At 48.7% G+C, this 57,671-nt stretch carries 46 protein-coding genes and 1 pseudogene (2 of these 47 cut by a window edge); 37 read left to right on the forward strand and 10 right to left on the reverse strand.

Annotated features, from left to right (window positions below; genetic code table 11):
* The 4 genes in view from walK to KJS57_RS00300 are tightly spaced (at most 28 nt apart) and all read left to right on the forward strand, a layout consistent with a single transcriptional unit that may run on beyond the window.
* Positions 1–1,476: the 3' portion of a cell wall metabolism sensor histidine kinase WalK gene (gene walK, locus KJS57_RS00285; RefSeq protein ID WP_213653311.1), read on the forward strand. It extends 348 nt beyond the left edge of the window; the window shows 1,476 of its 1,824 coding nt (coding positions 349–1,824); the start codon falls outside the window, past its left edge; its stop codon occupies positions 1,474–1,476.
* A complete protein-coding gene (locus tag KJS57_RS00290) occupies positions 1,473–2,765 on the forward strand; it encodes a YycH family regulatory protein (RefSeq protein WP_213653312.1) in 1,293 nt (430 codons plus the stop codon). The genes walK and KJS57_RS00290 overlap by 4 nt, the downstream gene beginning before the upstream one ends.
* A gap of 28 nt (positions 2,766–2,793) precedes the next feature.
* Entirely contained in the window at positions 2,794–3,549 is a 756-nt protein-coding gene (gene yycI, locus KJS57_RS00295) for a two-component system regulatory protein YycI (RefSeq protein WP_211024413.1), read from the forward strand.
* A gap of 8 nt (positions 3,550–3,557) precedes the next feature.
* On the forward strand, positions 3,558–4,364 hold the full coding sequence (locus KJS57_RS00300) for an MBL fold metallo-hydrolase (RefSeq protein WP_211024415.1): 807 nt from the start codon (positions 3,558–3,560) through the stop codon (positions 4,362–4,364).
* On the opposite strand, the gene KJS57_RS00305 is transcribed toward KJS57_RS00300, so the two are convergent.
* Complete coding sequence (locus tag KJS57_RS00305; RefSeq protein WP_211024417.1) at positions 4,333–4,542, reverse strand: hypothetical protein; 210 nt, start codon at positions 4,540–4,542, stop codon at positions 4,333–4,335. The two genes, KJS57_RS00300 and KJS57_RS00305, sit on opposite strands and share 32 nt — an antisense overlap.
* A 370-nt stretch (positions 4,543–4,912) precedes the next feature.
* Between KJS57_RS00305 and KJS57_RS00310 the strand changes: the two genes are divergently transcribed.
* From KJS57_RS00310 to KJS57_RS00380, 15 genes and pseudogenes are all read left to right on the forward strand, one after another.
* Positions 4,913–6,166, forward strand: a complete 1,254-nt coding sequence (locus KJS57_RS00310; protein ID WP_213653755.1) for a S1C family serine protease — start codon at positions 4,913–4,915, stop codon at positions 6,164–6,166.
* 730 nt (positions 6,167–6,896) lie between these two features.
* Positions 6,897–8,753 carry a glycerol-3-phosphate dehydrogenase/oxidase gene (locus KJS57_RS26570; RefSeq protein WP_213653313.1) on the forward strand — a complete coding sequence of 619 codons (1,857 nt, stop codon included), beginning with the start codon at positions 6,897–6,899 and terminating at the stop codon, positions 8,751–8,753.
* Positions 8,754–8,954: 201 nt separating this feature from the next.
* Positions 8,955–9,122 carry a CxxH/CxxC protein gene (locus tag KJS57_RS00320; protein ID WP_213653314.1) on the forward strand — a complete coding sequence of 56 codons (168 nt, stop codon included), beginning with the start codon at positions 8,955–8,957 and terminating at the stop codon, positions 9,120–9,122.
* 483 nt (positions 9,123–9,605) lie between these two features.
* Positions 9,606–10,085, forward strand: a complete 480-nt coding sequence (gene rlmH, locus KJS57_RS00325; RefSeq protein WP_213653315.1) for a 23S rRNA (pseudouridine(1915)-N(3))-methyltransferase RlmH — start codon at positions 9,606–9,608, stop codon at positions 10,083–10,085.
* A gap of 91 nt (positions 10,086–10,176) precedes the next feature.
* Complete coding sequence (locus tag KJS57_RS00330) at positions 10,177–11,712, forward strand: Eco57I restriction-modification methylase domain-containing protein (RefSeq protein WP_213653316.1); 1,536 nt, start codon at positions 10,177–10,179, stop codon at positions 11,710–11,712.
* A gap of 41 nt (positions 11,713–11,753) precedes the next feature.
* A complete protein-coding gene (locus KJS57_RS00335) occupies positions 11,754–12,866 on the forward strand; it encodes a GmrSD restriction endonuclease domain-containing protein (RefSeq protein WP_213653317.1) in 1,113 nt (370 codons plus the stop codon).
* Positions 12,859–13,563 (forward strand): MAE_28990/MAE_18760 family HEPN-like nuclease, encoded by a 705-nt coding sequence (locus KJS57_RS00340; RefSeq protein ID WP_213653318.1) that lies wholly within the window; start codon positions 12,859–12,861, stop codon positions 13,561–13,563. The genes KJS57_RS00335 and KJS57_RS00340 overlap by 8 nt, the downstream gene beginning before the upstream one ends.
* 85 nt (positions 13,564–13,648) lie before the next feature.
* A complete protein-coding gene (locus tag KJS57_RS00345) occupies positions 13,649–14,866 on the forward strand; it encodes an Abi family protein (RefSeq protein ID WP_213653319.1) in 1,218 nt (405 codons plus the stop codon).
* Positions 14,867–15,262: 396 nt separating this feature from the next.
* Positions 15,263–15,739, forward strand: coding sequence for a transcription elongation factor GreA (gene greA / locus KJS57_RS00350; RefSeq protein WP_213653320.1), 477 nt, complete (start codon positions 15,263–15,265; stop codon positions 15,737–15,739).
* Positions 15,740–16,142: 403 nt separating this feature from the next.
* Positions 16,143–17,882 carry an ABC-F family ATP-binding cassette domain-containing protein gene (locus KJS57_RS00355; protein ID WP_213653321.1) on the forward strand — a complete coding sequence of 580 codons (1,740 nt, stop codon included), beginning with the start codon at positions 16,143–16,145 and terminating at the stop codon, positions 17,880–17,882.
* Positions 17,883–17,929: 47 nt separating this feature from the next.
* Positions 17,930–18,118: a hypothetical protein gene (locus tag KJS57_RS00360; RefSeq protein WP_213653322.1), complete on the forward strand. Its 189-nt coding sequence runs from the start codon at positions 17,930–17,932 to the stop codon at positions 18,116–18,118.
* A 205-nt stretch (positions 18,119–18,323) separates the two neighbouring features.
* The gene (locus KJS57_RS00365; protein WP_213653323.1) at positions 18,324–18,932 is read left to right on the forward strand and encodes a TetR/AcrR family transcriptional regulator; all 609 of its coding nucleotides are present in this window, start codon (positions 18,324–18,326) and stop codon (positions 18,930–18,932) included.
* 57 nt (positions 18,933–18,989) lie between these two features.
* Positions 18,990–20,258, forward strand: a complete 1,269-nt coding sequence (locus tag KJS57_RS00370; RefSeq protein WP_213653324.1) for a phytoene desaturase family protein — start codon at positions 18,990–18,992, stop codon at positions 20,256–20,258.
* Positions 20,251–21,180, forward strand: a complete 930-nt coding sequence (locus tag KJS57_RS00375) for a DMT family transporter (RefSeq protein WP_213653325.1) — start codon at positions 20,251–20,253, stop codon at positions 21,178–21,180. Before KJS57_RS00370 ends, KJS57_RS00375 begins: the two co-directional genes overlap by 8 nt.
* Positions 21,177–21,803, forward strand: a pseudogene (locus tag KJS57_RS00380) (FMN-dependent NADH-azoreductase). The gene KJS57_RS00375 and the pseudogene KJS57_RS00380 overlap by 4 nt, the downstream one beginning before the upstream one ends.
* A 439-nt stretch (positions 21,804–22,242) precedes the next feature.
* On the opposite strand, the gene KJS57_RS00385 reads toward KJS57_RS00380, so the two are convergent.
* Positions 22,243–22,383, reverse strand: coding sequence for an NAD(P)-binding domain-containing protein (locus tag KJS57_RS00385; RefSeq protein ID WP_213653326.1), 141 nt, complete (start codon positions 22,381–22,383; stop codon positions 22,243–22,245).
* A gap of 251 nt (positions 22,384–22,634) precedes the next feature.
* Here KJS57_RS00385 and KJS57_RS00390 point away from each other — a divergent pair, with 251 nt between their 5' ends.
* Both KJS57_RS00390 and KJS57_RS00395 read left to right on the forward strand, forming a co-directional pair.
* Positions 22,635–24,044, forward strand: coding sequence for a hypothetical protein (locus KJS57_RS00390; RefSeq protein ID WP_213653327.1), 1,410 nt, complete (start codon positions 22,635–22,637; stop codon positions 24,042–24,044).
* Between the two features lie 264 nt (positions 24,045–24,308).
* Positions 24,309–27,629 (forward strand): Ig-like domain-containing protein, encoded by a 3,321-nt coding sequence (locus KJS57_RS00395; protein WP_213653328.1) that lies wholly within the window; start codon positions 24,309–24,311, stop codon positions 27,627–27,629.
* Positions 27,630–27,864: 235 nt separating this feature from the next.
* Here KJS57_RS00395 and KJS57_RS00400 read toward each other — a convergent pair whose 3' ends face one another.
* Positions 27,865–28,752 (reverse strand): TetR/AcrR family transcriptional regulator, encoded by an 888-nt coding sequence (locus KJS57_RS00400; RefSeq protein ID WP_213653329.1) that lies wholly within the window; start codon positions 28,750–28,752, stop codon positions 27,865–27,867.
* A 124-nt stretch (positions 28,753–28,876) separates the two neighbouring features.
* Here KJS57_RS00400 and KJS57_RS00405 point away from each other — a divergent pair, with 124 nt between their 5' ends.
* Together KJS57_RS00405 and KJS57_RS00410 are read left to right on the forward strand one after the other, a co-directional pair.
* On the forward strand, positions 28,877–29,455 hold the full coding sequence (locus tag KJS57_RS00405; RefSeq protein ID WP_213653330.1) for a hydrolase: 579 nt from the start codon (positions 28,877–28,879) through the stop codon (positions 29,453–29,455).
* 30 nt (positions 29,456–29,485) lie between these two features.
* On the forward strand, positions 29,486–30,949 hold the full coding sequence (locus KJS57_RS00410) for an MFS transporter (RefSeq protein ID WP_244861327.1): 1,464 nt from the start codon (positions 29,486–29,488) through the stop codon (positions 30,947–30,949).
* 39 nt (positions 30,950–30,988) lie between these two features.
* Here the strand turns inward: KJS57_RS00410 and KJS57_RS00415 are convergent, their stop codons facing one another.
* Complete coding sequence (locus tag KJS57_RS00415) at positions 30,989–31,894, reverse strand: AraC family transcriptional regulator (protein ID WP_213653331.1); 906 nt, start codon at positions 31,892–31,894, stop codon at positions 30,989–30,991.
* 186 nt (positions 31,895–32,080) lie between these two features.
* Between KJS57_RS00415 and KJS57_RS00420 the strand changes: the two genes are divergently transcribed.
* Positions 32,081–32,818, forward strand: a complete 738-nt coding sequence (locus KJS57_RS00420) for an SDR family oxidoreductase (RefSeq protein ID WP_213653332.1) — start codon at positions 32,081–32,083, stop codon at positions 32,816–32,818.
* Positions 32,819–32,928: 110 nt separating this feature from the next.
* Here KJS57_RS00420 and KJS57_RS26575 read toward each other — a convergent pair whose 3' ends face one another.
* On the reverse strand, positions 32,929–33,057 hold the full coding sequence (locus KJS57_RS26575; protein WP_280520346.1) for a hypothetical protein: 129 nt from the start codon (positions 33,055–33,057) through the stop codon (positions 32,929–32,931).
* Entirely contained in the window at positions 33,054–33,755 is a 702-nt protein-coding gene (locus KJS57_RS00430) for a histidine kinase (protein WP_244861328.1), read from the reverse strand. The genes KJS57_RS26575 and KJS57_RS00430 overlap by 4 nt, the downstream gene beginning before the upstream one ends.
* Positions 33,756–34,008: 253 nt before the next feature.
* Here KJS57_RS00430 and KJS57_RS00435 point away from each other — a divergent pair, with 253 nt between their 5' ends.
* Both KJS57_RS00435 and KJS57_RS00440 read left to right on the forward strand, forming a co-directional pair.
* Positions 34,009–34,425 carry a MerR family transcriptional regulator gene (locus tag KJS57_RS00435; RefSeq protein ID WP_213653333.1) on the forward strand — a complete coding sequence of 139 codons (417 nt, stop codon included), beginning with the start codon at positions 34,009–34,011 and terminating at the stop codon, positions 34,423–34,425.
* An 11-nt stretch (positions 34,426–34,436) separates the two neighbouring features.
* Entirely contained in the window at positions 34,437–34,790 is a 354-nt protein-coding gene (locus KJS57_RS00440) for a DUF4260 domain-containing protein (RefSeq protein WP_213653334.1), read from the forward strand.
* Between the two features lie 119 nt (positions 34,791–34,909).
* On the opposite strand, the gene KJS57_RS00445 is transcribed toward KJS57_RS00440, so the two are convergent.
* Positions 34,910–36,052 carry a YhgE/Pip domain-containing protein gene (locus tag KJS57_RS00445; RefSeq protein WP_213653335.1) on the reverse strand — a complete coding sequence of 381 codons (1,143 nt, stop codon included), beginning with the start codon at positions 36,050–36,052 and terminating at the stop codon, positions 34,910–34,912.
* Between the two features lie 132 nt (positions 36,053–36,184).
* Between KJS57_RS00445 and KJS57_RS00450 the strand changes: the two genes are divergently transcribed.
* The 6 genes from KJS57_RS00450 to KJS57_RS00475 all read left to right on the forward strand — a co-directional run bounded on the left by KJS57_RS00450 (position 36,185) and on the right by KJS57_RS00475 (position 44,851).
* A complete protein-coding gene (locus KJS57_RS00450; RefSeq protein WP_213653336.1) occupies positions 36,185–36,769 on the forward strand; it encodes a TetR/AcrR family transcriptional regulator in 585 nt (194 codons plus the stop codon).
* Between the two features lie 98 nt (positions 36,770–36,867).
* The gene (locus tag KJS57_RS00455; RefSeq protein WP_213653337.1) at positions 36,868–38,067 is read left to right on the forward strand and encodes a GntR family transcriptional regulator; all 1,200 of its coding nucleotides are present in this window, start codon (positions 36,868–36,870) and stop codon (positions 38,065–38,067) included.
* A 161-nt stretch (positions 38,068–38,228) separates the two neighbouring features.
* On the forward strand, positions 38,229–39,218 hold the full coding sequence (locus KJS57_RS00460; RefSeq protein ID WP_213653338.1) for a carbohydrate ABC transporter permease: 990 nt from the start codon (positions 38,229–38,231) through the stop codon (positions 39,216–39,218).
* A gap of 3 nt (positions 39,219–39,221) precedes the next feature.
* Positions 39,222–40,148, forward strand: a complete 927-nt coding sequence (locus KJS57_RS00465; RefSeq protein WP_213653339.1) for a carbohydrate ABC transporter permease — start codon at positions 39,222–39,224, stop codon at positions 40,146–40,148.
* Positions 40,149–40,252: 104 nt separating this feature from the next.
* A complete protein-coding gene (locus tag KJS57_RS00470; RefSeq protein WP_213653340.1) occupies positions 40,253–41,722 on the forward strand; it encodes an extracellular solute-binding protein in 1,470 nt (489 codons plus the stop codon).
* A 90-nt stretch (positions 41,723–41,812) separates the two neighbouring features.
* Positions 41,813–44,851 (forward strand): alpha-mannosidase, encoded by a 3,039-nt coding sequence (locus KJS57_RS00475; protein WP_213653341.1) that lies wholly within the window; start codon positions 41,813–41,815, stop codon positions 44,849–44,851.
* 172 nt (positions 44,852–45,023) lie between these two features.
* Here KJS57_RS00475 and KJS57_RS00480 read toward each other — a convergent pair whose 3' ends face one another.
* On the reverse strand, positions 45,024–47,045 hold the full coding sequence (locus KJS57_RS00480; RefSeq protein ID WP_213653342.1) for a glutaminase family protein: 2,022 nt from the start codon (positions 47,043–47,045) through the stop codon (positions 45,024–45,026).
* 388 nt (positions 47,046–47,433) lie between these two features.
* Entirely contained in the window at positions 47,434–49,191 is a 1,758-nt protein-coding gene (locus KJS57_RS00485) for a GxGYxYP domain-containing protein (protein WP_213653343.1), read from the reverse strand.
* A 577-nt stretch (positions 49,192–49,768) separates the two neighbouring features.
* Here KJS57_RS00485 and KJS57_RS00490 point away from each other — a divergent pair.
* The 4 genes from KJS57_RS00490 (at position 49,769) to KJS57_RS00505 (ending at position 52,885) form a co-directional block, all read left to right on the forward strand.
* Entirely contained in the window at positions 49,769–50,707 is a 939-nt protein-coding gene (locus tag KJS57_RS00490) for a VanZ family protein (protein WP_213653344.1), read from the forward strand.
* A 22-nt stretch (positions 50,708–50,729) separates the two neighbouring features.
* The gene (locus tag KJS57_RS00495) at positions 50,730–51,143 is read left to right on the forward strand and encodes a VOC family protein (RefSeq protein ID WP_244861329.1); all 414 of its coding nucleotides are present in this window, start codon (positions 50,730–50,732) and stop codon (positions 51,141–51,143) included.
* A 36-nt stretch (positions 51,144–51,179) separates the two neighbouring features.
* Entirely contained in the window at positions 51,180–52,007 is an 828-nt protein-coding gene (locus tag KJS57_RS00500) for a MerR family transcriptional regulator (RefSeq protein ID WP_213653346.1), read from the forward strand.
* Positions 52,008–52,120: 113 nt separating this feature from the next.
* Positions 52,121–52,885 (forward strand): SDR family oxidoreductase, encoded by a 765-nt coding sequence (locus tag KJS57_RS00505; protein ID WP_213653347.1) that lies wholly within the window; start codon positions 52,121–52,123, stop codon positions 52,883–52,885.
* 94 nt (positions 52,886–52,979) lie between these two features.
* On the opposite strand, the gene KJS57_RS00510 is transcribed toward KJS57_RS00505, so the two are convergent.
* A complete protein-coding gene (locus tag KJS57_RS00510; RefSeq protein WP_213653348.1) occupies positions 52,980–54,170 on the reverse strand; it encodes a coenzyme F420-0:L-glutamate ligase in 1,191 nt (396 codons plus the stop codon).
* Between the two features lie 477 nt (positions 54,171–54,647).
* Here KJS57_RS00510 and KJS57_RS00520 point away from each other — a divergent pair, with 477 nt between their 5' ends.
* Positions 54,648–57,671: the 5' portion of an AAA family ATPase gene (locus KJS57_RS00520; RefSeq protein WP_213653349.1), read on the forward strand. The gene runs 1,275 nt beyond the window's last position; 3,024 of the gene's 4,299 nt are visible here — the first part of the coding sequence; the start codon lies at positions 54,648–54,650; its stop codon lies off the right edge, out of view.

Below are 57,671 nucleotides of genomic sequence, written 5' to 3' on the forward strand. Positions count from 1 at the left end.
AAGAATACGCAGACCGTAGTCAACCGGGCCTTGCAAGGGATCCGGGACAACGAGGAATACATTATTGACGAAGATAATATCCGCAAGAAAGTCGTGGCCAAGCCGGTCGTCAACGATGGCAAAATCGTAGGTGCGATCTACATCGCCGCCTCGATGAACGAGCTGTACGATACGATGGAGCGGATTAATAATATTTTTATTTCGGGAATATTGCTGGCGCTAGGATTGACGGCGGTGCTGGGCGTCATTCTGGCGCACACGATCACTTCGCCGATCAAGGAGTTGACCCGGCGGGCGACGGCGGTGGCGGAAGGCGAGTTCCACCAGAAGATGCCGGTGCTCGGCAATGACGAGATCGGGCAGCTTAGCAAGGCTTTTAACTATATGACAAGCCGTCTTCGCGATGCGCTGGCGCAGAATGAAGAGGAGAAGGAGAAGCTGGCTTCGATTCTCACCAATATGAGCGACGGCGTTATCGCTACCGATGATACCGGGACGGTCATTCTGATGAATCGCCGGGCGAGCGAAATGCTGCGGATCAATGGGGAATTGGATAGAGGCACCGACATCATATCGCTGCTGCATCTGACCCCGGAAGAACGCGAGATCTTGAAGCAGGGGACGATGCATTCCACGATCCTGGAGAACGAAACGCCGGAGGGGGACACCTTCCTGATCCGCGTCACATTTACGCCGATCCACCGGCGGGAAATCGGGATTGTCGGGACGATCGCGGTGCTCCAGGACGTTACGGAACAGGAGCAGCTGGAAGCGTCCCGGCGGGAGTTTGTGGCGAATGTATCGCATGAGCTTCGCACGCCGTTGACTACGATCAAGAGCTATACTGAAGCGCTGGAGGACGGTGCTATGGAGGACCCGGAATTGGGTCCGAAATTTGCCTCCGTCATCCAGAACCAGACCGAGCGAATGATCCGCCTCGTCACCGATCTGCTGCATCTGTCGCGGTTAGACTCCAAGGAAGCGCAGCTGCGTAAGCAGCCGGTCTCCGTGATGGAGATGCTGGAAGAGGTGACGGACCGGTTTTCTTTTCAGATGCAGGAAAAAGGCATCAAGCCAACGTTTTTCGTCGGCAACGGCGTAGGCTCCGCCTGGGTGGACCGAGATCAAATCGACCAGGTACTGGACAATCTGATCTCCAATGCGATGAAATATACGCCGGAGGGCGGCACGATCGCTATCGAGGCCAGGTTGACCGATGACGGCGCGCTGGCGATTTCGGTACAGGATGACGGGATCGGAATCCCGAAGAAGGACCTGGACCGGATTTTCGAACGTTTTTACCGGGTCGACAAGGCTCGTTCGCGGAATATGGGCGGGACAGGCCTTGGCCTATCCATTGCCCGGGAAATTGTTAAAGCGCATGGCGGGACGATCTCTTTACAGTCGGATTTGGGCAAAGGCACCAAGGTGACCTTTATGCTGCCGCGGCATGAACAAGGAGGCGACGGTCAGTGAAGGAACGGGTAAAATCGCTGATGCTCGCACTTCTGGTTCTATGCAGCCTGGTGCAGAGCTACTTTCTCATCTATCGGCTGCCGGGCAGCGACCCGGTCGTCAAAACCGAAAGCGACTATATCAAGACAGAGAATATGGGGCAGAGTGCGGAGGCCGAAGACATGCTGTTTCCGTCCCAGATTGCCGTGCATTTGGGCGAGGACCGGCACACGGTATTTTATCCGGACTCGGCTTTCTATAACTTGATCTATTCCCGGCTGAAAGGACGGCAGTTCGATGGATTCCAGCGCTATGGAGTGGAAAACATCAATTGGACCGAGATCCGCAGCCGCCATACGGGGATAGAGCTGCAGTTCGGCGACGGGATGCCGGTGGCGTTGCTGCAAAAGGTGATGCAGATCGCTCCTGATCCGCTGTTCGAAGGGGAAAGCATCAGCCGGGTGCTGATATACAATTCCGAAAATGAGGATCAGGTGCGGGTGTTCTTTTTCAGCTCGCAGGGCGATGTCGTGTATGAAGCGACCAAAGCCGATTTGACGGTGCAGGATGTCCGGCAACAGGTCGATTTCGGCAAGGATTGGGTGCCTTACACCCTGGTCAACGGGTATTACATTCCCGAGAAGCCGGTCCGCATGGTGGAGACGGGGTTGGAGATAGGCCTTTTTTCCACGGATCAGATGCAGAGCAGCTTATTCTCTGATCCGAGTATCACCCGGTATATCCGCGAAAAAGACGGCTCCGAGATTTATACGGACAGTAAGCGGAGCTTGCAGGTACGGCAGGACCGGGACTGGATCAATTATACCGACCCGGCCGCACCGGCGGCGGGCGAGAACAATCCGGGGCGGAACGTACTGTCCGGCGTTGACTTTGTCAATCAGCACGGCGGATGGAACGGCCAATACCGGCTGAAGAAGACTGCGGACACGGGCGGAGAAGAACATACCGTAGTGTTTCAGCAATATTACGGGGAAGGACAGTTCGGCGCTTTTCCGATTATCGATATCTCGTCGTTCCACTATGGAGAGATTACGCTGGAGATGCGGATGGGCACCATTACGGGCTACGAGCGCTCGCTGATCTACTCCACCGGCGAGTTCTGGGAGAAAACGATGGTTGAGCTGTCCAGCGGGGACGAATTACGCGAGCAGCTTGCCAGACTGGAGAAAGAGTCAGAAATCGTCAGCTTGTATCCGGCGTACCTTCCTTCGCTCTCCAAAGAAGGATTGCAATTGAAGCCGATCTGGGCAGTCGAGCTCAAAAACGGAGCTACACGCATGCTGTTTTGAACCAATAGAACCATTCGGAGGTGAGAACATGGATTGGGGCCGGGCAAAAAACGTGCTGATTTACGCATTTTTGCTGCTAAATCTGGTGCTGGGTTATCAGCTGTGGAATGACTTGCAGGAGCAGGCGGATTCCAATCCGGATTTCACCTCCCTGGAGAGCAGTATTCAGAAATCAATGGACGATAAACGGATCCGGGTGTTGGCTAAAATTCCGACCGAGACGCCGGAGCTGTCAAAAATATCTTACCGCTTCGTAAATGGCGGCGAACAGGGCGGGGAGCTGGTTGACCTGCCGGTTCCGGTGGACAGTAAGCTGATTTATACGCCGAAGGAATTGGCGAATGCGCTGAAGACAAGCCTGCCGAATATCGGGGATTACCGTTATGACGAGGCGGCAAGCCGGGCGGGGGAATTCATGATGCTTCATCCGCTGGTCGACGGAAAATGGCCGCTGTTCAAGATTGAGCTGAAGCTATACTACAGCAATCAGAAGATCATTTCCTACCGGGAGCAAGTCATCGAAATCGGCGGCTCGGAAGGCGAGAAGAAACAGCGGGTGCTGTCCGCATCCAAGGCACTTGGGAATTTAATCGAGAACTTCCTGCCGGAAGGCTCGGTCGTGACGGAAATCGAGCTGGGTTATTACGGGGAAGTGTTCAACTCGGACGCGCATCTGCCGGCGGCCCCGGCGTGGAGGTTTATTTTGGAAAGCGGCAAGGAGTACTATGTACAAGGCATCAGTGGGGACGTAATTAGTCCGAACACAGAGAAAACAAAGGAGTAGTGCGAATCATGGGATTGAGATTTACGGTGTTGTCGAGCGGGTCGACGGGGAATGCGACGGTAGTGGCCAATGGGGAAACGACGCTGATGATCGACGCCGGCTTCAGCTGCCGCCGGATTGACGAGCTGCTGTCGGAGCGTGAAGTATCGGGTCAGGAATTGAGCGGCATTCTGGTGACGCATGAGCATTCGGATCATATTAAAGGTCTCGGAGCGGTGGCGAGAAAATATAATCTGCCCGTGTATGCCAACGAGAAGACATGGAGCGCGATGGAAAAAGCGGTCGGCCAGATCCCGGACGAGAACCGCCGCGTACTGGGCACAGGCGAGGCACGGGATTTCGGATCGCTTCGAGTGGAATCGTTCGCGATCTCGCACGATGCGGCGGAGCCGGTGGGCTACTGCTTCTATGACGGCAAGGAAAAGCTGAGCGTCTGCACCGACCTAGGCTATGCCAGCGACAAGGTCAAAGCGGCGATCGCGGACTCCGACGTGCTGGTGTTGGAAGCAAACCACGACATCGAGATGCTGCGCATGGGGCGCTATCCTTGGAATATCAAGCGGCGCATACTCGGCGATATGGGCCACTTGTCCAATGAAGCTACAGGCGAGTTGCTTAGCGAGCTGATGAACGGGCGGATCAAGCGGACGTATCTGGCTCACCTTAGCCGGGAGCATAACATGATGGATTTGGCCCGCATGGCCGTGCGCGGTTCGATGGAGGACCGCGGCTGCTTCTATAAGGACAGCGAATTCAAGCTGCGGGACACGTACTATGACCGGCCTACACCGTGGGATAAGGTGGCGGAGTTATAAACCGGTCCAACTCGGCTGCTTTTTGCTCAATTTCTTGGCGGGTAAGAATCCCCTTCTCAATCAATAGTTCCATGATCGCGCTGAGCGTTACCAACTGGTGGTAATGCTCTTCTTTCATATCCGCAAGTTTTGCAAGCATATTAACCTCATTCATCGGGGTGGAAAATTGTGAATTCATGATCGATGGGGCCTCCTTTATTATCAAAAAAATTAGGGGAAATGCGCCTCGATTTCCCGAAAATTCCCTAAAAGGAAAATGCGCCTGAAACCTCCGGGTATGGTAGAATGAATCTATCAATCTAGCGCTTTATTATTAGTGTAGTCCGGCATGGGCATAAACATTCCTGCAGAATGAAAACAGCAAGAAAAAATCTTTCATGGTAGGCAACATCCAGCCGTTTCATTACGTTAAGATAGTAAAGAGTTGAACGGGAATATGGCTTTGCCGTCGCGGCATAGAGTGAATTGTGCAGCGGCTTCCGGGTAATAAAGGATACAGACCAATGGAGCATCAGGACCGGGGCAGTCCATGGAGGGAGAGAAACGGGATGGGATTGTTTGATGATGATTTTTATTCTACAAAGGTGTCGAGACGGCAGCTTCGCAGAAGTTCGGACAGCGCTCAGCGCTGGCAGGGCAACAACAGGAGGAACGGTTGGTCCACGTTGCAGATCTCGCTGGTTTCATCCATCCTTAGTGCGGTAGTTGCCGTACTGCTGTTTAGTTTGATTACCGGGCTCCCCTCAGCCTCCAATCGCGCCGGCGCGAACGGCAATGCCGCGGCGCTAGGGGAAGGCGACCCGTTCGACCGGATCAGCACAGCGGCGGCCAAGGTGGCTCCAGCTGTGGTGAGCATCCTGAATCACAGCGAGCTATCCGATGACCCCAAGCAGGCTGCATTAGGTTCAGGCGTAATCTATAAAAAGGATAAAGGGAAGGCGTACATCATCACCAATACGCATGTCATCTCGGGTGCGGACAATTTGGAAGTTGTGACGAGTGACGGAGACTCGCGGAAGGCCACGGTAATCGGCCAGGATTCCATCAACGACATTGCGGTGCTGGAAGTGGATGACAAGGGTATTAACTCCGTTATCGATCTGGGCGATTCCAAGAAGCTGCGTCCCGGCGAGACGGTGATCGCGGTCGGCAATCCGCTGGGTCTGGGCGGCACGCTTACTTCAGGCATCGTCAGTTATACGAGCCGGCTGATTCCGATTTCGCTGAGTCAGGACGGTGTGTATGACTGGGAGCAGGAAGTGATTCAGACCGACGCGGCCATTAACGAAGGCAACAGCGGCGGAGCGCTGGTCGATCTGAACGGCCGATTGATCGGTATTAATACGATGAAGATCGCCGATACGGGTGTTGAAGGGCTCGGATTTGCGATTCCGGTCAACGAGGTCATGAAGACGGTAGACGATCTGATGTTGTACGGCAAGGTCGTTCGTCCGTACCTTGGAGTGTATTCGCTGGATCTGAACAATCCGTATGCGGAAATGACCGAGGAGCAGCGGACAGACCTGAAATTACCTAGCCATGTGACGGAGGGGATCATCGTGCTGGAAGCTCATGGCCCTGCGAAGGACGCGGGCTTGAAGTTAAACGATGTCATCACCCAGCTCGATAAGCAGCCGATCAGCTCCACGCTGGAGCTGCGGAGATATATGTACGAGAACAAGAAGATCGGCGAGGATATGGAGATTACCTTCTACCGGGATGGTAAGCCGCAAACCGTAACCGTTAAGCTTGCGGATAAACCGTCCGAAGCGGAATTAGATGCTGAGGCTGAAGAGAAATAGAATAGAAACAGAAACAGAATAGATGAACCAACAAGGGTCCTTTTACATGAGCAGTCGTTGCATAAGCGCGTCGTCTGAAATGTAAGGGGATCTTTTTTTGTATGGGGGCGGGTGAGGTATATGCGTTTTGTCCTCCTTTTGGGTGGACACTTTTGGATTTTGTCCTCGGGGCACGGACAAATGAAGTTCGGGATGTGTTCGGGATGCCTTTGGGGCGTCTTTACCGGGGGAATTAAAACTCTTGTTGGGCGGGTAAGTAGGGGCTAGTGCGTGTAAGAGTTAGGCGTTAGGGTAAAGAGTTAAGTATAGGTGTAAAGCCAAATAGCAGAGAGTAAAGAGTAAAGGGCAAAGAGCAAAGAGCAAAGAGCAAAGAGCAAAGAGCAAAGGGCAAAGAGCAAAGAGCAAAGAGCAAAGAGCAAAGAGCAAAGGGCAAAGAGCAAAGGGCAAAGAGCAAAGGGCAAAGAGCAAAGGGCAAAGAGCAAAGGGCAAAGAGCAAAGGGCAAAGAGCAAAGAGTAAAGAGTAAGGGCAAAGATCAAAGGGCAAAGGGCAAAGATCAAAGAGCAAAGAGCAAAGAGCAAACAGCAAAGAGTAAAGAGTAAAGAGTAAAGAGTAAAGAGTAAGGAGTAAGGAGTAAGGAGTAAAGAGCGATGCAAGGGAAGTCGAGTCATGGTGTTTATAAAATACATAAGATATGGTACAGGGGCTTCTTGGGAAGGGAGAGGATTAGTGATGAATTCTCTGTTTGCGGGAAAGAGTAGAGCGGGTATGCTGCAGGCGATGACGCAGGCGCCGCTGGATTTGCTGGTGATCGGCGGGGGGAATACAGGCGCCGGGATTGTGCTGGACGCGGCGGCGAGGGGGATGCGGGCCGGGCTGGTGGAGATGCAAGACTTTGCGGCCGGGACGTCGAGCCGGTCGACGAAGCTGGTGCATGGCGGGCTGCGATACTTGAAGCAGCTCGAGATCGGGGTGGTGGCGGAGGTCGGACGTGAGCGTGCGATCGTGTACGAGAACGGTCCGCATGTGACGACACCGGAATGGATGCTGCTGCCGATCTACAAGGGCGGCACGTTTGGCAGGCTCAGCACGTCGGTGGGCCTGCGGGTGTACGACCTGCTCGCCGGGGTGAAACGGGGCGAGCGGCGGTCGATGTTGTCGGCGGAAGACGCGTTAGCGAAGGAGCCGTTGCTGCGCCGCGAAGGGCTGCTCGGCGGCGGCTACTATGTCGAGTACCGCACGGACGACGCGCGGCTGACGATTGAGGTGTTGAAGGCCGCCGTGGCGCAAGGGGCAATGGCGGTCAATTATGCGAAGGCGACCGAGTTCCGTTACGAGGACGGCCGGGTGGTCGGCGCAGCGGTGCGGGATCGGATCGGCGGTGAGACTTACGAGCTGCGGGCTCGGAAGGTCGTAAATGCCGCCGGGCCCTGGGTAGACACGCTGCGTGAATGGGATGGGTCCAAGCAGGGCAAAATGCTGCAGTTGACCAAAGGCGTGCACCTGGTGATTGACCAGGGGCGGTTTCCTTTGCGGCAGGCGGTGTATTTTGATACGCCGGATGGGCGGATGATTTTTGCTATTCCGCGGGAGGGCAAGACCTATGTCGGTACGACGGACACGGTGTACCAAGGTGATATCGCCCATCCGCGCATGAACGCGGAGGATCGCCAGTATGTGATTGATGCGATCAACGGGATGTTTCCTTCGCTTGGGATCACGGCGGAGGATGTTGAATCGAGCTGGGCGGGCGTTCGGCCTTTGATCTATGAGGAAGGGAAATCGCCGTCCGAGATTTCGCGCCGGGATGAGATCTGGCAGTCGGACTCTGGCCTGATCACGATGGCGGGCGGTAAGCTGACGGGCTACCGCAAAATGGCCGAAACGGTCGTTGACCGGGTTGCTGCCCAGTTAGGGCGCGAGCATGGTCTCCGCTTCCATGCGTGCACTACAAAGCATTTGCCCATATCGGGAGGGCATGTGGGGGGCGGGGATGCTTTTTATGGATATGTGCAGTCCAAGAGCACAGAAGCTGAGGAGCTTGGCCTTCCGCGGGAGCTGGGCGCGGCATGGGCGATGAAGTATGGCTCGAACGCCGGCCAGTTGATGGCGATCGCCAGCGAGATGCTGCGGACGGCTAAGGGATTGGGAAATAGCGCGGTGAAGCCGGAGCGAGAGGCGGAAGAGCGAAGCGGTTCTGTTAGTTTGGAGAGGGAAGAAACGGGCCGAAGCGGTTCGGTGGCAGAAGAGGCGGAAGTGAAGGCTGAAGCCGGGGAAGAGTCTTTTGTGAAAGGGGAGGCACGGCCAGTGGCCGGGTCTGACGCGCTGCCGCTGGAGGTGGCGGTTCCACTGAAGTACGCTCTGGATGAGGAGGTGGTGGTGACGCCGGGGGACTTTTTTATCCGAAGAACGGGTTCTTTGCTGTTTGATATCGCTTGGGCGCGCAGGTGGAAGGAGCCGGTGATCGCTTATATGGCGTGCTATTTCGGGTGGTCGGCGGAGGAGAAGGCGCGTTATGCCGATGAACTGGAGCGGGCGCTGACGGAGGCGGTGGAACCGGAACGGGCTGGGCAACCGGGTGAAGGATAGGCAAATGGTTAGCTTGGAAGGTTGATTGAGGCGGTAAGCGATAGCGGGTACAATGGTAAGGAATGGCGACGAGGGGCAGATTGTTTGGTTATAAGTGATCTGTGCGGTTCCTTTTTGGGGCGGAGTATGGTAGAACAGATAAAGGACAACCTGTTAATACGGAGCGCGCCGCGGGAGCGGTAGGGAAAGGATGCTTGAGGTATGTATGTAGTTTGCAAAGATCATGTGGAGCTGGCGATCGATATGTTTGTGGATGAGTTTGAGGAAGCCCCGGACGTCGTCGATTTGGAGCACACGAAGTTCATCGACTGGGAACCGCCGGTGAAATGCGAGCATTGCGATCATGAGGCGAAATTTTTGATCGTGTAAGGAAGATTGTTTGGTTTGGCGTTATGGGATTCGGGAGCGGCTGGTTTCATGCTGCTGAATTTCGGATTAAGGCCGGGGTGGTCGGGTGCCGGCTGGCAGGAATGGTCGATGGGCGTGGATCGGGAGTGACTCCGAGGATGCGCGTCTGCGATAAATGGGATGGGTACGTGTGTTTTTATTTGTTTGGGATTGCTAGCTAGTTATAGGAGTGAGTGGATCATCGGCTAGGGTTTAGCCCGGGGTCCGGGGATGGCAGCGAAGCGCTGGAGTGAGGTTGAGTGCTTGGGTGCATGGAATTTTAGGCCTGACCTTGAAGAAAGAAAATGCTGATGTTTTGCGAATGAGGAAGTGCTGAGGGCTTTGGCCTGGGTGCGATGCTTTTGGAGAATAGAAAAGTTCGGTGAGGCGGTTTTCTCGACCAGAGCGGGGGAAAGCGGCCTTTTTGCATAGATGGCGGAAATTCGATACATGGAGGATACGGAGATGTTTATTCAAGTTATTGCGGTCGGCAAGTTGAAGGAGAAGTTTTTGGTGCAGGGCATTGCCGAGTATGCGAAGCGGCTGGGCCCGTATGTGAAGTTCCAAGTTCTCGAGGTCCCCGACGAGAAGGCGCCGGAGACGATGAGTGAGGCGGAGGTATTGCAGGTGAAGGCGCGAGAGGGCGAGCGCATTTTGGGTTTGGTGAAGAGCGATGCGCATGTCATCGCTCTGGAAGTCGGCGGCGAGCTGTGGAGCTCGGAGGAGCTCGCCGGTTGTTTGGACCGGCTCGGCACGTATGGGACGAGCCATGTCGTGTTTGTGATCGGCGGGAGCCATGGGCTCGCCGATGCCGTGATTAGCCGCGCGCAGCAGCGGCTGTCTTTTGGGCGCATGACGCTGCCCCATCAGCTCATGCGACTGGTATTGGTGGAGCAGATTTATAGGGCGGTGAAGATAAATCGGGGGGAACCGTATCATAAGTAGGGCGAAAATGCATTTTGTCAAGTCAAATGCTGAAAATTAATGTTTAGTGTATAATAATAGTGGTTCTTTGTCTGTAAGGAGAAGGTTAATTATGCACTTAAAAAATTATATTTTTAATAAGAATAAATTACTTGAATTAATTGATAAAATCCGTAGAGAGTCTAGTGTTTCGATAGAGGCAGATAAACAAATCGAACTAGGACAGTTCTTTACTAACTCTAATATTGCAAGTCTTATGGCATCTATGTTTAATGAAGGTAAAAGTAAGATTAGATTACTTGATGCAGGAGCTGGAGTAGGCTCCTTAAGTGCAGCCTTTATTGCAGAAATGTGTTGTAGAGAAGATAGACCCAAAGAGATTTCAATTGTTGCATATGAAAAAGACCCAGCACTATTACCTTATTTATTTAAAACTAGAGAAGTCTGTAATAATGCTTGTAAGCGTTTAGGAATAAAGTTGAACTGGGAAATACTGAATCGTGATTTTATTAATGAAAGTATTGATCTTTTAGTGAAAAGTGAAGAGGAAGATCTAGAATTTCAACGTTTTGATTGTGCAATTTTAAATCCTCCATATCGTAAAATTCATAGTAATTCGTTAGAACGGAAGTTATTAAAAGGAATTGCAATAGAAACTTCTAATTTATACTCTGCTTTTGTAATTCTTGCAATACGCCTATTAAAGAGTAGTGGTGAGTTGGTAGCTATTACACCTAGAAGCTTTTGCAATGGTCCTTATTTTAAATCTTTTCGAAAAGAAATGCTGAACGAAACAACATTTTGCCGGATTCATACCTTTGATTCAAGAAGAAGTACATTCAGTGACGATAGAGTACAACAAGAAAACATAATTTTTAAATTAATAAAAGAAAAATCACAAAATAACTGTAATGTAACAGTTTCATCTAGTTTTACAAAAACAGATGAAATTGCTAAATATCAAATACGCTATGATCAATTTGTACATCCCAATGATAGAGAGATGTTTATAAGAATATTAAAAAATGATTCGGGATATCAAATTACGGATCAAATAGATAAGTTAGGAAATACAATAGAAGATCTGGGGATTTCAGTATCAACGGGTAAAGTAGTAGACTTTAGATCTAAAGATTATCTGAATAATGAGCCATTACATGGAACTGTGCCGCTAATTTATTCTATTCACTTTGAGGACGGATTTGTAAAGTGGCCTAAACTAAATAGTAAGAAACCAGATTTTATACTTCAGAATTGTGTTACTGACAACCTCTTAGTACCTTCTGGTTTTTATGTTTTAGTTAAGCGGTTTTCTTCAAAAGAGGAACGCAGAAGAGTTGTTGCAGCTATCTATGACCCAGGAAGGGTCATGTTTTCAAAAGTCGGTTTTGAAAATCATGTAAACTACTATCATATTAACGGAGAAGGCTTAACTGAGAGACTAGCTAAAGGTTTAGCTGTTTTTTTAAATTCTTCATTAATTGACTCATATTTACGTCAGTTCAATGGTCATACTCAAGTAAATGCAACTGATTTAAGAAATCTTAAATATCCTCGTATAGAACAATTAGAGGAATTAGGCAAAAGAATAAGTACTCAATTACCCGAACAAGATGAAATTGACTTAATGATAAGCGAATTATTCTAAGAACAATGGTTGTTGGCATTAATAATTGGGAGGGATCAGCAATGTCATTACAAGAAGAGATAGATAAAAAAGCAAAAGAAATTCAAGCCGATGGATATCCAATGTCAATTGGAGAGTTGGCGAATATGTACAAGGATGGCGAATTAATAGTTAATCCGGAATTTCAAAGGTTTTTTAGATGGTCAGACTCCCAAAAAACAAAATTAATAGAATCGATACTTTTAGGAATACCGATACCTCCGATTTTTGTTGCTCATGGTGAGAAGGGGATATGGGATGTTATTGATGGGTTGCAGAGACTATCGACAATATTTGAATTTATGGGTTTATTAAAACTCACAGATGATACGTTAAAGCCGCCTAGTAAATTATTAGGTACAAAGTTTCTACCATCCTTAGAGAATAAAATGTGGGAAAACCTTGATGATCCAGAAAACTCTTTTACTCAAGAGTTAAGAATTGATTTTAAAAGATCGAAATTTGATATTAAAATTATAAAAAAAACTAGTGATAAGGATGCGAAATACGAACTATTCCAAAGAATCAATACAGGCGGATCAAAGTTATCAGACCAAGAAGTTAGAAATTGTCTATTAATAATGATTAATAGGGACTTTTATCTGTGGGCAGCAGAACTTGTGAAATATCAGCCATTTGTGAATTGCATACCTCTTTCAGAAAAACAACAATTAGAACAGTTTAATATGGAAATTTTAATGCGTTATTTAGTTATTCGACATGCAGATTTAAGCAAGATTAAAGGTAATGAAGATATTGGAGAATATATTTCGGAAGAAATTATTAATATAGTTGAAAGTGGAGAACTAGATATACAGAAAGAAGCAGAGGTATTCTACAAGACCTTTGCTTATCTTGATACAATTCTCTCAGACGACAGTTTTCGAAAATTTGATCATGAGAAGGGCAAGTTTAGAGGTGGTTTTTTAATGCCAGCATTTGAAGTGGTGATTGCAGGTTTAAGTGAGAATATAGATGAAATGAATAAGATGGCACCTGAGGAAATGATTCAAAAAATTAAAAATATATATAATTCTCCGCAATATCTAAGTGCTACAACTAGAGGGGGCGCTCGCCCTATCACGAGGTTAAAAGATCTAGCAACATTAAGCAAGGGAGTATTTATGAATGGCTGAGTACTCGCTCGAGAAGTTTCAAACAAAACTTGATAAAAACATCTCTTGGAGAAAACGTGAGCTTACGATACTTAAAAATAATGTTGATGGGGCAGAGGGAAATCTATTAGTTACTTCAATAAGATCAGGAATAACATTATTGTATGGTCATTGGGAAGGATTTATTAAGACAACTGCTCGAGAGTATCTAAAATATTTAAACAAGCTAAATATAAAATGTATTGATATGAAGGACAATTTCCTCACTTTATCAATGAAGAAAACAATAGTTAACTCGAGGCAATCTAATAGATGTTTATCACATTCTGAAATTATAAGTGAGTTATTGTATGAATCCGAGAAAATATTTAATGTTAATGAAATGGATAAACTTATTGTAGATACTGACTCAAACTTAACTTATGAAATATTAGAAGATATATTATTTAGTTTGGGTTTGGACTGTGAAGATTTTGAGATGAAGGAAAACTTTATAAAGGAAAATCTAGTGCTTGAGCGAAATAAAATTGCTCATGGTGAATATGTATCAATTGTAGACCCTAGGAAAGATAAAAGTGAAGAAGAAAAAAGGGCAAAAGAAGAATTTGAAAATCTATATCATGAGATTCTAAAACTTATGGAGAAGTTCAAAGAATTGGTATTTGATGCTGCATTTAAGAAAAAATATCTAAAACAGGTTCCAGAGTTGGGTGTTTAATACAGAGTATTTGCGAATATTGTACTTATATTGTCTATTAATATAGATTTATTTTTTAGTAGAATAATTAGAAGGGGGGATTTTGTTGCCAAGTGACAAAGAATTTATTACGATCTACGATCAGATTCGCTTATTAAAAAATAGGGGATTGCAGATTAACAATTTTAGTTCCGCTAAAGAACATCTTCAAGATAAGAACTATTTTGATCTTATAAATGGTCATGAGACATTATTACTTGATGACTCGAAGCGTTTACCTAAAAAATATACTAAAAAGTCATTTGATAATTTTTTAAGACTTCATGATTTTGATAAGCAATTCTCGAGCCTAATACTAAAGAAAATATCAGACTTCGAAACAAAATTAAAAACAACAATCTCCTATCATTTTTGTAAAAATCATTGTTCAACTTTAGCAGAAAACAATAATTATATAGACATAAGTTATTATAATAAACCGGGACCAACTGATGGCCCAAAACAATATGTAAATTATTTTTACAATTCCAGTGAACAAGAAAAAACTCATAAATTATTTAGAAGTAACTATAAATATAGAGGGAAATTTAGAGGTATATTTAATGGAGTTGTAACCTATCAACCTTCAAAGACTATATTAAGAGGTATCTTTACTGGGCGTTTTGGATCTTCTTCAATAAAAGAAGTAAAAGCAGGCAACTGTATATTCTATAATTCAAACCAAAGAACACTTTTAGCTGCACTACATACAGTAAGTACGACTTCTGGATCAACTGTATCCCTCAACATAAATATACAAAGAGAAGAAATAATACAAGGTTTAAACTACATTGACGATTGTAAGCTGAAATTTTCATACATTAATGAATATAATAATCCACCGTTCTGGGTTGTGATTAAAACATTAATGTTAAACGATTTAATTGTATTAATGTATGGATTAAAAAAGCGCACTCTTGATGCGGTATTAAGAGACTTTAATTTGAAGCCTTACGAGAAGGAGAAATTCTTAAACTCTTTGGAGATAATTAAAGAGTTGCGAAATTCTTGCGCACATTTTGAACTGGTTAATCGATTCAGGACGTCACCGAATTTAAAAGTAAATAGTCATCTAATTTCTGACTTACACTTATCACCTATGAGATCACAATATGTAATTAGATTATTCGATGTATTAAAAATATTAAGAGTTTATATTGATTTATCCGAAATAAAATTGTTTTTACATAATTTTTGGACTAACGAAACTAAGTATGGTAATGGTGAGATTACTGTTGCTTTATTTGAGAGGATGGGAAATTCAAATATAAATGAATGGATCTAAGATTAATTGACTTAAGCACGAATATAAGCTAAAATGAATACATATAATAACGAGTAGCCAAGACGGCGTGCCAAGCTTGCGTAGCTTGCTAAAAGTCCCTAGCCACCTTATCTTCTAAGATAAGGTGGCTTTGTATTTATAAAGCATTTGAGAACTTCCTTCAATAGGTGAAACTCTCAGGACTCAATTTTTATTTTTAACGACTATCGTTATAGAAAATATAAATGTATTCTATTTCGCCTTTAGTGTGATACGGAGAGCCATATCATAAGTAGGGCGAAGTTTTTATTGCGAAGAGCCAGTTTTCTGCTTTCCTAATATCCAATAACTATTTGAGCTATTGCAGTCCGAAATAGGGTAAAATGGTACAGACTATAGGGAATGAGGACTGAAACCATGGATAAAGATGAAGTAATATTGACGCAAGAGGGCTTGGAGCAGATTGAGGAAGAGCTCCACGAGCTCAAGACGGTCAAGCGTAAGGAGTTAGCGGAGCGGTTGAAAGTGGCGATCAGTTATGGCGATCTTAAAGAAAACAGTGAGTACCATTCTGCCAAGGATGATCAGGCGCACATGGAAACCCGAATTTTGGCCCTGGAGCGGATAGTAAAGCGGGCACGGGTCGTGAATGCGGACAGTGTGGACTTGAATGAAGTCAGCGTAGGCTCTTTTGTGATCTTAATTGATATTGAATTCGCCGAGAAGATCGAATACCGCATTGTCGGTCCGGCTGAAGCAAATGTGGCCGAGAACAAAATTTCTTACGAAAGTCCACTCGGAAAGGGTCTTTTGGGCAAAAAGGTAGGGGATATAATTAACGTAGATGCGCCGATGGGCAACCTTCAATATGAGCTGCTCGAAATCAAAATTTGAAAAGAGTCTCATTTCATGATGGCACCTTTTTCAATGTGTGATTTTTTGTTAAACGTAAATGTTCATGTTGGAAAATCTATCTGGATCCCAGATTTTAAAAGTTGAGAGGGCTTAAGTACTTAGAGATTAGTTTAGTTTCATGTGAAAGGCACCCGGTTGGGTGCCTTTCAATTTCGCTCTTTGGATGTTACGGAGAACCGTACCACAAGTAAAAACTCAGAGCCTTGAGGTTTTAGCAAATTCAGCTCTAATAGTTAGCGAAGAAAATTCCAAAAAGAGTATAACCTACAAATCAATTGTACTCCCCACCAAACAGTGTTAATCTGAAAATCGGCAACCTTAAGTTTACACGCTGCCGCACACCTACAATAACCGCCGTTATGGCGATTCAGAAAGGTACACCATGATTAAAATAGATAACCTATCCTTCTCTTTCCCGCAAAAAGAGCTATATCAAAACATTTCCTTCACACTCGAAGAAGGCCAACACTGCGCCTTTATAGGCACGAGCGGCAGCGGGAAAAGTACACTGATCGAGATGTTGATGGACCCGGAAAGGCATTTGTTCGAGGGCAAGCTGGAGATTGACCCGGATTGTAGAATCGGGTACGTCAGTCAGTTCTCGCAGGTGGACAAAACGAAAGAAATGACCGTTTTTGAATATATCGGGGAAGACTTTATCAAGATCCAGGACGAGCTCACCGCGATTTATGCTGAGATGGAAACCACGTCGGATATGGATTCGCTGATGGAAAAGTATCAATCGGCGTTGGACGCACTCGATGCAATAGGCGGGGATGATTTCGAAAGCACAATTAATAAGCAGCTGAATCTCGCCAATCTGATGAAGCTGAAAGACGCCAGAGTATCTTCCTTGAGCGGCGGGGAATTCAAGCTGATTCAAGTCATGAAGGAAATGCTCGGCAGCCCGGACTTGATGATCATGGACGAACCGGACGTGTTTTTGGATTTTGAAAACCTCAACGCACTCAAAAAATTGATCAATTCCCACAAAGGCATGCTGCTGGTCGTTACGCACAACCGCTATCTGTTGAATCATTGCTTCAATAAAATCATCCACCTCGAAAACATGGAGATCCAGGAGTTTGACGGGTGGTATATCGATTATAACTTCTCGCTGCTTCAGACCAAGATCGAGCTGCAAGAAATCGCGGTCGCCGAAGCCGAAGAAATCGAGCGATACGATCACATCATCGATAATCTTAGAGAGATCGCAACGAATGTTGCAGACGCGTCCAGAGGCCGAGCATTAAAAGCCAGAGTTAAGTTTCAGGAAAGATTGGAAGCACGCCGAATCAAAGCGCCGTTTGTCGAGATCAAGCAGCCGAATATTCGTTTTGATCTGGATCGTGAAGTGGAAGACGCCACTGTTGTAAAGGTTGCCAATTACAGCGTCGCCTTCGACGAGCTGCTTCTGCACAACGTTAATTTTGAAATCCAATCTACAGATAAAGTCGCGATCATCGGCCCGAACGGCACAGGGAAAACGACTTTGCTCCGTGAAATCTTCAAAAACAACCATGACTCCATTGAAATCAATGCAGATGTGAAAGTGGCTTATTTATCGCAGCTTCAAGGCGAAACGCTAAAAGACTACAATACGATCCTTAATGAATTCATCGACGCTGGGTTCAAAACGTATGACGAGATTAGAGCGCATCTTGCGAACTACGGCTTTGAAGGCGATATTCTGGATCAGAAGATCCAATCATTATCAGGTGGAGAAAAAAACATGCTTCAACTGGCTAAAGTCGCTGGTAGCCAAGCCGACCTGCTGCTGCTTGACGAACCGACCAGCCATTTGGACCTCTATACGCAGATTGCGCTGGAGAAAGCCATCGAAGACTACAAAGGCGCGATTTTGATGATATCCCACGATTTCTATTCCGTCGTAAACGGCATGGATTATGTGCTGATCATTGACGACAAGACGATTAGAAAAATGAGTATGCGCAAATTCAGACAGATGATCTACGCCAGTCATTTTAATAAAGACTATTTGGAAAACGAACAAAAGAAAAAGGCCGTTGAAATGCAGATCGAATTAGCTTTGAAAAATACGGATTTTGAAACGGCAAAAGGCTTGGTCGACGAGTTGGAAGACATCATTAAGCAGCTTTAGACGGCAACGCTTATAGTAACGGTAGAAAAAGGCCAAAAAAGACACTGATGAATAATATCTCAGTGTCTTTTTACTGCATACTTATTGAATTCACTATGGCGTTCGCCAAACTAAGCGGCGTGAAGGAAGTTGCCTCTTATATCCATCGCTGCTGCGACCCCTATAAAGACAATTGTAAGGCGAGTGAAGCGCTGGGGGCATGGATCGCTGAAGAGGGCTATCAGCCGCTCGAGTAAATCCCGTTACTCTATCCGATGCATTCTTCCGAGGAAGTGAGTCGATATTTAGGAGTTATAAACTGATGGCGATCTACCACAAGACAACTGGATAACTATGGGCTCCTCCACTGGGACAGACGGCAGACCAATTTCGAGTGAATAAACGGTTGACAGCCATTCTAAAATGGGATAAGATAATGTCAGTCACCACTGACAGACATTGATGAAAAGCGAGGTGCTTGTCATAGACACCAGCAAACTGGGAAGCAGCGAAAGACTCTTGCTAGTGGCGATTGATCTCATCTCGGAGAGAGGCTACAACGGCGTTACTACACAAGAGATTGCTACGGCCGCCGGCCTGAGTGAGAAGACATTGTTCCGGCACTTCGGCAGCAAGCAAAGGCTTCTTGAGGCCGCCTTCGACCGGTATCATTACGCAGAAGAGATGAGAAAGATTTTTGAGGAGAAGCTGTCATGGGAATTGGAGAAAGACCTCCTGAGGATAAGTAAGACGTATCACGAGGTCATGAACCGCAATCGCAAATTGGTCCAGATCAGCATCAAGGACGAAGCTCAGATGCCGGAATTTAAAGAACGGCTGCATCGGCATCCTCTGCAGTTACTCGAGTTTCTGACGAGTTATTTCAACACGATGAGCGAGAAAGGCAAACTGCATTTAACGGATCCGAGGATGCAAGCTTTTACATTCATGATGTCGCAGTACGGGGCATTCGTGAACAATCTGGAAGCCGGGAAGAACTACCCGAGAATCGCGCTGGAACCTTTTATCGAGGAAAGTGTCAGGATGTTTGCTAGGGCTTTAACCCCCTAGCTATTTTTACAAGTATAATGTCAGTAAGTACTGACAGACAAAAAAGGAGCGGTTGATATGACAGGACAAAAAGAAAATCGGTATGATGTGGCAGTAATCGGCGGAGGACTGACAGGTCTTACGGCAGCCGTATATCTGGCTAGGTCGGGGAAGTCGGTTCTATTGCTTGAGAAGGACAGTCTGTTAGGCGGGCTTGCTCAAACAGAACGGATGAATGGCGCACTCTTCAATTTGGGGCCTCATGCGATGTATGAAGGAGGAGCCGCGCTTCAAATTCTGAGAGAACTCAATTGCCTGCCTGATGGGGGATATGCCTCCAAGGGCAGTATGATCGGCATTTGGCAAGGGAAGATGGTTAGTGTTCCCCAAGATTTAACTCTGGAGGAAAATGCGGAATGGGGCAAGCTGATGGGCGGATTAAGTCTGATCGACACTCATTCGATTCGTTCGACCAGTATTCAAGATTGGGTGGACCGACACGTCCGGCATGAACGGGTGCGCTTCTTCTTCTATGCGATGTGCCGACAATGGTCTTATTGCAACAATATGAGTGAGTTAAGCGCAGGTTACGTGATAGAGCAAGGTCAGCTAGCCGGTCAGGGTGTCCGTTATGTGGACGGTGGCTGGCAGACCGTTGTGAACGATTTGCGCGAAGCGGCTATTCAAGCCGGCGCTGTCATCCTGACCGGTCGCAGTGCCGAGCAAATCATGCATAAAGACGGTATCGTCGATGCGCTGTTGTTGTCGGATGGGACGAAAATCGAGGTGGATGCCGTTATCGCGGGAAGTGGTCCGAATGAGGTCTGCCGGCTCGTTCAGGGTGCGGATAGGATGTCAATCGGGAAATGGAAGGAGGAATCGAGCCCGTTGTATGCCGCATGTCTGGATATCGCGCTGAGACATCTGCCTCATCCTGAACGAGTTTTTGCACTTGGGCTGGATCAACCCTTGTATTTCTCCAAACACTCGGGGGCAGTTCAATTGAGCGATAACGGAGCGCATGTGCTCCATGCCATGAGATATAACGGCAACGAAGCAACAAGAGACGGCATGGCAGATGAAGCAGAGCTTACCCGTCTCCTTGATCTTCTGGAGCCTGGCTGGGAGCGGGAAGTTGTAGCTATCCGTTTCACGCCGAATGTTCTTGTCGCTCATGATTTACGCACGGTCCGCCATGGTGGGGCGGGGCCGGCTCCCGGACCGATTGTGCCGGAAATCCACGGATTATACGTCGCCGGAGACTGGGTCGGCGGGGATGGGCGCCTCGCGGATGCAGGCATGGCAAGCGCGAAGCAAGCTGCTTTGGAGGTGATCCGCAATGTCTAGCTCAGCTTCGTCTAAAGGGGTTAAGCTGGCTTACATGTTGGCCGTTGTCAACGCTGTCGTCATCGGAATTTCGTTCCTCTTTGTCAAAATGTCGCTTGACTACGCAAGCCCGTTCGATACCCTGACATTCCGCTTTGCCTCAGCGTTTGCCATCCTTTCCATCATGGCAGCGTCCGGTCTGTTTAAATTGAACTACCGTGGCAAACCGTTATACAAATTGCTGATCCTGTCCAGTATGTATCCAATCGGTTTTTTCACCTTGCAAACCTACGGATTGCAGGATGCAACTTCCGCAGAAGGAGGCATTATTAATGCACTTGCGCCTCTCGCGACGCTGTTTCTGGCATCGGTGTTTTTGAAAGAGAAGACGTCCCGGATTCAGAAGCTATCCATCCTCTTGTCTGTGTTAGGCGTCTCCTTTATTTTCATCATGAAGGGGAACGGCATCGGCTTTACCCATATGAAAGGTGTTCTACTGTTGCTGCTGGCTTGCGCGGCTTTCGCCGGATACAGTGTGCTGGCCCGTTCCGTATCGAGATATTTTAGCACATCGGAGATCAGTTTTTTCATGGTGGGGGTTGGATTTGCGGTATCGCTACTATTTTCTTTTGCCTCCCATATGTGGGAAGGTTCACTGCGTAGTATGATGACACCGCTAGCGAGCATGACGTTCGTGCTGCTGATTCTCTACCTTGGTGTGGTTCAAGTCGCCACCGCACTGATGGGGAACTACATCTTGTCCCGAATCGAAGCTTCGCGAATGGGCGTGTTTATCAACTTGTCGACGGTCGTCTCCATTGCCGCCGGCGCCTGGGTTCTCAGTGAACCTGTTGCTTGGTATCATTTCATCGGTTCAGCGTTTATTGTTGCAGGAGTCATTGGAACGAATCTACGTATACGGAAGGAAGAGTTGGCCATATGAGTACAGTATTGTTTGTAAAAGCGAATAATCGGCCTGTAGACCAGGCAGTGAGCGTAATGTTGTATCAAGCCTTTCTGGACAGCTACAAAGAGAGCCATCCTGACGACAAGATCATGGAACTTGATCTTTTCAAGGAAGATATGCCTTATCTGGACGCCGATATGATTAATGGTCATTTCAAGGCCGCTCGCGGCATCCCGCTGACAGGACCTGAACAAAAGGCTGTCGAAGTGGCGAGCAAATACTTGAATCAATTCCTTGCCGCGGACAAAGTGATCTTCGGGTTTCCAATGTGAAATATGACCCTACCGGCCGTGCTGCATACCTACCTGGATTATTTGAATCAAGCCGGAAAAACCTTCAAGTATACGGCGGAAGGCCCGGTAGGTCTCATTCCGAATAAGAAGTTGGCGCTTCTTCATGCGCGTGGAGGGGTTTACTCCGAGGGACCATCTGCAGCAATGGAAATGGCCTTTTCCTACATCCGAAATATCATGACCTTCTTTGGTGTAACTGATTTTACGAATGTCATTATTGAAGGGCATCACCAATATCGGGATCAGGCAGAAGCCATTATTGCCGAGGGAATCGAGAGCGCAAGGGAAATGGCGGTTGGCTTCTAAGGGACTCTAGGCTAAGCTTTTAACGGGTGGCCTTAAAACTTGCCTTTACAGACAGCACGGCGAACCGTACCACAAGTAAGCACAGACCGATCGTTAAGGGAAGCCTCAAAGAACAATACATTATCTTTGAGGCTTCTTTTGGCTGTTAAACGGTTATCTTACTGATTATTTCGTTATTACCTTGGAGAAAGAAAGCAATTAGGACATGAAACACATGCTCAAATGATACCTCTTTGATAGTCGGTATAATAAGTTCATGCTCAATCTCCGACCTGCGATTTAGTGACCCATTCTTCTCAGCCTCAAGAGACCCAATCCTGTCCGTTTCTCCACAATCTGAAAATAAATCTGTTCCCATAGTGAACGTTTTAACTCATGCACGAAATTGCGGTCTCCGAAGCCGAAGAAATCGAGCGATACGATCACATCATCGATAATCTTAGAGAGATCGCAACGAATGTTGCAGACGCGTCGGGTCCCGTGAACCCCACAGGACAGAATGATTACCGAATGTGCCCAACTGCTTCACCAATGCCTTACCCATATTGCCAGTTCCCATAACCGAAATGTTCATAATCATCACTCCTTCTTCTTATTGATCTTAGCTTATCAAGTTGAGGGAGCTTACAGAAGTTCCGTATTTTCGGGGCCATGCAACTTTTGGTTTCGTCACCTAACACCCATTTATACATGGCAGCCTCAATGCCGATTAAATAAATATACATAGATCCCGATGACACCTAAACGACCCTTTCGAGAATTACGTATTTTTTGGAGGACAACCGTTACTGGGATTACCGATTAGCAATTAAATGGAGGTTATATCACATCATGGCAGAGGACTTTAAAAGTAGTATGAATAACAAGGGTTATTTAAAGAATGTTAAACGAGTTTTCATCTCTTCTACATTAATAGCCTCTATGGCAGTACCCGGAAGTTTGGCATCCGCAAGTGAATTGCCAAATAACCGAAATAGTTATAATCCGGTTGCTGGCACTATTCAGTATAACGACTTCAAAAATGGCCAGTACTGGTCACAAGATATGTTGTGGGCGATAGACAAAGGTATTATTAGTGGGTATCAACACACAGTTAACCCCGCTAATCCTAAAAACAAGGAAAAAGGGAACTGGTTAAATCCTTATGGGGATTTATCGGAGGCTCAGATGTTATCTATTATTTTCCGGTATATGCATCCACAAGAGTTAGACAGTACAAAACCGTTGAATAATTGGTGGGCAGCTCAAGCTTATCAACTAGCTAGTAAATACAAAGTACCGACAGTGGGTTCTATCCAAAATCAATCAAAGGCTAATGGGGTAGTAACCCGTGGTAAGTTAGCAAGAGCTATGGCTACTCTCCACTTCGGTAAAGAGATGAGTTTAAAAGATTCTGTACAGTTTATGTATGATGCAGGTCTATCTAGTGGTAAAAACGCATCACAAGGCTTAACTTATGATAATTACGGGGTAGACGATAAGTTAGCTAGAGCACATATGGTATCTTTTATGAAACGTTATGATACTTTCCTTAGTTCAGGGGGTAAAGTAACACAGCCAACAACCCCTTCATCTACTATAATTGCGCCGTCTGAAAACAACAATGCATTTGGCTTGACTGTTCAATACGGTAGTCATACTTACGCAAGTAGAAATCAAGCAGAATATGATGAAGTAATGTCAATTGTTCAAGCTAAAATAACAGATTCTTATGACAAGATTGACTTAGCTGTTGATGAGGATGTGAATCGGTATTATCATGAGTATCTTGACGGAGCAAGGGGGATTAGAGGAGATCGATTAGACCCTGTTGTAAGAGAGAGAAGGAATACTAATCTTCTTCGAGCAGAGAGCACTTTTGGAGGGCTGGTAAATGCCGGATACAGCAAAGAAGCTATCATAGAAATAGATAAAGGTATAAGTATAGCGAAGAGTTTATCAAGTAGTGCTACCATTCCAGACGGTCCGAGTCGGCCTGGTTCTGCGTATACCCTTTTAGTGGATGGAGTAAAGACGGGCTACTCAGAAGCCACTGTCTATTCAGCAGTATTTGATTCGTTGGGTTACAAGACAGTCATTTTAGTAAAGAGCGTAGATGGGTATTTATATGAAGGGGTTCTAGTTGAAGTTGATGGTAAGTGGGTAGACGTGTCCAACAGCTTTAGCCGCGATTTATCCACGGTTGATATACAAGAATTATATTCAAAAGGTTACAAAGACGATGTATTACATCAAAAATAACGAGTGACTTTGATTCAGTGATATATAAGATTAATTAATTTATAGGACAGCCGAATATTCGATTCGACTGTCCTTTTCTCTTTAAAGGGACCGTTATTTATGATACGGTTCACCGCACTGATTTAAAGGTGATGCTTCCTGCTATAGGGTAGACATATTTTTGTCACCTATACGAATTTGTCCGCTCATGATAATCTTTTTTAAGAATAGGGCTTGAGGCCTGCTTCGATTCAGATGAGGCAAAAAAATAGAAGGAGATTTTATATGTATTTTACGAAGAAGACCGGCGTGTTTTTATTGATTGCATCCATTCTCATTGGACTTACGTATTTCCAACCAGTCAATCCAGCTTATGCGTCCCCTCTGTCAGCAAGTATAGACATTTTGAATCCCTTGTTGAAAGCTGGCGAAAGTTCTAGGGTGACTATTACATTTTCAGAACAGGTGACAGGCTTTTCGAAAGAAAGTATAACCGTTCCGCACGGCACCTTGAGTGAGGTAACTTCAGACGATGGAGGAATGACGTGGACGGCAACGCTAACGCCGGCTGATGGTATATCAGCAAGTAACAATGTCCTTACGCTGGATTTTAGAGACATAGCTGATCTGGCCGGAATCAAAGGTATAGGCACGGTCGATTCCAGCAACTATGTGGTCGATACAAGAAGACCGGCATTTGCCAGTCCGATCAGCATCTCAAATCCCTCGTTAAATATTGGGGGGAGTTCCACGGTGACGTTCTATTTCACGGAAGAGATAACAGGCTTTACGGTTGATGACATAACCGTTTCGAACGGCACCCTGAGTGAGGTAACTTCATCCGATGGAGGAATGACGTGGACGGCAACGCTAACGCCGGCTGCCGGTGTATCAGCGCTGTACAACGTTCTCACAGTGCATTACTCGGGCGTAAAAAATCTGGCCGGAAACACAGGCATAGGCTCGGCCGAATCCACAAACTATAAGGTCGATACGATCAGGCCGTCATTAGCCAGCTCGATTGAAATCTCGGATGTCTCATTAGCAAATGGAAAAGCTTCCACGGTGACGTTCCAGTTCATGGAGGCGATAGTAGGCTTTACGGTTGACGACATAACAGTTCCGAACGGCACCTTGAGCAGCTTGTCTTCCTCCAATGGGGGAATGACATGGACGGCAACACTAATGCCGGACGAGAATGTGATAAATCCGTACAACGTCCTCACGCTGAATTATTCGGGCATAACGGACCTTGCCGGTAATGCGGGTACAGGCTTCGTCAATTCCGACAACTATGAGGTCGATACCATCAGACCGGAATTAGCAGGTCCGATTACCCTCTCGGATACGAACTTAAAATTGGGGGATACCTCCACAGTAACGTTCCAGTTCACGGAAGCGGTAACAGGCTTTACGGTTGACGACATAACGGTTCCGAACGGCACCTTGAGCGGCCTGTCTTCATCTGATGGAATAATATGGACGGCTACATTAACGCCGAATGCACATGTCAATAAGCCGAACAACGTCCTCACGCTGAATTACGCGGGGTTAGCGGACCGGGCCGGTAACGTAGGATCAGGCACGGCCCAATCTGGTAACTATGAAATCTATACAACCCGTCCGACAGCTGAGATCGTTGTCTCGGATACGTCGTTAACTGTGGGAGAGACTTCCTTGGTGACCATCACCTTCTCAGAAATGGTAACAGGCTTTACAAATGGCGATCTGGCGGTGATGAACGGTTCATTAGGCACGTTGACTACAGCTGATGGCGGAAAGACGTGGACGGTAACGTTGACGCCGAATGCCCATGTGGAGGAGATGACCAATGTCATCACACTCGATAACTCGGGTGTAATAAACTCGGCAGGTAACGCGGGTACAGGCAGGACTGATTCCAACAGCTATGCAGTCGATACGATTAGACCGACAGCTGAGATCGTTGTCCCGGATACCTTGATAACTAGTGGAGAGACTCCCACTGTGACAATCACGTTCTCTGAAGCAGTAAAAGGCTTTACGAATGGCAATCTTGCGATTCCGAACGGCACCTTGAGCGAGGTGACTTCATCGGACGGAGGAAAGACGTGGACAGCATTACTTACGCCAGATGCCGATACGGAGGAGATGACCAATGTCATCACACTCGGTAACTCGGATGTAACAGATGTGATGGGCAACGCGGGTACAGGTACAACGACATCTAATAACTATGGAGTTCATACTATCTTACCAACAGCTGAGATAATCGTTACAGATACCTCCTTAACCGTAGGAAAGACTTCCCTGGTGACAATCACATTCTCAGAAGTGGTCGAAGGCTTTACGAATGATGATCTGACAGTGGAGAACGGTACATTAAGCCCTGTGACTTCATCTGACGGGGGAAAGATATGGACAGCAGTTCTGACCCCTCAAGGCAATGTAAGTTCAAAAGTCAACTTCATTAAGCTTCAAAATCAAGGCGTAACCAATATCGCGGGCAACAAGGGAGAGGGTATAACCCAATCGAATGCCTACTCCGTTCTGACTGTAACTCCAGCTGGGGGCGGCGCGACAGAGTCTTCCTCGCCTCCAGCTGCTGCTTCGCCTCCAGCTGCTTCGCCGGCAAGCTCTGTTACATCTACAAACGGCAACCTGACGCTTCCGACTGGCAGGGCGGGTACGGTGAGCTTGAGGGATGAAATCCTCATATCAGTTCCGGCAGGAGCTTCGCTTCAGGAGCTGAGATTATCGGTCGAAAAGCTGTCCGATCTACAAGGCTTATTGACTAAGCAGGAGATACTGGCAAGTCCGGTGTTTGAAGTGCTCAAAAACTTTCCGGAGAATTTCAGTAAGCCGATAAAATTAACACTAACATTCAATCGCTCCATTCTGAAAGCTGATCAGACAGCTGCTGTATTTTATTATGATGAAATAAAGAAGATCTGGGTGAAGGTCGAAGGCGGGAAAATTGAAGGTGACCAAATTACCGTAGAAGTCGATCATTTAACGAAGTATGCAGTGCTCGTGGTGGATATCAACACGGAGGCATCCGTGGATGACAGTCCGAGGGATGTCCTGGTTCGTGACATTTCCATGCATTGGGCGGAGGGAAGCATTAAGCAGGCGCTAAGTAAAGGTCTTGTTTCTGGTTATCCGGACGGCACGTTTAAGCCAAATGCTTCGGTAACGCGTGCCGAGTTTTTGCTGATGTTAATGAATGTAATAAATGGTGACGAAACAGTAGCGGACCCGAGCTTTACGGATGCAGACGAGATTGGAGATTGGGCCAAAGGGGCTGTTTCCAAGGCACTGCAGGCAGGCATTATTAACGGTTATGCAGATGGCTCCTTCCGGCCTAATGCGAACATCACCCGAGCCGAAATGGGAGTAATGGTGGCAAAAGCACTTGATCTGCCTCATGCAGGGAATGACTACGCTCTATTTGCGGACCATAAAGAAATTCCTGCCTGGGCAAAAGATTCAGTGACAGCATTGAAAAGTCTGGGTATCCTTAAGGGGACGAGTGCCAATAAATTCAATCCGGCAGCCAGCACAACAAGAGCGGAGGCAGTAGTTGTTCTAATGAACATGCTGGAGCAGCTCAAAAAGAAATCATAACTGTCTGGCAGCTTCCATGTGGAGGCTGCCTTTTTACGATCTAGAAAACTCTATGGATTGTTCCTATGTAATCTTACCTGAAGAACAGAGGTACCCGATGGGTTAGAACATTGTGAAGTTTGCGAACTATCCAAACAGCGGAATCGCGTCATTTGGGGTGAAGGAAACCCTAAGGCTCCGTAAGGGAACACCAATGCAGGAAAGCCGGTGATGATCCAGGTCTCATTTTGTCCGGCTAAATACCCGAGAATATAATATTTCTCAACTGAACGACCAGACTTTTAAGTTCCTTCTCCCTCTCCAAATAATACAGCGAGGCCTGTATCAACGGATGATTCGCTTCCTCCTTACTAACCTCCGTCTGGATAAAACGGTAAAGCTCCCTTATTTCCGAACGATATACGGCACCGGCCGGGATCGTGTTAATGGCTTTATCCATTTCCCGAAACAGTTCTGAAAGAATCTGCCCCTTCTCACCCTGCCGGTCCTCGAATCCCCAGTTTAAGTACCTTTCGAATGAAGCTTGGTTCAGCATAGACTTAAGATCGGACGTCTTCATATGCTTAACGAGCACATGGAGCTTGTCCAAGATGAATTTCGCCGTTTCTTCGAGCGATAACGACCTCTCCTCATATACAATCCAAAATAGATACTCCTTCAGAATCGCCCGATAGATGGCAACTAAATCCCATAGGTACGGTTCGATATCCTCGCCAAACACATGCAGCAAGCACTCTCTATGCCATCGGATGAGCCGGCCCCTAACCTTGTGTCTGAGCGGCTGAAACTTGGGATCCTGTTGTATGGGGAGCTCAGTAAACTCGACCAGAATATGCTTGTACTCCATAAAGTAGCGGAATCGCAAAACGATCTGCTGGACAAACTGTTCTTCCGGCGATAGTCCGGGGAGACGGGTCAGCTCCTCGACTTGATCAAAATAGTTGTTATGACATAGATTAAATACCTCGCTAAAAAGATCCTCTTTGGAAGGAAAGTATTTATACACCGATCCTTTGGCAATACCGCAATCCTCGGCAATATCCTGTATCGTCGTCGAAAGGAACCCGCGTTCCTTAAAAAGCCTCGTCGCTGATTGTACTACCTCTTCCCTTGTCACAATCATAAAAAAGATTTCCCCCCTTGACCTGCTATGAATTATAGTACAAAATATAAAACATCAAGTCAAATGACTGGCAGTTCACAAATCATAACATAAGGTCAAATAAGAATAAGAAGGAGAATGTCGTATGGAAAAATTATTTGATCCGCAAAAAACAGCATTGGTTGTCATTGATCTGCAAAAGTGGTTAGGAAACCAATATGCCCCTTATTCCGCCGAGCAGGTGGTATCAAACGCTGCCGTCTTGGCGGATGCATTCCGTGATCAGGGCTCGATGGTTGCTCTGGTAAGGGTATCCAGCAAAGATATGAAGGATATCCCTAAACCGAAGTTGGATACACCTGCACCTGCACTGAATCTGCCTGAGGGGTGGGATGAGATCGTTCCCGAAATGCGGGTCGCCGATACAGACCACATCATTACCAAGAAACAGTGGGGAGCTTTTTACGGAACGGAGCTCGACCTGCAACTGCGCCGCAGGGGAATCGATACCCTCGTTTTATGTGGCATCGCAACCGGACTTGGTGTGGATACGACTGCGCGGGAAGCGTTTATGCACGGATATCAGCAGATTTTTGCGATTGATGCGATGACCGGATTTTCCCAAGTCGAGCATGATTACGTAAAAGACCATATTTTCCCGCGTATTGGGCGTACTCGGACCACACAAGAAATCATTTCAGCCTTTACTGAAGAAAGACCGTAAGGTTTATGCAGTATGCAGGAGGTTGAGCTCTTGACCCGAGGGAAACGTCCCCCACAAGATCTGATGTACCCCTGGTATGTCTTATCCGTAACTAGCCTCGGTGCGTTTTTGGTTCTGATCAATATCGGAACGCTCAATGTCGCATTGCCTGAATTAAGCCGGCAGTTTCATACGGATGCAGCCACATCCAGCTGGATTTTACTTTCCTATATGCTTGTAAACACTATTCTGATCCTGGTCTTTGGGCAAGTATCGGATATATTCGGAAGAAGGCGGATGTACTTAATAGGATTGGGTGTGTTTACCATAACCGCTTTCTTACTTGGCTGCTCCCCAAATGCAGAAATCCTCATTCTTCTCCGCATCGTACAGGCAGCCGGAGGAGCTCTCGTGGTGACGAACACAACGCCGCTGATCACTGACGCATTTCCCAAGACACAGCTCGGTACCGGCCTTGGCCTGAATATATTGTCTGCTTCTATCGCGCAGGTGCTTGGCCCTGTCGTCGGTGGCCTGGTCACAACTGCCTGGGGCTGGAGGTGGGTGTTCTGGTTCAATGTTCCCTTTGGGATTATAGCTCTCATTTGGGGGTTCCGGATTCTAAGGGAGAATCCACGGACAGAGCCGCGTACCAAAGTTGATCGATATGGGGGTATCCTGGTCTTTATCGCATTAGCCGGTTTAATTATTGCTCTATCCAAGGGGGGAGAGTTAGGCTGGGGAAACAATCAAGTGATTGGAGGCTTTGCTGTATTTGCGATAATAGCCCCTATATTTTTATGGCATGAGCATCGATCGGCTTCTCCATTGTTGGATATCAGACTTTTTAAAAATTGGATATTCGGGATGGCGAATATCGCTACCTTCTTTCAATCCTTTGCACGCACGGCTATTGCCCTGATTTTCGCGCTGTACTACCAATTTGCCTTTCATCAAAACGCACTGGAAGCCGGTCTAAGGATTCTTCCCATTACGATAGGGATGTTGATCGTATCCCCCATTGCCGGCATGTTAACCAAGAGAATCGCCCTTCGAGTCCTTTCCTCGTTTGGAATACTTCTTACCATAGCAGGACTACTGCTGCTCTTATTCGTACTCGGAGGGGATCTTCCTTACGGGGCCGCCGCATGCGGGATGCTGTTCATCGGGATCGGCACCGGCTTATTTCTTACTCCCAATACGATGGAGATCATGTCGTCCGTTCCGGAGAACCGCCGAGGGGTGGCAAATGGGCTGCGGTCCATGCTCTATAACTTGGGCCAAGTGCTGAGTACGGCCCTTTCTTTAACCATTATCATTGCGGCGCTACCGGCCCATATGAAGAACGTGCTGTATTCCGGAAAAAACGCTGTGATATCGGACGTGGATTTTGCTTTCATCATTCATGGCTACCGCTGGGTCATCCTCGCATTGCTATGGACCTCCCTATTGGCCCTTGCAGCATCGTGGTTTCGTCCTCATTCGAAAAAAAGAGCCTGCAAGACTCATTCGTAGCCAGCTAAATTCGAGTGCTTCCCTGAATTTGTCGGAGTCTTAGGTCGAACCGCGAAACTCTTGAATATCCCGCGTCGGTGGTCGGCCGTACATACGGGCATATTCACGGCTGAATTGGGATGGGCTTTCGTAGCCGACGCGGAACGCTGCATCAGAGGCGTGAAGGGATTGCGTCAGCATTAACCGTCGAGCTTCTTGTAAACGCATCGTTTTCTGGTATTGCAAAGGGCTCATCGCGGTGACGCGCTTGAAATGCTTATGGAATGCCGATATGCTCATATTCACGGATTTTGCGAGGTGGCCGATCGGCAGTTGGCGGTCAAAATGCTGGTTGATGAATCGGATGGCTTGAGCGATGTTATAGGAAAGGCTACCGCTTGTCGCAAATTGATAAAGGAGCGCACCTTGTTCACCCTGAAGTATTCGATATAGTACTTCCTGGATGATAAGCGGCGCAAGAACAGGAATATCCTCAGGCGCGTCGAGCAGTTGCATGAGCCGGGTGATGACTTCGAGCAACGCAGAAGACATATGGTTCACGGTTATACCTCGGCCGGTTTCCAATCCCTCGGAAGCCGGCCGATTCACTTTTTCCACAATCTCCAGAAAGGAGGCTGCATCGAAGCTCAGTTTTAAACTTAAGTAGGGAATCTCAGCTGATGCCTCGACGATTCTGCCCATGACCGGCAATTCGACGGATGTGACTAAGTATGTCGAAGAATCGTACCGATAGGTTTCACCAGCCAGCGTCGCCGTCTTAGCACCTTGCGCCACAACGCAAATGGATGGTTGGTAGACGGACTCCAGCGGTTCCGACAATTGGGTGGCATGCATCACGGATAAATTAGGAATCGCCGTCTGATAAGTTCCCGTATCAGGTGCATGGCGACGTATTAAGATAGCCAATTGCTGCAAGGCATGTTCCATGGTAAGCGTTTCGTCCATCGTCTATGGTGACCTTCCTTTCCTGAAAGGTTGATTTTCATTTTTATTATAAGGAGACGGAATAGAATAAGGCAAGGATTGGACAGGAATGGTATAACGGCATGCTAAGATTAAATACTATAATGAAATTGCAAGACTTTACAAATAGTGGGTGAACCTAGAACTTGAAAAAGGAGAGGAACAAACATGAGTTTAAATAGAAAAGTGGCAATTGTCACCGGGGCTTCGCGTGGCATCGGTCGCCAAGTGGCCATCCAATTAGCGCGATCCGGAGCGAAAGTGGCAGTCAATTATTCCTCTAGCCGAGGCAAAGCGGACGAGGTTGTAAAGCAGATTGAGCAATTTGGTGGCCATGCGGTGGCCATTCAAGCCGACGTGAGCAAGGTGAATGAAATTGAGATGTTGTTTTCGGAAACACTAGAGCGCTTTGGGCGTGTGGACATCTTGGTCAATAATGCCGGCATTATGGAAAACCATGCGATTGCGGACATGACGGAGGAGATTTTTGATCGGCATTTCGCGCTCAATGTGAAAGGGACTTATTTTGCTTGCCAACAAGCGATGAAGCATATGATGCAAGGCGGAACTATCATTAACTTCTCATCGTCCGTCTCTGGTGCTATGCTCCCAACATACAGCGTATATGGTGCAACGAAAGGAGCAATCGAGCAATTGACACGTCAATTGGCCAAGGAGTTCGGTCCAAAGGACATTGTTATCAATTGCTTGGCGCCCGGGCAAGTGGCAACCGATATGTTCCTGGATGGGAAATCACCGGAGTTGGTCGATTCGTTCCGTCAGATGAACGCGTTCGGTCGGCTCGGCGAACCGGAGGACATTGCGAATGTACTCGAGTTACTCGTCAGCGACAAAGCCCGTTGGATAACAGGACAAACGATTCGCGTAAACGGCGGGTTTAATTGAATCTCTGATGGGATCTAGTTCCCCGCAGCACGCTGCGGGGAACTTTGTTTACTCATAACTATTTATCCAAAAAAACTACAACTTCCCATCCAAAATCAGAGAGTAACAAATCAAGGCCGTTTCCGTGCAGCACCGATCAGCATCGGAATGGCAATCACAAGTCCTAGGGACACCGTTACAATAGAGCCCTCCAGGCCAAAATCTCCCCCCGTGAGCCATGCTGCGCCATTTACTTTCACAGTAAACAACCCGGCCGCAGGGATTCCGGATACAGGAATGCCAAGCGCCCCCTCGAGTGCATTCCAAGCAAAATGCAGCCCCATGGCGAACCACAAGTTACGCCGCCACAAGAAGGCCGATCCAGAAGGGCAATCGAAGCATCAAGGCTCATAATAATTGCGATAAAGGAGTGCCCCAAGGTATCATGAAGCTCTTTCGACATACGGTTACGCTCTTCCTGAAGCGTCATGGTTTCGATTTCAGCAGTGTAGAGGGTTAGCAGCTTGTTTTGCCGCTCCACTTCCAGTGCCAGTTTATTTTTCTCCTCATATGCTTTGGCTACGGAACTCGCCCATATCCCGATGAAGCAGAACAGCACATTGTCTGATGCGAAGCTAAACGCCTGCTCCCAAGGCAAATGCAAATAAGTCTGCGATAAAAAGGGGATGAACGCCACCGCAGGAATAACCCAGATCGTCTTCCTCGTCATTAAGTATCCCATGATAAGACTGAGCAGCAAATAATCCGCCCTTGAGGTCAAATCCGGATGGATGGCAGAATTCACATAATAAGAACCGCCCAGCAGCAGCTCCATTATGCAGAACCAAGTCTTGTTATTTCTAAGCCCGGGAAACCAGAACAGCATAGGGACGGTAATCGCGAGGATCAGCCATAGGATATTCACTACCGTAAGGAGCGTAAATTCACTTTCTTGCAATAGACGGGACGCCAGCAAAATATAGTGATACGAACGAAGAGCAAATAGCCCTCACTCCATAAAAGATGATATTTTTTTCATAGTGTCATCCCACTTTTCCAGTAATAATAAATCAGCACCAATACATCCAGTGTTTCAATTATAAGGGAAAAACAGGTTAATCGGCACTTTTATCGTACCAACCTCTGAAATGAACCGTTGACCCTGGACTTAACTCCAATGTTATGATTTTTGTGGAAAGGGGGACCCAAGGATGAAGATCGGGGATTTTGCGAGCAAATATCAAATTCAAACGGATACGATTCGTTATTATGAAAAAGAGAACTTATTGACTCCAATTAGACGAGAAAATGGTTATCGGGAATTTGATGAAGAATGTGAAAAACAAATACAGCTTATCATCGTATTAAAGCAATTAGGTTTTACTATAAAGGAAATTCAACAATTACTTCTATTACGAGACAACAAATCTATATCAACCGAATGTAAGGATACAACAGTATTGTTATTCGATCAAAAAATCATGAAGCTTGAGGAAAGAATCTCGTTTTATCAACAGGCATTGAAAGTCGTGCAGGCCATTAAAGAACTTGCAAGTGATGTGAAGTATTTAGAGAATATAGACGATATTGAAAAACAAGTGCTTGGTTTATTTCAAAAGGATTTATAAGGAGAGAGAGGATGACGAATAAACAAATCGTTCATGTGGAATATGCACTTGCCTTTGCGCTTTCCATTTTTATTTACATGCAGCTGCACTTTCCCATAGGGTTGTTCCTAGTTCTTTTATTCGTTCCAGATCTTACAATGCTTGGGTACATCATAAATAAGAAAATAGGTGCGATTGTTTATAATTTGGGACACACCTTTATTTTGCCGCTGCTTTTTGCATTAGGTTACTTATACTTTTCAAACGATGATCTGTTATTAGGATCGATTATCTGGATCGCCCATATCTGTATGGATAGAGCAATAGGTGCCGGGTTGAAATATCGAGATTCGTCATTTACGAATACACATATACAAAGGCTTTGAGGATACAAATTAGACAGATCTGAAAAGGACGCCCGATTGGGCGTCCTTTACTTCCCTCTGTAAATGTCAGTAGTTAATTCTAATAAAGCAATCCTTAATTCTATTCTTAAATTCTATCCTTAGTTTGTCTGTGCTTTTACTTGTTTGAGAATGGACAGTAAATAGATTGCTAAACCTGTTATACCAATTCCCAAAATCGTGTTGAACGATCCGCCGGTGTAGAAGCCGCTACCAAAGTAGAAAATTTCACGTAAGCCTTCAGAAGCAAAGCGAATCGGTACCCAAGGGCGGATAAAGTTTACGAAGAAGCTTGGAAGCATTTCTTGAGGCGTCATTAATACACCCATACCTAGAAGCATAACGACCATGAATAGCGTAATCGCAGGTTTACCGATCCATGCAGTAATTGCTGATACTAACAGGAAGAAGCAGAACGCTGCGAACGATACAAAGAATCCAACTAAGAAGTAGCTCGGCATGTTTATCCCGGCAATAGAACCTAAGGTTGCAACTGTAAAGCCTGAGAATAGGGCAATAATCACACCGAAAAGCACTTGTTCACCCATTAAACGCAAAGTTTGTTTGCGGGTTAAGCGGCCTCTTTTTAAAATACTTGAGCTCGATAAGAATAAAATGAAGCCGCCGATTAGCGCACCTACCCAAGCAGGTACTGCCATTAATGTCGGAGCGCTGCCATTTGCAGTAGAAGCCGTAATTGGATTGAATATTTGTTCTTCAGAAACAATGGGTCTTACAAGTACAGAAGCTGTAGCGGCATCAATTTGTTGGCCGTCCATTTTTTCGATAAAGCTAGTAGAGTATTGGCCGCTTAACTGTGTAATTAATCCATTTAATGCTGTTTTTGCGAAGTTAGCACCCGTATAGTTAAAGCCTTGGTTGATATATACTTTTAACGTCGCGGCACTATTATTAGTAATCGCATTTTGTAGCGCTTCATTATACCCTTCGGGAATAACTAAGGCTGCATAATACTCTTTATCATTAAAGAGGTTTTTAATATCTTCTTCTTTTTCAATTGTAAAGGCTAATACAGGCTCTGCGCCGTCTGCCACTTTACTCATTTGTTTAATTGCATCTTTTACAACTTCTACATGCTGGCCCTCATCATTTATTATCAGTGCAACCGGCAGGTTTTTTACTTGGGGATTGCCTTGAGCGAATAAGTTTACCGAGAATAGAGCAATGATTAATATAACAGCCATTGGAGCAGCCCATGCTAATTTATCACTAAATAATCTCAAATGGATTCAGTCCCTTCTGAATTTTCAACATGTTGTTCAGTAGTATGTGTATATCTTATAATTTTGAAGGAATGTGAAGCAATAAACAAAAATGAGCATATTGTTCAATTTTAGAGGGGACGTAGTGTTTACATGAGCATTTATATCGAAAAAAATAAAAGAACAAAGCAGCTTATCCAAAAATCATTTATGCAAATTTTAGAGAAGAAGTCATTTGAATCCATAACGGTAGGGGACATTACAAAATATGCAGAGATTAATCGCGGGACATTTTATTTACACTATATTGATAAATTTGATTTGATAGATCATATCGAGCAACAGTTGTTTGCAGACTTAGGGAATCATATTGATAAACTGCAATCCCGTTATACCTCTATTCAATCGTTTGAAAAGGGTCAAGAGCAAATCGCATCTACCTTATTCAGCTTTATTGAAATGCAATTGCCGACATTAAAGATATTTTTTAGCGAACATGGCAGATCGGGGTTTCACCTTCGATTCAGAGCTGCTTTTACTGAGAAAGTGCGTGCTAACTTAGGAAAAAATGAAAGCTACACTGCCAACTTAACAGTACCCATGGAGTATTTTTTATCTTTTATTACTTCAGCTTTTTTAGGATTAATTGAACAATGGATTCAAAATGGGTTAGATAAAACTCCTCAAGAAATGACTATAATATATATTGAAATTATCTCCTTTATTCAAAAGAAATAACGAGTATCTAATTGAGCTGGGCAAATACCCTATTGATTGACTAAATGCTATAAATGCTATATCTTAAAGGAAACAACTTGTAACAGGAGAATGTCCAAATGCAAACCGAACGGCAACCACTTTATATGCAAATACAGCAGTATTTCAAGGACTTGATCGCACAAGAGAAATTAAGGGAAAACGATAAAATTCCATCGGAGAAGGAGCTGATGGAGCAGTTCGAGGTAAGCCGTATCACGGTGGCGAACGCGCTCGTGCAGCTCGCCAAGGACGGATGGATCTACCGCGTGCCGGGCCGAGGCAGCTTTGTGAGCGAGGGCATCGAGCGCATGCTGGCGAGCCAGCAGGGCACCATGGACGCCGAACCGCGTACCTCTCACTATCCTTTACTGAAGACCGCCGCCCATGGGGCCGGAAGCGGAACGGAGGAGGCGCCTGCTGTCCGTACGATCGGGCTGCTGCTTCCCGAGCTGATTGACAACTTCGGGCTGAGGCTCATTCAGGGCATTCAAGCTGTACTAGAGGCGGCCAATTATCAGCTCCATATTATTCTGACCGGGAATTCGATTGAACGTGAGAAAGAAGCGATCCGGCACATGATCCGCAGCGGGAGCGAGGGGCTGCTCATCTTCCCCTGCGACGCCGAGACTTATAACGAAGAGATTCTGTCGCTCAAGGCGTCAGGCTATCCCTTTGTGCTGGTCGATCGCTACTTGCCCGGGATCGAGACCAATGTCGTCCGCAGCGACGGCTTGGTCGGAGGCCAGATGGCGGTCGATTACTTGTGGGAGCTGGGCCATCGGGACATCGCGATCTGCTCCGACTCCGTTCTGCCGACCATTACGGTCGGGGACCGGATCAACGGCTACATGGAAGCGTTGAAGCGCAGGGGGGCGCTGATCAATCCGGCTTTAATCCTGACGGATTTCAACGTGGATTACAGCAAGAACAGCGAGGATCATCCCTTGTACCGGTTCATCAAGAGCGGGATGGCGACAGCCTATATTACGCTGAATGGCAGGCTGGGGGTCCATATCTCCTCGATCTGCCGCAAGCTGGGACTTAAGATTCCCCAGGATATGTCCATCCTGACCTTCGACGACCCGGATTCAGGGTATGGGGACGAAGGAGGCTACTCTCATATCGCGCAGTCCGAGGGGGAGATGGGAGAGCAAGCGGCAAGAATCCTGCTGGAGATGCTGGATGTCGACAAAAGAAAGGGAGCGGGCAGCTACAGCAAAATCATTATCGAGCCCGAGCTCGTCGTTCGTCAATCGACGGGGCCGCTCCGCAAATAACCAGCCGTGGAACGGCGTTCGAAAGAAACTAGCCTTAGGGAGAAATCCCTCAAGGCTTTTTGTTTATATGATATATTTAATATAGCTAAGATATTGACATATTGCATATTGCTAATTATAGTAAGAGTACAACTTTGACTGATAGTAGGGGGGATGGTTGAATGAGTCACGACGGGAATGGGGTTGCATTGGCGCAGGAAGCGCCGGGAACGCCAAGGTCTCCGGGGTTTTGGAAGCGCTTTTCTACGATGCATCGCGACGCTTTGCTGGCCACCGTAATATTGCTGCCCATGATTGCGTTCTGGCTGTTAGTCTCGGGTTTTCCGACCTTGTTTGGCTTTGTGCTGGGCTTCTTCCGCTGGATCGGGATCGCGGATCAGCCCAAATTTATCGGACTGGATAATTTCGTTCATTTCTTCAAGGATCCGACTTATACGAATGCCTTGTGGAGGTCAATCTGGCTTGGCGGACTGGTCACGTGCATCACTTTGCTGTCCGGCTTCGGTGCAGCGCTGCTCATGAACCTGCCGCTATGGGGCAAGGGCTTTTACCGTTCGATCTGGTATATTCCAGCAGTAACCTCCACGGTCGCCACTACGCAAATTTTCAATATATTCCTTGATACAAATAACGGCGTCATCAACAACATTCTCAAGTCGCTGGGCAAGGAGCCGATTGTCTGGCAATACTCCGTCGGCTGGGGCATTTTCTGGATCGTGGTCTATTCGGCCTGGAAAGGCGTAGGGGCCGCTGCCCTGCTGTGGCTCGCGGGTCTGCAGTCGGTGGATCAGAGCCTGTACGAAGCTGCGTCCATGGACGGGGCCGGCTCTCTCGGCAAGCTGCGGCATGTGACCATTCCCGGCTTGAAGCCGATTGCGACTTATATTTTCATCACGAGCCTGATCTCGGCCATTCAAATCTATGAGCAGGTTCTGTTTATTACGAACGGCGGCCCCTATGGAAAAACCGAGGTGCTAGTGTTCCGCATTTACCGCGACGGTTTCTGGGACTTCAATCTGGGTATGGCGGGAGCTTCCTCGCTTATCATGGCGATTATCGTCATCGTCATTACGGTCTTCTATTACAGCTGGTCCACTAGCTCGGATCGCAAGACGACCATTCCATTAAAGAAGCCGGGAAGGGGGGTATAGCCGATGTCTGCAAGCCAATCCGCCAGCGCGCGCCGCGCGCGATTTAAGCCGGCTCATTTGTTAGGGCACGCCGTCCTGCCTCTGGTCGGGCTCGTGCTCATGTATCCGCTCGTGTTTATGGTCATGGCCGGTTTTTTCACGAAGCAGGAGTTTATGGCCACCGTCATTCATGCATTTCCGATTCCCAAGGAGCCTACGCTCCGCAATTTCCGCGCTTTGTTCGAAGGCACGACGGATGCAGCCGTCGCGGAATACTTTCGCAATTCCTTGCTTCGGACCGTCTACACCACCTTCTGGGCTATCCTGACGTCGTTCCTCGGGGGCTATGTATTCGCTAGGCTGCGGTTCAAGGGCCGGGATCAGCTCTTCCTGCTGCTGCTCGCCACGCAGATGATTCCGATGACGATCGCGATTATCCCTACGTACCTTGAGTTTGCCCGGTTCCCTTTTATGGGCGGCAACGATATATTCACAGGCGGCAAAGGCATTTTGGATACGTGGTGGGTGTACCTGATCGGCGGACCTGCCATCAACATCATGGGGACCTTCCTCGTTAAGCAATCGCTGGAGAAGGTGCCGATCGAGCTGGACGAAGCTGCCAAGGTAGACGGGGCCGGTACGCTGCGGCTGCTGTTCCAGATCTTGTTCCCGTTGCAGCTGCCGATCATGGCGTTTATATCCATCACCACGGCACTTAACGTCTGGAACGACTTCGTCACTCCGTTTTTCTATACCAACAGCGACCATCTGCAGACGCTGCCGTCCGCGATTACACGCCTTTCTTCGGTCGGAGCGGGTCCCGGTGCCAGTGCTAACTATCCGCTCATCATCACGCTGAGTCTGGGCATTACGATCCCTGCGCTGCTGATCTTCTTCTTCTTCCAGAAGTATATCGTGCAAGGGCTTGCGAATACGGGAATTAAAGGTTAAAAATAAGATTGTAAAAGTTTTATTAGATATATTGAATATATAAATTATATATGATATTGTTTGGCTAGAAACATGATCGATTTTGTTGAGGAGGGTATCAGGAAATGCGGAACAGAAAAGCAATTTGGTTGGCCCTGCCGCTGGCGGTGGCGCTGAGTCTGTCAGCTTGCTCGTCGGGCGGTAATTCATCTTCAAGTCCCGGTCCATCGGAGGGAGCATCGACGAGTCCTTCTGAGAGCGCATCCCAGAATGAGTCTACGAAACCGGCGGAGAACGTCACAATCACGGTGCTTAACGAAGGCGCCGTCTCTATCGGTGTCGGCAAGCTGGATGATCTGCTTCCCGTAAGGAAGAAGGCGCTTCTGGCCGACGAAGGGCAGACGCCGCGCGTCCAGGAATCGGATTTCAGCTGGACGGCAGGCAATGCGGTTCACCCCGGTGTATTCTCGTACTTCTACCAGCAGATCATCAACGACCAGCTCAAGAGCAAAAATATTACGGTCCAGGTTGAGGACTGGGGCTGGGGCGAGCCGCTGATCCAGAAGGAGACGGCCGGGTTCCTGGCCAAGAACATCCCTGACATTATTGTAGGCGAGACACAAATGCCGGGCTTTGCCCTGCAGGGTCTGCTCGAGCCTTTCCCCGAAGACATGGCTTCCGAAATCCGGGAGACAGTCGCCCCAGCGGCCTGGAAGCCGATGGAGGTCGACGGCAAGATATATGGCTTCGCTTCGCAGCCTGGCGTGAACAGCCTGTTCTGGAATAAGAAGCTGGTGAAGGAAGCGGGGATCGACCCCGATCAGGCACCGAAGGATTGGGATGAGCTGCTCGCCAACATCGAGAAGGTCACGGAGGCTGGCAAGGGCAAGTTCTATGGAGGCGGCGTCTACGCGGGCCCGAATGCAGGCGGATACCTGCGTTACGGACCATTGCTCATCATCAACGGCGGCGGATTTGCCGACGCTTCCGGCCAGCCGGCGTTTAACAGCGACGCGAACCTGAAGGTCATCGAGTTACTGCGCAACATGAACAAGAATCACCCCGCCGGGTTGATGGTTAACCAGCAGGAAGGGCCCTACTTCGACGCCTTCAAGAAGCAGCAGACGGCTTACATTATTGACGGACCGTGGCGCGCGGCCGAGAGCGTATCGCTCGGCATCGAATATGGCATGTCTCCGATCCCGCTGTCAGAGGGCGGAGCGCCCGGGAACATTACGATCGGCGCCGCTTTTCACTCCGTACCCAAGGATGCAAAGAACAAGGAGGCGGCCTTCGAATATATCCGCGCCATGTACAGCGACGAGGTTCAGACGCTGATCGCCGATACCGGTCTGCGATCGACGGTTAAGAAGGCGATCGCGGAAGCGCCGGATTATCAATCCAAGCATCCGGATATGTACCTGCATTACCAGGCGATGAACGGTAATGTTCAAGGGCTGCCGACATTCAGCAAGGAAGACTCCAAAGTATGGCAGACCTTCGGAGACGCGGTCACCAAAGCTATCATGACGAACGGTGACATCAAGGGAATTATGGACGAAGCGCAAGTAAAGGCTGAAGCGATTGTCAAATGACGTACCCGCCAGCACAGCATAGTTAAAATGGAGAGAAGGGCTGTCTTATCGGGCCCTTTTCTCAGTTATGACAGATAGGAGTGGGTTGGAATGCCGTATGAGACTGGCAAGATCATGAGGGAAAAGACGGTCAAGACGCTGGATCGGCTACGGGATGCGATCTATCGTCCGATCTCTTCCCTGCAAGTAGAGGCTTGGGTAACGGAGGAGCCGGTACCGTATGCGAATAGGATGCAGGGAGAGCGACTCGCGCTTTCACCGGGTGACCGGTGGGGCAAGCTGTGGGACTGTGCCTGGTTCCATTTTACGGGGGTCGTGCCTGAATCGGCCGCCGGCCGGAAAGTTGTTCTGCTCATCGATGTCAACGGCGAGCTCTGTCTTGTAGACAAAGAAGGGTCTCCCGTCCAGGGATTAACCAATATTAATTCGGAATTCGACTTCGAGCTCGGACTGCCCGGTAAACGCGTCGTGGACGTCACGCCTTGCGCCGGAGGCGGAGAGACCGTCGATCTTTGGGCGGATGCAGGCTGCAACGACCTGTTCGGCCGCTATCGGAGCGGCACGTTGAAGGAAGCGGACATCGCCGTCTGCAACGAGGCTGTCCGTCAGCTCTACTACGACTTCGAGGTGCTGGCCGAGCTGGCGGATCAGGTTTCGCCCGCGAGTTCGCGCAAAGCGCGGGTTGAGCGTAAGCTCTATGAGGCTTCGCTCGCGCTGGCGGAGATTAACGAAGAGACGGTGCAGCGGGCGAGCGAACTGCTGGCTCCGGAGCTGGCCCGGCGGGGCGGAGACGCCGAGCTGCGCATCAGCGCGATCGGACATGCGCATATCGACCTGGCTTGGCTGTGGCCGATCCGCGAGACGATCCGCAAGGGAGCGCGCACCTTTTCCACGGCACTGCGGAACCTGGAGAAGTATCCCGACTACGTGTTCGGCGCGAGCCAGCCGCAGCTCTACCAGTGGATGAAGGAATATTATCCGAAGCTGTACGACCGGATCAGCGAGCGGGTTCGGGAAGGACGCTGGGAGCTCCAGGGCGCGATGTGGGTCGAGCCCGATACGAACATCTCCGGCGGCGAGGCGCTTGTCCGGCAGATTCTGTACGGCAAGAAGTTTTTCCGCGAGGAGTTCGGGGAGGACGTGCGGGTGCTGTGGCTGCCAGATGTGTTCGGCTATGCAGGAAGTCTGCCGCAGCTGCTGGCGTTGTCCGGTGTGGATTACATGATGACGCAGAAGCTGTCGTGGAATACGTACAACAAGCATCCGCACCATAGCTTCATCTGGGAAGGCATCGACGGTACGGGGGTGCTGACACATCTGCCGCCGGAGGATACCTACAACAGTCCCGCGGCGCCGCGTTCGCTCGCGAAGATTGAGCGGGAGTATCTCGACAGAGGCGTCTCCGACCAGGCGCTCATGCTGTTCGGCATCGGCGACGGGGGCGGCGGGCCTGGCGAAGAGCATCTCGAGCGGCTCGCACGCGAGAAGAGCCTGTCTGGGCTTCCGCCCGTTGTGCAGGAGCCTTCCCTATCGTTTTTCCGCCGATTGGAGAAAGAGGCTTCTTCGTTTCAGCGCTACCGCGGGGAGCTTTATCTCGAGAAGCATCAGGGAACGCTGACATCTCAAGCCAGGAACAAGCGTTACAACCGGCAGATGGAAATTGCGCTGCGTGAGGCTGAATTCGCGGCATCCCTGGCGATGGCGCTCGGTTCAGATTCCTATCCATCGGAGCATCTGGAGCGAATCTGGAAGGAAACGCTGCTCTATCAGTTTCACGATATTCTGCCCGGCTCGTCGATCGGTCGTGTCTATGAGGAATCGCTGGCTCGCTATGCGGTGCTCTTGGAAGAGACGCGTTCGCTGGTGACGGCGGCGTACGAGGAAGTCGCGGGACGGCTTGGGATATCCGGCGAGCCGATCGTGTTCAACTCGCTGCCTTGGGAGAGACGCGAGTGGGTGGAATGGAAGGGCGAGTGGCTTGCAGTGCGCGTACCGGGCATGGGCGGTATCGCTCTGGCGGAAGCGGCAGCCCAGGCGGACTGCGGCGCGCTTCGAGCTGAAGCCGGCGTGCTGGAGAATGAGCGACTGCGCGTAACGTTCGCAGAGGACGGCAGTTTGGCGTCCATCTACGATAAGACCGCCGGCCGGGAGGCGCTGCGCCCGGGTGAGCGCGGCAACGTGCTGACGGTATACCACGACGATGGGGATGCCTGGGACTTCCCGCGCGATTACCGGGAGTCGGTCGCGGGCACGATGCGGCTTGAGCACGTCGAATACGCGGTGCAAGGCCCGCGGGCGGTCGCCAAGCAGCTGTATCGCTTCGGCGAGTCGACGCTGATGCTGACGGTCTCCTTGTCCGAGGGCGGGGCGGCTGTCGAGTTCGCCGCTGTCGCGGATTGGCGCGAGTCCGGCAAAATGCTGCGGACCTCGTTCGCCGCCTCCGTCGAGTCGGGAATGGCGACCTGTGAGATCCAGTTCGGCTATCTGAAGCGTCCGACGACCCGCAATACGCTGGAGGAGATGGCGATGGACGAGATTTGCGCGCATCGTTATATCGACTTGTCGCAGCCGGATTATGGGGTGGCTCTGTTGAACGATTGCAAGTACGGACACCGGGCGGAGGGACATGTACTCGACTTGAACCTGCTGCGCAGTCCGTCGTACCCTGATCCGGCGGCCGATCGGGCGAGCCACGAGTTCAGATATGCTTTGCTGCCTCATGAGGGGGATTTTGTGACGGCGGGTGTATCCCGGCGCGGGTATGAGTTCAACGTGCCGCTGACCGTGGTCGAAGGAACGATGAGCCCGGAGTCTGCCGGTGCGGCGGATCAAGACAGACTCGCCCATCATCGGGAGCTGGAATGGCTCACGGTCGATCATCCGCATGTGATGATTGAGGCGGTGAAGAAGGCGGAGGAGAGCGACGACGTGATCGTTCGCCTATACGAGAGTGCGGGTGGCGCGGCAAAGGCGCGTCTCTCGTCGAGCCTGCCTTGTCTGGAAGCGGCCGAGACGAACTTAATGGAAGAGGAAGAAGGCTCGGCTCCGCTTGAGCTGGAGGATAGCGGGATCACGCTGATGTTCCGGGCGTTCGAAATCAAGACGGTTCGGCTCAAGCTGAAGAAGTAAGATACGTTCGTCGGTTGATTGAGTTCTGCAGACGGCGAGGTTCATTTCGTGCTAGAAAAAGGGGCGGCGGCGGTTGGAGGTCGGTTTACGACCTGCCCACCGTGCGCAGCCCCTTTTTTTTTGTGTTTCAACTGTATTCTTAACCAGACCAAGACTACATCGGCGCAGCCGCTCAGACGAGCGGCGCCCGGTTTGCCCAGCGATCCTTCAGCAGCTTGATGAACAGACCGCCCACGACGCTGCGGTGCTGGAAGTTCATCTGCCGCGCGTTATCCGTGCGGTACCAATCCGAGAAAGGCACCCGGTCCGGCGTCTCGTCCGCGAAGCGCCAGAGCGGCTCGATGAGCGTGCGGAAGTCATCGTCGTCCTCGGCCAGCGAAGCGGCCCAGACAAGCCAATCCGACTTGGTATAATTCTCGCGGCTGTCCAAGGGGACACCGTATCGCTGCCTGCGGGCCAGGTACCAGATTACTTCCTTCTCCCGGATATGACGGCCGAACAGCTCCGTACCGAACAGTACATCCCAGATCAGATTGTACTTTAAGCTCCAAGTGCCCTCCTGGCCGAATGCCAGCTTGTAGCGAGGCCCTTCCTCGGCCAGCTCTTCCCATGAGGCTGCCATCTGTCTGGCTGCTTCCAGATACCGAGCGGCTTCCGCCTCGCGTCCGGCCGTCCGGCAGATTAATGCATAGGCGGCGACGCCCACTGCGGCTTTGACCGACAAGTTCGCATTGCTGGCCAGGTGTCCCGCGAAGTCATCCGTGCACAGCTGATTCTCCGGATCGAGACCGTGCGCGATCAGATAATCCGCCCATTTCCGCAGGATGTCTTCGTACTCCTCCGCCAAGCCGGTGTTCCCATCGGCCAAGCCGGCCGCCGCGGCCATAATCAGCATATTGCCGCATTCCTCGACCGGCATCTGACCTTCGATTGAGGACGCATACACCTGGCCGTTAGCGAGCGGATACTGCCCTGCGTCGTGCGGCGCGAAGTCAAAGGACCAGGCGTCGCTGGAGGCAAATGCGAAGATCGGGCGCATCATGCCCCGGACAAGCTCAGGGTTGTAGAGCAGGAAGAGGGGCATCGAAGGATAGCTGACGTCGACCGTCGCGATGCAGCCGTTGCTGTAGCATTCCTTGGACAAAAACAGCAGATTGCCGTCGCGGTCAGTCGTCAGCTTGTGGGCGGCGATCGCTTGCCGGTAGGAGAGGGCCAGCAGATCGGCGTATGCCGCGCCGCCCGTCTTCTCCGCATCCGCCAGCAGCTGCCGGTCGAATGCTGCACAGCGCTGTATGATCTCGTTATGCTCCGCGAATGCGGCCGCGATCATAACCTCCGCCGTCATGCCGTTTCTCCGCCAATAGGCCGGTCGCTGGTCGCCGAAGTATTCGACGGAGAGGACGTCGTCGTAAGCAAGCGCGACCAAGCGGCTGACTGTGCCTGGCCCGACGGAACCGAGCGCAAAGGAGACGGACATCACAGGATAGCCGTCCCGCACTGCGCGCGGCATGGCAAAGCTGTTCTCGGCCGCCTCCTCTATCGGCTCGCCGCGGACGAACGCCTTACGCATAGAGGCGGGGCCGATCCGCGCCTGCGTACCTTCCGCTTCTTGGCAAGCGAGATAGAAGCGGCCCCATTCGATCCGCAGATCATCGCCGGAACGATGCAGCATCCGCTGGTCTTCGTGCTCGATATGAAGCAGACAAAGGTCATCCCTCGATGCCTGGCCCCAGACGACGCGCTGGTCGCTGTCGTTGACGCACCATTCGCCGGAGACGTCGAAGTACAGTTCAACGTCATGATTCCGGCCGTCAGTGGAGCGGACGTCGAAGCGAACGTAGGAAGCGGGTCTCGAGAGAAGTTCCAAGTCGTCCAACAACAGCGGCGTAGTAAAGTCGACCGAGAGCGTCACTCCTTCCGCCTCGAAAACGTAACGGGTCGATAGCGGCGTCACCTGCAGCTCGATCTGACGCATCGGGGCCGGTTCTGTGTAGTAGACCTCCGCGTTCGGCTCGACGCGCCCGGCGAACCGCCGGGCGATGCCGTCTATGCGAAGGAGGCCGGTTATGGCATGGCGCCTGCCCGTCCAGTGGCGGGTGTAGTCATCAGTCAAGCCGTCGGCCATCGACCAGACGCTAAAGTAAGGATCGACAGTGACGAGCGGAACGGCGGGCGGTCGAAGTGTGTTTTTCATGTATAGACTCCTTTTCTTGGGATTAATTTAATAATAATATATTTAATATAACATTAAAAACTGTTTATGCAATAATTAGAGCCGTAACAGTGGATTGAATCGCTTACAAATTTATAATTTTCATAAATAGAAAGGTAAAAAATAATGAATATATCAAATTGATTAAATTGAGATCAAGAAAGCGAATCTGGCCCCCATGAATCAATAAAGTCGAAATATCTTTTCCTGCCATTAAAAAGGCCTCCAACCCGCTCTTGCTGCTGGTTGGAAGCATTTGCTGCAGTACTCGCCGATTCGGCGTGTCACCGCTGTCAGCACATACGTATGACGCGATCAACTAAAAGTCAGTCTGCTCATATAGGAGGCTAGACTGCCGCAATGGATCATGTCAAGAATTAGAAGCGGCGGCAGACGGGTCGATCGGCAGGTTGTAATGTTCCCGCATCAGCTGGAAGTAGGTGTCCGGCCGCACGAATACGATGTTGCTGTTCGAGTTGTAGTGATCGACAACGTCCACGAAGTCCTGATAACCAACGTCCCACGGATTCGCCTGGATGCTTACGAACCTCGGCGAAGTGCCGTCCCAGCCTGCGACCGCATTGCCGATTTCGAGCTCCAGCGTTTCGTAAGAGTAGCAATAGGTGGCGTTTAGAGCCTGGCTTGGCAGTGAGTTACCGAATATCGTCACGTTGCCGCCTCCGCCGCCCTGTGCCGTCATACCGAGCAGTCCCGGGGCGTTGGCGGCGAAGCTTTCGCCTACGTTATTATTCGTCGGGCCGGTAATCGTGTTCCAAATCGTCATGACCCGCAAGCCGGCGCGGTCCATATAATCACCTGACAGCGCCGTGTAATTGTCCAGGTAGGTCTGGTTCGACCAGTAGTTAGGGTAGGTATACCCGACGCCGCTTGGACCTGCGATCAACGCATCGTTCGCAGTGGCCGTATCATACAAGTGGTTCAGTACGCCGGGCATCGCGTCCAGCATAGCCGGAGATACCGTCCAGCCGAGCGGAACAGCGCCACGGTTCGGCGAATCCCATATCTTCTTAAACCGGTGCTCCAAATACTGCAAATTATCGCCGTCGCTCAAAATGAGAGAAACATAAATTTTGTCCTCAAGCGGTGGTTTGTTCGGCACGGGTTTGACATTCACGGTCCGCGGGGTGCCGCCGAATACGGTCAGATTGGACGAGAAGTCGCTTGCGATGGTGGACACGCCGTATTCCGAAGCCGTGCCAACGCCAACCGGTTCGTCCGGCCACCATCCCATGTAAACGCCGCTGCCATAGGGCATGTCGGCAAAGAAATCGCGCAGCAGAGCGTCCTCGGCCGGGACGGCCGGATTCAGCCAGATAACGGCCGTCCCTGTGGCCATCGCATAATCGCGCAGAAATCCTTTGAGCTCCGGCCTGAGTCCAACGATCATCCGGTGCGGCAGCGTCGGCCAGTAATTATCATAAAGATCTTGGTACACTTCCAGCTTGTTCGCATAGTCGCCGCGCAGATCGTCCAGTATAGGCAAATTGTACGGCGCGGACGTCAGCTTGTTCACCAGACTTGGCGGCGCCACGATACCGTCGTTAAGCGAGGCGATCGTCGTAGCCAGGTTGATAGTATCCGGTACAGCGTCGTCATAGACGACGATCCCATCGATTTCGCTCGCATATTTGGACAACAGCGTCCAGTTGTCCGATACATCTGCGTAGCCGAGTCCGAGCGAGTTCAGCCAGTTGTACTTGCCTTCTTCATTTTTGACGGGATTGTCATGTGTGTAGATTCGAGGCTGTGTCCGGTTGACGAGTCCCTTCAGCGTGGTGAACAGCACTTCCTCGTCCTCGCGCGACTCTGTTAAGGAGCCAACCTTGTCGACTTTGGTGTATGCGGCACCGTACCAGTATACTCGGAACTCCAGCTCATGCCCGACTGCCGGATTTGTAAACGGCAAGTAGAAGCGTTCGTAGTTGGACGTGTAGCTCCAATCCTGCCGGTGGATATCCCGCGATGCCAATACCTGCCCGGTCGTGTTATCCCGAACGTCGACGGTGACTATAAGGTTGTTGTCGGCCGTGTTGTTGTCGATAATCATGTCAAAAAAAGCCGTATGCTCGCCTGCAGGAATGTCTGTGGTGTAAGGGCCATAGACCATGTGCCGCTGCGGCTCGTCGATGGACGTCTGAGCAAGCCAGCCGTTCCCGTCCGGCCGGCGCCGAGAACGACGGCAGCAACTGGCCGGAAGGCCAGTTAATCCCGGATGCTTCCGCCTTGGGCAGCCAAACCGAAGGCATTAGGGTGACCAGAAGCGCGACTGAGAGGCATGCCGCCGGCCATTTTCTCCTCCAACTCTTGTACTTGTTCATTCTTTTCCTCCTTTGAATGAAAGAATTGACAAGCTGTCATTCCAAACCGATATAGCTTATTCGGTTCATAAATAATATATATTATATATTTGATATATTGTATAGTTCTTTCTGAGCATTTGTCTCTGCCGACAGCGACTTGGGTCCCAGCAAAGCGCAGATTGTTTTTACTAAATGAGGCTTGCTATGACGCGCTGTCTTTGTTATACATATCATCACAGAGTTGGAATTTATATAAATATATCTCAACGAAAGAAGGGACTCATTATGATTCCTTTAACTTTGTCCGAATTCGTTGGATATACGGCTAACTATTAGATTAGCGAATTAAAGAGGCAATAAAGTCTCATCATGGGAGGAAAGACCATGCATTTAAAGAAACACCGCAAAGTTATGTTCACCCTCACTATACTCTATACCGTATTTATTCTTTACTTTTTGTTCTTCGCTTTTGGCAGAGCGGGTAAGGCCGATCAAATCTCCGAGTACACGTTCATGTTTCTACCGGACGGTTTTTTTAGGCTGCCGGATTTATCCGATCTTCTGCACCCTACGGTGATGGATTTGGTGGGTTTTGGGAATGTCGCAGCCTTCATTCCTTTCGGTATACTCATTCCGTTGCTATATCGGATGAGCTTTGTTCGTTTTATGACGTTGTTTATCCTATCCATTCTCGTGCTGGAGACCATACAGGCATTCACCTTGCTCGGGAGCTTCGACATAAATGATGTCATCCAGAACTCAACGGGCGCGGCCATCGGATTCGGTGCGTACAAATTGGGCTTTCGTACTAAGAATGACTTGAGAAATATTGCTGTTACGGTCCTATCCGGCATTGTCTTGATGATTGGGGTATGGGGAGTCTTTGGAGTCCTTGATCAAGTGTTCACGAAGGAAATGGGCCCTTTTGTGGCGATCCACGAATGGGAGGATGGCACCGGGGTTCCAATAACAGGAACCGAGCTGGCCCCGCTGAAGATTGGGGGTGAAGAGGTACAACCTCAATATAATGTGTACCGAAGTGAAGGTAAAAACAAAGAAACACTCACGTATAAGCTAGGCAATAAGAAGGAGTTGTATCTTTACTTTAATTATGGCATTCCGGATCATCTGGAATCCCAGGGCAGCATTAAAGTTACCGTCGATGGGCAGGAGATGTTGTCCGCATCTGCCGAAGCCGGGCGACATGAGCAGGGTATGGGCTCTATTTTAATCGAGCAGGGAAACGAGCTTACAATAACTATTGAGGGGGATGAAGCCCTATGGGATGTGGGATATAGAGAGATGTTATATTCTTGGGAATAAGCATTAGGAGAGGAGGCTTGTGATGAGAGTGAAATTAGAAGGGATTACGATTTTGGCGCTGGATGTACCTGGATTAACGAGCTTTTATCGTGATGTGCTGGGGTTCAAGGTGATAGTAACCGAAGAGAATTACACGGAATTTGAAAATGATGGCGTTCGTCTGGCTATTTTTTCGGCACCCTTAATGGCGGATAACACAAACGATCATCCTTCTTATGCAGAAGAGCGGAAAGGGCAGTCTTTTGAGCTTAATTTTGAATGTGATACTCCTAAGGATGTCTACGTGATGTATGATGAGTTGATTTCAAAAGGAGCGATAGGGATCACTGCGCCGAAAGTCATGTCCTGGGGGCATACTACGGGCTTCTTTGCAGACCCTGAAGGCAACATTCATTCTCTCTTCGCGGTTAACCCTGTTACGTCGGGGGATGCCTAGGGAAAAGACTTCAATCGGAGAGGAGCGGCGGCCGCGATGCTGAAGATTGGGGAGTTCGCAAAGCTGAGTGGCGTTTCAATTAAGACTTTGCGTTATTACGACAAGATTGGGCTGGTGCGACCGGACGTCGTAGACATAAACAATGGTTATCGCTTTTACTCCGAAGCACAGTTGCTGACCATAAAGAGAATCCATATTTTTAAAGAGCAAGGCTTTACGCTGGATCAAATCTCGACGTTTCTGAAGGAGGATATTTCGGAAGAAGGCGTGAGGAGTCTGGTGGCGCAAAAGCAAGCTGAACTCCGCCGCCTCATTCGGGAGTCGGAGAATCAACTAAATGCCATTAATGAAAGGCTTGATCGAGCCAAAGCATTTGCAGCTGCCCATGAAAAGGAATATCCGATTGCCTTGCGCAAGGTAAATCCGATGTTAGTTGCTTCGATACGCGCGATTGTTCCGATGTCGAGACTTTGCGTGCTGCTGGATGAGGTTATCCAATACGTTCGCGCCTACGGCGAGACGCAGGCAAGTAAGTCTATTGTTATCAAACACGGTAACGCAATAGACGATCAAGTGGATCTGGAAGTGGCATTACCGATATCGACGAATATGATACCGAGCAGCGATCGCGTTAGAATTAATGTTTTGCCAGGTCATACGTCCGCGGCATCCTTAGTACATCGCTGTGATCCTTACGACCATTCGTGTCTGGCTGTCGAGTCTCTATCGGCATGGATCGAAGCAAATGGATACTCGCGAGTTGAGGGGGAGCCGATTCGAGAAGTGTATATGACTCCCGATGAAGATATTTACGGCAGGATGCGTCTGGCGGAACTACTCATTCCGGTATCGCGATCCGTATAGACAGCTTTTATTAGACTTCGCATGTGTAAGCAGGCGGAGTCTTTTTGTCTCTTGACTCTCCCCTTAAGGGGAGGGTGCATAGTAAAAGCACAATCTATAAGGAGTGATCAGATATGAAGGGATTAAGCGGAAAGACGGCATTAGTGACCGGGAGTAGTAGAGGAATTGGCAAAGGGATCGCACTAAGGCTCGCGGAGGAGGGGGCGCTGGTAGTTGTACATTACGGCAATAACAGCGAAGCGGCCGCGAATGTCGTTCGTACCATTGAAGACAAGGGCGGTAGGGCAATCGCAGTAGGTGCGAATCTGAATTCCGTTGCCGGGGTGACCTCATTAATTCAATCGTTGAAGGAAGAGCTTCCCCGAGTCACCGGAGAAGATAAGTTCGATATTCTCATAAATAATGCCGGTATCGGAACTTCGAATACGTTGGAGGAAACAACGGAGGAGTCATTCGATGAAATATTTGCGGTGAATGTGAAGGCACCTTTTTTCCTTGTTCAACGAGCGTTACCCTTGCTTCGCGATGAGGGACGCATTATAAACATTTCTTCTGGCGTGACTCGAATCGCATTCCCTCACATCATGGCCTACAATCTTACCAAAGGAGCGATCAATACCTTCACGCTGCATCTTGCGCAATTATTAGGTCCGCGTCAAATTACGGTAAATGCGGTTCTTCCGGGGATTGTGGATACGGATGTTAACGCTCCTTGGCTCCATACTCCAGAAGGGCAGAAGCAAGCGAATGACATGTCTGCCCTTGGCCGAGTTGGACAGCCGTCTGACATCGCGGATGTGACGGCGTTTCTCGCCTCTTCGGATAGCCGTTGGATAACGGGACAATTCATTGACGCAACCGGCGGTTCACATTTGTAAGTTCTACGGGGCGCTCAATCGGGTAAATCCGCCAACGTACCGAACGGCAACAAAAAGGATGTCTTGGTTTAAGACACCCTTTTTGTTACTGATCTTATTTTGTATAGTTATCGAAGTAACCTTGGATATAGACCATAGGTGTTCCTTTATCCCCACTACCAGAAGTCAAATCAGACAATGATCCGATTAGGTCAGTTAATCTACGAGGTGTAGTACCTTGTGCTTCCATCGCTCCAACTAAGTCCTCGTTTTTATTCTGGATATATTCAGAAATAGCTTGTTTTAACTCTTCTCCACGAAGGTGCGAAAAGTTGTTATCTGCCAAATATTTTAATTTCACTTCGTTTGGCGTGCCATTAAGTCCTTGAGTGTAAGCAGGTGATACTACCGGGTCTGCAAGCTCCCAAATCTTCCCGACAGGATCTTTGAATGCCCCATCGCCATATACCATGACTTCAACGGTCTTACCTGTTAGTTCTTTGATTTTCGCCTGAATCCCATCAACGACGGGTTGGCAGTTGTTTGGAAATAACTTCACACTGTCTTCAGTTGCTTTATTTGATCCAAGTAGACCATAAGCTTCATTAAAGCCGCTGCCATTGATGGATTCTGAAAGAATATCATCGAGTCCATATACTTTTTCAGCACCGTTATTTGTTAAAATTCGTTTGGTTCTGAAACGTGAGTGAATATCACAAGTTAATACAGACTTTGTATAGTCTAAAATGGTTTTTGGATGGTTTGAAAAAATAACCTCGCAAGTTACTCCCTCAGCTTCAATCAGAGATTTATAATATTCGATGTAATCAACACCTGTAAATGTATGCTCTTTATAACCGAAATGCTCACGGAACTGAGCTTCTGTTAAAACATCCGTCCATGGATTTATGCCTTTAGCATCTAGTTCGTCGATGTCTACAAGGTGGTTCCCCACTTCATCCGATGGATAGCTCAACATTAAGACTATACGTTTTGCCCCTTTTGCAATTCCCCGCAGGCAGTTTGCAAATCGATTCCGGCTAAGAATTGGGAAAATAACACCAACGGTGTCATCACCGAATTTTTCTTGTATATCTGTTGCGATATCGTCAATGGACGCATAGTTTCCTTGTGCACGAGCGACAATGGATTCCGTTATGGTTACAATGTCACGATCCTCAATCGAGAATCCTTCACTTTTTGCTGAATTTAATACCGTATCAACTACGATTTGTTCGATATGATCTCCTTGGTTGATGATTGGACCGCGAAGCCCGCGTACTATGGTACCAACTGCTCTTGTCAATATAATCGCTCCTCTAATCGAGTACATTTATATAAAAGTAATACCTAATATTCAAACACTATAAGTTTACTATACCTTTATAGAATAATATAAGTGAAATAAATATTTGTTATATCCTGGTTTCCTCGGATGACATTGTTGATAAGTACGTGCAAAACGCTGAAAACGATCACTTGAGTAAGATTACCTTGAAAAACCTTGCTACTCATACCTCAGGACTTATTATCATTTCGTAAATTAATAGTTTTGCTGATTGTAAAAATGTTGGACTCGGAAGATATGAGAGATTAAAATTTAAATAATAAATGGATATTCATATTTCCTGCCAAGGGAGAGTTAGTAGCCTTCAAACCATCTATAACTTAAGCTGAGAATACAATTAGACAGGTGTGTATAATCATTAGCAGTGATAGAAAAGTAAAAGACTTTATAACGAGCCATCCCATAGAGCTGGAAAGTTTCATTGAACTCTCCATTATGTTGTCGGAAATGGTGCTCCGCGAACACCAGCAGAGTGCGTTGATTGGATGCTTAAGTCCCTTCAACGTCATTATTCAATGTGAAGAAAAGAAAGCATACATAACGGAGATCGGAGAAGGGCATCCGGCTTACAGGTCTCCCGAACAATCGGGTCGGATCCATGGCGTACCGGATGAACGAAGTGATTTCTACGCATTAGGTGTCGTTCTCTATGAACTGCTGTCCGGCCAATTGCCTTTTCTCCCTGAAAGCGGCGAAGACTGGAGCTCTGCGCATATTCGCAGAACGCCGCGGCCTCTGTCCGAGACTCGGCCGGAAGAAGACGGACCGCTCCAGGCCATATTGATGAAGCTGCTGTCCAAATCTCCGGAAGACCGTTACCAAACCGCATACGGGTTACTGGATGATCTGAAAAGATGTCAGGAAATGCTGAAAAGCAGTGGATGGCTCGCACCATTTGAAGTGGGTCGCTTAGACAAAATCCGTTCGCTGGGAGTATCCGATGCCTGGTACGGGCGAAGCGCCGCAGTAGAACGGATGGAAGCCGGGCTTGAGCAGGCTGCTCAAGGCAATAGCGTGTTTTTATGGGTGACGGGGCAGGAGGGAGTCGGCAAAACGGCGCTCGTTCGTAGACTTCAATTAAACGTCGTCCGGCGTGGCGGCAGTTTTGTAGAGGGGAAGGCAGAAGCCCTTCAGCAAGGTACACCTTATGAGCCGATTCTTCAAGCCATGCGGCAATGGGTGCATCAGTTGTGGAGCGAGCCGGCCAATATCATTTCACAATTAAGGATGACGTTGCAGGCCAAGTTTGGACGAGCAGCGCAGGAGATTGTATCCTTTTTGCCCGAGGCAAAGCCGCTGTTCGGGGAGGCGGAGGCGTCGACAGCCCTCAACGACAAGAGGGGGTGGGAGTATTGGGAAGAGCGACTGCCGGAATTGATTCGTTGTATGGCCGAATGCAGCCCTCCGCTTGTCTTGTATATTGATAACTTGGAATGGGCCGATCCCGGAACGCACACGGTGATTCGATCGCTTGTGCTGGAGCGCGTGCCCGGATTGTTCCTGATTGGAGCTTGCCGGACGGAAGAGGGGGGCGCTTCCGGATTCGTTGAACCAGACCTGGACCAAGCCCCGGGGGCTTCCTGGCTACCCGAGAGATGGGCTAGGAATCCTGAGGAACAAGTAGCCCTTCTGCCGCTGACTTATGAAGACGTGAGCCAATATGTCTCCGATGCCTTGCATGAAAAGTCTGCCCGTATTCGTCTTCTGGCAAGGTCGGTTTACGATCAAACCGGAGGTAATCCCCGGGCCGTACGTCTCTTGCTGGAAAACTGGCTGCAAGAGAAAAGACTCGGCTTTGACGAAAAACGGCGTAAGTGGTCATGGGATCCGGAATTAACCCGGCAAATAGGCGACTTGAAAGCTAATCTTCGCCTGATGGAGACAAGCTTCAACAGGCTCCCGGACGATATGAAGGAGCTGCTGGTCATGGCTGCCGCGATGGGGCCGGTTTTTCGCTTATCGATTCTTGCAGAAGCGTGCGACATGTCGCCGGATGCCGCATCCGATAAGCTTCAAGAGGCGGAGGTGGAAGGTCTCATCTGTCGCGAGGATGAAGCGGAGCATGGGGACGGACAGGATAGATTCTACTTGTTCGTTCATGAGTCCATTCAACAAATGGCTTATGGATTTGACTCGGGACGTAACGCGCATCGGCACCGTAAGCTAGGCCAACTGCTACAACGCCGTACTCCGGAATGGAGGGATGATCTGATCGTAACGGCGATTGATCATTTGAATCTGGCCTCGTCGATTCTGCCGGAGCATGAGGCGCGTCAACTGGCTGAGCATAATCTTGAAGCGGGGAAGGAGGCATTGGCTGAAGGGCGGTATGCAAAAGGGAAAGAGTATGCGGAAAACGGGCTTCGTCTGTCAGCGGAGTTTGAGGCAGAAGAACTTCATGTTCAACTGCAGTTGATTTTGGCATGGACGGAATACATGGGCGACCATCCCGAACGGGCGAGAGAGATATTGTCGGACTTGAACAAGAACAGCGGGTGGATGAGCCGAACGGAGCGTTCGCGCATATGGTCACCCTTAATTCAATTTCACGCGTTTGTAGACAACGAAAAGGCAATCGAATTCGGAAAAGAGGCTCTGGCGGCCTATGGATGGAAGCTCCGGGAGAAGAGTTCCCTGTTGTTCATCGCTAAGGAAGTCTTGCGGACAGGGATCCTGTTGTACCGAACACGTAATAAGCCTTATCAGCCGCCTGATCCTTCCGATCAGGAGTATGCTCAGTTAAGTCTGCTGTTGGTGCAGCTATTCTTTCCGCTGCTCATGCACGACTCGAGAGCGTTGTTTGAACTGTATGCGCGGTATATTCGTTACGGGCTCCGTAAAGGGGTAAACGAGTCACTGGCCGTCATGATCAGCGAATACGAACTGATCATGCAGAGGGTGCTTCCGAGCTATGCTCAAGCACCTTCGATTACCGAACGGGTGTTTAAGCAAATGGCCGATACCTCCAAGTTCAGAAATCAGCATTTGTCTACTTTTGTGGGTGGCATGTCCAAGCAACTGGACAAGCCCTCGGAAGCGTCCGCCATGCTATACAAGTCGATGCGTCAAGGATTGGAAGCCGGGGAGAAGGATTTTGCCAACCTGGCTCTGATTACCTGTCTCGTGACCCATAACGGAGACCTGTATGCTTTGAAGGAGTTGCTGCATTACTTTGAGGAGAATATGCGTCAGAACGCCAACGACACGACGATGCAGACGGTGCGGATCGCAGGGAGCTATCTACAGGCGCTGCAAGACGGTTCCCGGATAGAGAGCTTCATCGCTACTGCGCAGACTCCGTCCAGTATCGACTTGGAACCACGGGAAGAAGACAATTATAGCTGTGGTTGCAGGCTAGAAGTCGCCTACTTGTCAGGCAACTATCGGGAAGCATTGTACTGGGCGAAGCAGGGAAGGACTAATGAGCTGCCACTGGACCTGACGAGGGTTCGAAAGCAA

It is taken from the genome of Paenibacillus vini (assembly GCF_018403325.1).
Taxonomy (GTDB): domain Bacteria; phylum Bacillota; class Bacilli; order Paenibacillales; family Paenibacillaceae; genus Fontibacillus; species Fontibacillus vini.

Excerpts from the sequence above, each read along its gene's own strand:
- KJS57_RS00420 (WP_213653332.1), top strand. The coding sequence starts at position 32,081 with ATGAGTTTAAATAGAAAAGTGGCAATTGTCACCGGGGCTTCGCGTGGC.
- yycI (WP_211024413.1), top strand. The coding sequence starts at position 2,794 with ATGGATTGGGGCCGGGCAAAAAACGTGCTGATTTACGCATTTTTGCTG.
- KJS57_RS00395 (WP_213653328.1), top strand. The coding sequence starts at position 24,309 with ATGTATTTTACGAAGAAGACCGGCGTGTTTTTATTGATTGCATCCATT.
- KJS57_RS00370 (WP_213653324.1), top strand. The coding sequence starts at position 18,990 with ATGACAGGACAAAAAGAAAATCGGTATGATGTGGCAGTAATCGGCGGA.
- KJS57_RS00500 (WP_213653346.1), top strand. The coding sequence starts at position 51,180 with ATGCTGAAGATTGGGGAGTTCGCAAAGCTGAGTGGCGTTTCAATTAAG.
- KJS57_RS00320 (WP_213653314.1), top strand. The coding sequence starts at position 8,955 with ATGTATGTAGTTTGCAAAGATCATGTGGAGCTGGCGATCGATATGTTT.
- KJS57_RS00455 (WP_213653337.1), top strand. The coding sequence starts at position 36,868 with ATGCAAACCGAACGGCAACCACTTTATATGCAAATACAGCAGTATTTC.
- KJS57_RS00465 (WP_213653339.1), top strand. The coding sequence starts at position 39,222 with ATGTCTGCAAGCCAATCCGCCAGCGCGCGCCGCGCGCGATTTAAGCCG.
- greA (WP_213653320.1), top strand. The coding sequence starts at position 15,263 with ATGGATAAAGATGAAGTAATATTGACGCAAGAGGGCTTGGAGCAGATT.
- KJS57_RS00390 (WP_213653327.1), top strand. The coding sequence starts at position 22,635 with ATGGCAGAGGACTTTAAAAGTAGTATGAATAACAAGGGTTATTTAAAG.
- KJS57_RS00400 (WP_213653329.1), bottom strand. The coding sequence starts at position 28,752 with ATGATTGTGACAAGGGAAGAGGTAGTACAATCAGCGACGAGGCTTTTT.
- KJS57_RS00485 (WP_213653343.1), bottom strand. The coding sequence starts at position 49,191 with ATGGTCTATGGCCCTTACACCACAGACATTCCTGCAGGCGAGCATACG.
- KJS57_RS00330 (WP_213653316.1), top strand. The coding sequence starts at position 10,177 with ATGCACTTAAAAAATTATATTTTTAATAAGAATAAATTACTTGAATTA.
- KJS57_RS00440 (WP_213653334.1), top strand. The coding sequence starts at position 34,437 with ATGACGAATAAACAAATCGTTCATGTGGAATATGCACTTGCCTTTGCG.
- KJS57_RS00415 (WP_213653331.1), bottom strand. The coding sequence starts at position 31,894 with ATGGACGAAACGCTTACCATGGAACATGCCTTGCAGCAATTGGCTATC.
- KJS57_RS00375 (WP_213653325.1), top strand. The coding sequence starts at position 20,251 with ATGTCTAGCTCAGCTTCGTCTAAAGGGGTTAAGCTGGCTTACATGTTG.
- KJS57_RS00460 (WP_213653338.1), top strand. The coding sequence starts at position 38,229 with ATGAGTCACGACGGGAATGGGGTTGCATTGGCGCAGGAAGCGCCGGGA.
- KJS57_RS00310 (WP_213653755.1), top strand. The coding sequence starts at position 4,913 with ATGGGATTGTTTGATGATGATTTTTATTCTACAAAGGTGTCGAGACGG.
- KJS57_RS00490 (WP_213653344.1), top strand. The coding sequence starts at position 49,769 with ATGCATTTAAAGAAACACCGCAAAGTTATGTTCACCCTCACTATACTC.
- KJS57_RS00475 (WP_213653341.1), top strand. The coding sequence starts at position 41,813 with ATGCCGTATGAGACTGGCAAGATCATGAGGGAAAAGACGGTCAAGACG.
- KJS57_RS00495 (WP_244861329.1), top strand. The coding sequence starts at position 50,730 with ATGAGAGTGAAATTAGAAGGGATTACGATTTTGGCGCTGGATGTACCT.
- KJS57_RS00450 (WP_213653336.1), top strand. The coding sequence starts at position 36,185 with ATGAGCATTTATATCGAAAAAAATAAAAGAACAAAGCAGCTTATCCAA.
- KJS57_RS00405 (WP_213653330.1), top strand. The coding sequence starts at position 28,877 with ATGGAAAAATTATTTGATCCGCAAAAAACAGCATTGGTTGTCATTGAT.
- KJS57_RS00385 (WP_213653326.1), bottom strand. The coding sequence starts at position 22,383 with ATGATTATGAACATTTCGGTTATGGGAACTGGCAATATGGGTAAGGCA.
- KJS57_RS00340 (WP_213653318.1), top strand. The coding sequence starts at position 12,859 with ATGGCTGAGTACTCGCTCGAGAAGTTTCAAACAAAACTTGATAAAAAC.
- KJS57_RS00365 (WP_213653323.1), top strand. The coding sequence starts at position 18,324 with ATGAAAAGCGAGGTGCTTGTCATAGACACCAGCAAACTGGGAAGCAGC.
- KJS57_RS00435 (WP_213653333.1), top strand. The coding sequence starts at position 34,009 with ATGAAGATCGGGGATTTTGCGAGCAAATATCAAATTCAAACGGATACG.
- KJS57_RS00480 (WP_213653342.1), bottom strand. The coding sequence starts at position 47,045 with ATGAAAAACACACTTCGACCGCCCGCCGTTCCGCTCGTCACTGTCGAT.
- KJS57_RS00335 (WP_213653317.1), top strand. The coding sequence starts at position 11,754 with ATGTCATTACAAGAAGAGATAGATAAAAAAGCAAAAGAAATTCAAGCC.
- KJS57_RS00360 (WP_213653322.1), top strand. The coding sequence starts at position 17,930 with ATGAATAATATCTCAGTGTCTTTTTACTGCATACTTATTGAATTCACT.
- rlmH (WP_213653315.1), top strand. The coding sequence starts at position 9,606 with ATGTTTATTCAAGTTATTGCGGTCGGCAAGTTGAAGGAGAAGTTTTTG.
- KJS57_RS26570 (WP_213653313.1), top strand. The coding sequence starts at position 6,897 with ATGAATTCTCTGTTTGCGGGAAAGAGTAGAGCGGGTATGCTGCAGGCG.
- KJS57_RS00305 (WP_211024417.1), bottom strand. The coding sequence starts at position 4,542 with ATGAATTCACAATTTTCCACCCCGATGAATGAGGTTAATATGCTTGCA.
- KJS57_RS00470 (WP_213653340.1), top strand. The coding sequence starts at position 40,253 with ATGCGGAACAGAAAAGCAATTTGGTTGGCCCTGCCGCTGGCGGTGGCG.
- KJS57_RS00505 (WP_213653347.1), top strand. The coding sequence starts at position 52,121 with ATGAAGGGATTAAGCGGAAAGACGGCATTAGTGACCGGGAGTAGTAGA.
- KJS57_RS00355 (WP_213653321.1), top strand. The coding sequence starts at position 16,143 with ATGATTAAAATAGATAACCTATCCTTCTCTTTCCCGCAAAAAGAGCTA.
- KJS57_RS00300 (WP_211024415.1), top strand. The coding sequence starts at position 3,558 with ATGGGATTGAGATTTACGGTGTTGTCGAGCGGGTCGACGGGGAATGCG.